The organism is Acinetobacter sp. YH16038 (assembly GCF_013417275.1).
Taxonomy (GTDB): domain Bacteria; phylum Pseudomonadota; class Gammaproteobacteria; order Pseudomonadales; family Moraxellaceae; genus Acinetobacter.
This window is the reverse complement of sequence record NZ_VPEG01000002.1, coordinates 53,200-102,395: the sequence shown is the minus strand read 5'-3', so window position 1 is coordinate 102,395 and position 49,196 is coordinate 53,200. Positions and strand designations below refer to the sequence as shown.

Here is a 49,196-nt window from a genome sequence, read left to right as displayed (position 1 = left end):
CTGTGCCGTTAATGACCCATGTGCCCGCATCGCTGATGCTGATTTCACCAATCGCAGAAACACCTGTGTCCTCTGTGCCGATCCACCAGTTGCCATTGCTACCAATTTCTGGCGTTAGGCCGTTTTCACCATCTTGACCGTCAGTACCGTCTTTTCCGTCAGCACCATTCACACCGTCTGTGCCTTTCAGGTACTCAATCAGATCATTTACAGTAGAACCCTCTGGTAATTCTTTGGCTTCAATCAATAATTCAAGCGCAGATTTGCCGTTCTCACCGTCAGCACCGTCTTTTCCGTCAGCACCATTCACACCGTCTGTGCCTTTCAGGTACTCAATCAGATCATTTACAGTAGAACCCTCTGGTAATTCTTTGGCTTCAATCAATAATTCAAGCGCAGATTTGCCGTTCTCACCGTCAGCACCGTCTTTTCCGTCAGCACCATTCACACCGTCTGTGCCTTTCAGGTACTCAATCAGATCATTTACAGTAGAACCCTCTGGTAATTCTTTGGCTTCAATCAATAATTCAAGCGCAGATTTGCCGTTGTTTCCGTCTTTACCCTTTAAATAATCAATCAGATCATTAACATCTGCATCAGCATTCAGCTCACCCGCTTCTATTAATAGTTCCAGTGCAGATTTACCATTTTCGCCATCCTTACCATCCACCCCATCTTTACCATTAAGATTGCTATCAATAGGAGTTTTTGGCTCTTCTTCCGGTTCTTCATCTTTAGGCTCTTCGGGTTCCAAGTTACCCGGATTACTACCTACCGGAGGTTCTTCTGAACTATCTTCATCTGTAGGCTCGTCTATAGGATGACTAGGTTCGGCACTTTCAGTATTACTATTTTTATTATCAGTTATCCCCGCAATTAACCCTATGCCCGCTATTCCCAAACCTGCTATTGGCCAAATATTGATAAATGCACTTTCTGAGTGGCCGTATAATAATGGTTCAATTTTATCGATAGGATTATAGTCGAGAGTTTCGAAGTCATATAAAAACATTTCCGACTGTTCATTTCTAAAAATCAATGAACTCTTTTTCGGATTAAATTGATTAACCAATATTATTTCACCACTTTTCAAAGTAATTACTGCTTGGTTGTTTATATATTCTATTTTTTCTATATCTTCGACTTTTACATCTACTAGAACTACAGAATCTTTGTTGAGTTCTATTTTTTCCAGATACTCTTTTATTAATTGATTATTACCGCCCGCTTTTGAAATAACTTGAACCTGCATAGGAAACCCCTATAAAACCTACTTAAACAGTTGGTATTAATTAAAGATTTATTAAAAACATTTTTCAAGCAATTACTCTACTTTTTTACAATATAATTTTACAGATAATAATAATCATTTCTGGTTTAACTATCACTTTTTTAACAATAGCTAATCATTCATTGATAGTTTTATATAAAATAAAATTAAGTTATTGTTTTACATAGTTTAATAAGACTCATAAAGTTAAAATATTTAGTTTTTTTAAAAAATTACATTCAAATAAATTATATTTAATCTTATAAAATTTATGTTTTTTTACTTTTCTAGATTTGGAAAGTATTTATTTCTAAAAATTTATTTTTATTACTTTTAATGTAAACTTCACATTGAAAAACAGTTAATTTATTAAAATAAATATATTAAGTATCACTCTGAATGATATCTCTGATTAAAATAGATCACACCTAAATTATTTAATATTTTTAAATTAATATTTAAGATTTTCTTAAACTATTTTTTATTGTTATACTTTATTTCTATATTTATAGAATCTGATCACTAAAAATTAATATTAAGTACTTATTCGACTCGAAAATAAAATCACTATATTCTATAAAAATATTAAGAGCAGATATTTAACTTCAAAACCTGCTCTTAAATAAAAAATCAGTAATATCTAACTATCTATAAGATTCTAACCCAATTCATTTCTAATATTATTCACCATATGTAATAAGCGTGGTGCAATATCATTTTTGATTTTCTCTTCATTGAGGAGAAAACTTGGACCGCCGCAGTTAAACACCAGTAGACCATGCTGTTCATGGACAAAAGGAACTGCAACCGAATTCACGTCCTTATGCCATTCACCGATTGAAAAGCAGAAACCATATTCCTGATAGTCTTTAAATGACTTCTCCAGATCTTTTTGGATCTGTGGCCATTCTTCAGCATGTTTACGGCGAATCGCATCAAGCAGAAAATCACGCTCATCTTCTGGCATTGCAGCCAGACAGGCGCGTCCCATAGAGCTTAAATGAATCGGTAAATGCGTTCCTACCTGACGACGCATGGTAACATTCCCCTTACCCTGCACTACATCCAGATAAATCATATTCAGACGGTCGCGGGTTGCCATCGCCACAGCAGCTTCAGCATAGTCCGCCAGATTTTTCATTAATGGATGAGCAACCGATCGCAAGGATAAATTCGACAGCATCGAATAACCAAAAGACAGTACGCCGACTGAGAGCTGAAACTTGCTCGAATTCGGAACCTGCTTTAAATATCCTAAACGGGATAAGGTATGGGTTAAACGGGTAATCGTCGGTTTAGGTAGACCTGTCATCTGTGACAGTTCCTGATTGCCCAGATGCTGATGTTTTGGACTAAAGCAGCGCAGTAACTCCAGACCACGTGCTAAAGCTGTAATAAATTGACGGTCATTTTCATCCTGCATATCTTCGATCGGATGCAATAACTCATGGCGCAAAGGCGCAATTAATTTTTCTTCCGACTGATCGGTTTCAGGTACATCATCAGACATGTCTTCACCGTCCTTCAATTTCATAATAAGTGTTTCGCATTGCGAAATTATAAATAATTATCTTGTATATAGCAAAGAAGCAACTTTGATTAAGTTGCTTCTTTATTAGAATTATGGGTTTTCTTGTTTATTAACCAACAATACCTTGAGCTTTTAGGGCCTCCAGTTTTTCCTCATCCACGACACGTGAAAGAATTTCATTCGTATGCTCACCTAACATTGGTGGTGCTTTACGATATTCCACTGGTGTACGCGATAATTTAATTGGTGAACCAATCACCGTTAATTTTTCTTTTAACGGATGTGGTATTTCAACCAGCATATTACGCGCTTGCACTTGTGGTTCCTGGAAAGCTTGTTCAAGGTTATTAATCAGGCCTACCGGAACTTTCACTGCATGAATTGCTTCTACCCAATGCTTCGCAGTATTGCTTAAGAAATGTTTGGCTAGCAGCTCTGTGATTTCTGCACGATGCTGAATACGCAGTGCATTGGTCACAAAACGTGGATCTTGCGGTAAATCAAGCAAACCAATTGCAGCGCTCAAGGCCACAAATTGCTTGTCATTACCACAGGCAATAATGAAGTCTTGGTCGGCAGCGCGGAACACTTGATAAGGCACAATATTGGCATGCGCATTACCATAACGACCTGGAATTTTACCTGAAGCCAGGTAGTTCATCCCTTGGTTTGCCAGCAAAGCAACCTGCACATCCAACAGTGCCATATCAATATGCTGACCCAGGCCAGTCACATGACGATTCAGCAAAGCAGCCTGAATGGCAATGGTCGAGTACAAACCCGTCGTCAAATCCGCAAAAGCCACGCCAACTTTTTGTGGTCCGCCCCCCGGTAAGTCATCTTTCTCACCAGTGACAGACATTAAACCGCCCATACCTTGGATGATAAAGTCATAACCAGGTTCAGGTGCACGAGGGCCAGTTTGACCAAAGCCAGTAATTGAGCAATACACCAGTTTCGGATTAATCGCGCTGAGGCTTTCATAATCCAGACCGTATTTTTTCAATGAACCCGCTTTGTAATTTTCAATCACCACATCTGAATCAGCAGCCAGTGCTTTGACCAGTTCCTGACCTTCAGGCGTTGAAATATCAATCGCAACTGACATTTTATTACGGTTGGCTGACTGGTAGTACGCCGCTTCACGTGTATTTTCACCATGGTCATTTTTCATCCAAGGTGGTCCCCACATACGGGTATCATCACCCGTTTTAGGACGTTCAACTTTAATCACTTCAGCGCCTAAATCCGCGAGGATTTGACCACACCAAGGACCTGCAAGTACGCGACTTAAATCCAGTACGCGAATACCCTCTAATGCACCCATGTGTTTTTCCTTTGTTTATACGCGTTCGATGACCAGTGCCAGACCTTGGCCCACACCGATACACAGACTAATCACAGCATATTTTTTGCCGCTGCGCTGCAATTCACGAGCGGTGCTGAGCACTAAACGAGCACCTGAAGCACCGAGTGGATGCCCAACTGCAATTGCACCACCATTTGGATTGACACGTGCATCGTCAAATGCCACATCTAAACCTTTTAGACATGCTAAAACTTGTGATGCGAATGCTTCATTGATTTCAATGATATCCATGTCATCCAAAGTCAGGTTGGCACGTTTTAATGCTAGTTTGATCGCATTAACCGGACCCGCACCCATAATGCGTGGCTCAATACCCGCAGCGGCAGAAGCAATGATTTTCGCCATTGGCTGGATGCCCAGTTTTTCCTGAGCGGCTTCAGAACCAATGATTAGCGCTGCTGCACCATCATTGACACCAGAAGCATTACCCGCAGTCACTACACCGCCTTCAAACAGTGGACGTAGTTTCTGTAGCGCTTCCAAGTTAGAAGATGGACGTGGATGTTCGTCTTGATCGACCAATTTTGCTGGTAATTTACGGCCTTGAGGCACTTCAACACCCACGATCTCGTCAGCAAAGAAACCTGCCTGTTTAGCTGCTTCATATTTGGCTTGTGATGCTGCAGCAAACTGGTCTGCATCTTCACGGGTTACACCGTATTCTACTGCTACATTATCGCCAGTTTGCGGCATGGTGTCATTGCCGAACTGTTTTTCAATGGCAGGGTTCGGAAAACGTGCGCCGATGGTTGAATCGAATACTTTAAAATCACGGCTAAATGGTGTTTCAGATTTGGCAAAGACAAACGGTGCACGAGACATCGACTCGACACCACCTGCAAGGAAGATATCCCCTTCATTACAAGTAATCGCACGAGCTGCATCAATCACCGCTGCTAAACCTGAAGCACATAGACGGTTCACAGTTTGTGCTGGCGTTTTCACATCCAGACCCGCCAATAACGTTGCATGACGTGCAATGTTACGACTGTCTTCACCCGCCTGATTGGTATTACCCAGAATTACATCATCAAAAATATCAGCAGCTAAATTATGCTTCTCTACCAGTGCCTTAATCACATGTGCAGCAAGATCATCTGGACGAACCTTTGCCAGGCTACCTGCATGACGACCAAATGGCGTACGTAATCCATCATAAATATATGCATTTAACATGAGTTTGATTCCTTAAACTGCTGCAGTGTGAAGAAGAGAAAGTTTTAAACGGGCACGGCGTTGTACCCATGGACTTGGACGGTAACGCTGGTCACCGGTATTTGTCAGGATACGTTCCAGGATCAACAGGATACGTTCTGCGCCCAAAACATCACCCCATGAAATTGGTCCATGTGGGTAGCCCAGACCAAGTTTTACTGCTTTATCGATATCGGCTGCAGTTGCGATTTGTTGTTGGGCAATATCACAAGCCAGATTCACGACCATTGCCAATACGCGCTGTGCGACAAAGCCAATACTTTCAGCAATTACCGATACGCCATGACCATTTTTAGCAAACAATGCATGTGCCTGGTCGATATAGGCTTTTTGAGTTGCAATCGAAGGCATGATGGTACGGTGCTTGGCAAAATCAGTCAGCATATCGATGCTGATTGCACGAGTCGCATCGACATCAAAACGAAGCGCTGCAGTCGTGGTGTCTTCACCATAAGTGGCCAATAGAATCAGACTGTCAGCTGCCGGAGTTTCTGCACTGTCGATAACCAGACCTTGCTCACGGATATAGTCACGCAAGATACTGGCATCCTGTTCAAGATCTGCTTTGATCCAGACCGGGCTGAATTCAGTTACTTCAGGCGCAATCTGAGCCGGAGCTTCATTGGTCTTTTGACCATCCTGATACTTATAGAAACCTTCACCGACTTTACGACCGACTTTTTTACCAGCCAGCATTTGACGGGTTAAAGCGCTTGGACGGTAACGGTCTTCCTGATAATACTGGTTGAAAATCGATTCCATTACCGGATGAGAAACATCCAGTGCAGTCAAGTCAAATAATTCCAGTGGTCCCATACGGAAACCGGCACCTTCACGCAGAATACGGTCGATTTCAGAAACAGAAGCTACACCTTCACCCAGGATTTTTAGTGCTTCAGTACCATAAGCACGACCCGCGTGATTGACAATGAATCCTGGCGTGTCTTTGGTACGCACACCAAAGTGACCCATATGTTGTGCAAGATCAAGTAGATCAGCGACCACCTGTTCATCGGTCGCCAAACCTGCAATCACTTCGACAATTTTCATCAGGGGCACTGGGTTAAAGAAATGGAATCCCGCCATGCGGCCTTGATGCTCAAGATTGGAAGCAATCGCAGTCACTGACAATGATGAGGTATTGGTTGCCAGAATGGTTTCTGGAGATACGATACCTTCCAATTGTTTAAACAGGCTTTGCTTGATGTCCAGATTTTCAATAATGGCTTCCACCACCAGATCAACCCCAGCCACTTCTTCAATGCTGTTTAGAATTTTAAAGCGTGCCAAAGTTTCATTCAGGACTTCTTCAGTGAATTTTCCTTTGGCTTGAAGTTTTTCAAGCGTAGCTTTAAGTTTAGCCAGACCTGCTTCTGCTGCACCTGCTTTAGCATCGAATAAGCGCACTTCCAGACCTGCCTGGGCTGCGATTTGCGCGATACCCATGCCCATTACACCAGTACCAATGAGCGCCATAGATTGAATGGTCATGTCTTATTCTCCAGTGTATTGTGCAGGACGTTTTTCAAAGAACGCATTCACGCCTTCTTTCTGATCTTTGGTATCAAATAAAATCTGGAAAGCTTTACGTTCCAATGCCAAAGCACCTTGTAAAGATTGATCTTGGCCAAGATTGGTCACTTCTTTAATTTGCTGAACCGCGATTGGAGAGAAAGACGCAATGGTTTGAGCAATTTCAATGGCATGCGTAATAGTGTTTTCATCTTCCACGACTTCAGAAACCAAGCCCATACGCTCAGCTTCAGCAGCTTTCACCAGTTTACCGGTGAGTACCCAAAGCATGGTTTGATATTTACCAATCGCACGCAGTAAACGTTGTGTTCCACCTGCACCCGGCATCAAGCCCAGTTTTACTTCAGGCTGACCAAATTTGGCATTTTCACCGGCAATGATGATGTCGGCATGCATGGCCAGTTCACAGCCACCACCGAGTGCATAACCATTCACAGCCGCAATAATCGGTTTCGGACAGTCAGTAATACTTTGCCAGTACTGTTCAGTATGGCGTAAATACATTTGTGCTGTGGTTGCAGTAGTGAAATCTTTAATGTCTGCTCCCGCAGCAAAAACCTTTTCACCGCCGGTCAAAACAATGGCTTTTACAGCATCTAATTTTGAAAGGTATTGAAATGCTTCAGAGAGTTGCTGACGTAATTCCAGGTTCAAGGCATTACGTGCTTCCGGGCGATGGATTTGAACAATCGCGACGCCATCTTCCTGTACAGTCAATTTTAAAATTTCAGTGCTTTCCATAATCTTCTCATTTCGCACAGCGGTATTTAATTAACAATATACATAAATTTCGTTCAAAGTAAACTATTCAAATTTGAACAAAAAATATTTTATAACGCCTTAAAAATAGCATTAATCAAACTAAATCAATTATTTAAATCCAATTTTATAGCAAAACATAAATATCGCACAGCAAAATATAATTTCGTATATATTGATCCTTGTTTTAATTTTAATTAGTATCCGCATAAATTTAGCTTAGTGATGAGTTTTTATTCACATTGGACAAGATGTGGACAGAACGAAATCCTAGATACGGAGTTAGGACATGATTCGTGATCAGGAAACCTTAGACCAGTTGGTAGATATGATTCGCCAGTTTGTAGAAGGCGTATTAATCCCAAATGAAGAAATTGTTGCAGAAACGGATGAAATTCCTGCAGAAATCGTGCAACAAATGAAAGAGTTGGGCTTATTTGGTTTAACCATTCCTGAAGAATATGACGGTCTTGGCCTGACCATGGAAGAAGAAGTCTATATCGCTTTTGAACTGGGCCGCACTTCCCCTGCTTTCCGCTCATTGATTGGTACGAATAACGGTATCGGCGCATCTGGCCTGATCATCGATGGTACTGAAGAGCAAAAACAGCACTTCCTGCCAAAACTTGCCAGCGGTGAAATTATTGGCTCGTTCTGTCTGACTGAACCGGATTCTGGTTCTGATGCAGCGTCGCTTAAAACTACTGCTGTAAAAGATGGTGATGAGTACATTCTGAATGGTACCAAGCGTTTCATTACCAATGCCCCACATGCAGGTGTATTCACAGTAATGGCACGTACCAATCCTGAATTAAAATGTGCTGCAGCTATTTCAGCGTTCATCGTTGACAGTAAATTGCCAGGTATTTCACTGGGTAAACGTGACAAGAAAATGGGCCAGAAAGGCGCACATACCTGTGACGTGATCTTTGAAAACTGCCGTATCCCTGCATCAGCTTTGATTGGCGGTGTAGAAGGCGTTGGCTTTAAAACTGCGATGAAGGTTCTGGATAAGGGCCGTATCCACATTGCTGCACTGAGCGTGGGTGCTGCAACCCGTATGCTGGAAGATTCATTGCAATATGCCGTTGAACGTAAGCAGTTCGGTCAGGCGATTGCCAACTTCCAGCTGATCCAGGGCATGCTGGCAGATTCTAAAGCTGAAATTTATGCAGCGAAATGCATGGTGCTTGATGCAGCGCGTCGTCGTGATGCCGGCCAGAACGTAAGTACTGAAGCATCTTGCGCAAAAATGTTTGCAACAGAAATGTGTGGCCGTGTCGCTGACCGTGGTGTGCAAATCCATGGTGGCGCGGGCTACATCAGTGAATATGCAATTGAGCGCTTCTACCGCGATGTGCGTTTATTCCGTCTTTATGAAGGAACCACGCAGATCCAGCAAGTCATTATTGCGCGCAATATGATTCGCGAGGCGACTCAGTAACAAGTTTGGCCTGATCAACTCTCCTTGCGATCAGGCCTTTTTTATAGGTAATGGATGATGGCTATAACGAATACAATTTCAAAAATTGGCCCAAATACCTGGAAAATCGCATTTATCTTTGCATTCCTCGCCCTGCTGGTCGATGGTGCGGATTTAATGCTGCTTTCCTACAGCTTAAACAGTATTAAAGCTGAATTTGGTCTAACCTCTGTGGAAGCTGGGATGCTCGGAAGCTTTACTCTCGCAGGTATGGCAGTTGGAGGTATATTCGGAGGGTGGGCTTGTGATAAATTCGGTCGTGTACGTACCGTCGTTGTCTCAATCCTTTTATTTTCAGCATTAACTTGTGGTCTTGGTTTTACCCAAAGCTTTGCTCAATTTGGTGCATTACGTTTCTTCGCTTCTCTTGGCTTGGGTTCTTTGTATATTGCATCGAATACTTTAATGGCTGAGTACGTGCCAACTAAATATCGTACGACTGTTTTAGGGACATTACAGGCTGGCTGGACAGTTGGCTATATCGTTGCGACCTTGCTTGCGGGCTGGTTAATTCCAGATCACGGCTGGCGCATGCTGTTCTATGTAGCTGCGATTCCAATTGCCTTGGCTATTTTGATGCACATTCTGGTACCAGAACCAGCGGCATGGCAAGAAAACCGCTTCAAGAAAGTTGAAGTGACGGACAAACCTGCTGAGTCGACATGGAAACTGATTTTCCAAGATAAGAAAAACCGTAACATGTTTATCTTATGGGCTTTAACTGCTGGTTTCCTTCAATTTGGTTACTATGGTGTAAACAACTGGATGCCAACATACCTGGAAAGTGAACTGGGTATGAAGTTCAAGGAAATGACTGCCTACATGGTCGGTACCTATACCGCGATGATTCTAGGTAAAATCCTTGCAGGCTTAATGGCAGATAAATTCGGACGTCGTTTTACTTATGCCTTCGGTGCAATTGGTACTGCGATCTTCCTGCCACTGATCGTATTCTATAACTCACCAGACAATATCCTGTACTTATTGGTGATCTTCGGTTTCCTATATGGTATTCCATATGGTGTGAATGCAACATATATGACTGAAAGCTTCCCAACCAATGTACGTGGTACAGCAATTGGTGGTGCATATAACGTCGGTCGTTTAGGTGCGGCAATTGCCCCAGCTACGATTGGTTATCTGGCAACAGGCGGTTCGATCGGTCTTGGCTTCTTAGTAATGGGTGCTGCATACTTTATCTGTGGTCTGCTTCCTGCCCTGTTCATCAAAGAAAAACTCTACGATCCTCAAAAATCTTAATCCGTTTTAGAAAAAGCCTCCTAGGAGGCTTTTTTCATAATCAATTCCCAACTTTCTATTTAAAAACTTTTTCACTGTGGTAAAATACCGCTAAGCGAAACAGGATTTCTTATTATGGAAGATATTTCTAGAGAATCGATGGAGTTTGACGTTGTGATCGTAGGTGCGGGCCCTGCCGGCCTGTCTGCTGCAATCAAGATCCGTCAACTTGCAATTGAAAACAATTTAAATGATCTGTCCGTTTGTGTCGTGGAAAAAGGCTCCGAAGTCGGTGCACATATTCTTTCAGGTGCTGTGCTTGAACCACGTGCCATGAACGAACTGTTCCCGAACTGGAAAGAAGAAGGCGCGCCTTTAAATGTTCCTGTGACAGAAGATAAAACTTTCTTCCTTCTTTCAGATGAAAAATCACAAGAAGCCCCGCACTGGATGGTGCCGAAAACCATGCACAATGATGGCAACTATGTCATCTCACTCGGTAATGTAGTGCGCTGGTTAGGCCAGAAAGCCGAAGAACTGGAAGTATCGATCTTCCCGGGCTTTGCTGCTTCTGAAATTCTGTATCATGAAGATGGTACGGTGAAAGGTATCCAAACCGGTGACATGGGTATTGGTAAAGATGGCGAACCGACGCATAACTTTGCGCCGGGTTATGAGCTGCATGCCAAATACACCATCTTTGCTGAAGGCTGCCGCGGTCATTTAGGTAAACGCCTGATCCAGAAATTCAACCTGGATAAAGATGCTGATCCGCAGCACTACGGGATCGGCATTAAAGAACTCTGGGAAATCGATCCAGCGAAACACAAACCAGGTCTGGTAATGCACGGTGCCGGCTGGCCTTTATCTGAAACTGGTTCTTCAGGTGGCTGGTGGTTATACCATGCTGAAAACAACCAGGTGACATTAGGCATGATCGTGGATCTTTCTTATGAAAATCCGCACATGTATCCATTCATGGAAATGCAGCGCTGGAAAACGCATCCACTAATTAAACAGTATCTGGAAGGCGGTAAACGTATTTCTTATGGTGCGCGTGCGGTTACTAAAGGTGGTTTCACCTCCCTGCCGAAATTTACCTTCCCGGGTGGCTCTTTAATTGGTGATGATGCCGGCTTCCTGAACTTTGCCAAGATCAAAGGCTCACATACTGCAATGAAATCCGGCATGTTGTGTGGTGAAGCGGTATTTGAAGCGATTGCTGCCGGTGTAGAAAAAGGCGGTGATGTGGCGATTGCACGTGTGACTGAAGGTGAAGACTTCTTTGTAAAAGAGTTGACTGCTTATACAGACAAGTTCAACAACAGCTGGTTGAAAGAAGAGCTGTATAGCGCGCGTAACTTTGGCCCTGCGATGCACAAGTTCGGTCAATGGATGGGTGGTGCATTCAACTTCATCGACCAGAACGTGTTTAAAGTGCCGTTCACGCTCCATGATTTAGTGCCAGACTTTAAAACTCTGAAAACGGTTGATGCAGTGAACTTCAAGCCGAACTATCCAAAACCGGATGGCAAGCTGACGTTTGACCGTCTGTCTTCTGTGTTTGTATCGAATACAGTCCATGAAGAAAACCAGCCAGCGCACTTAAAGTTAACTGATGCTTCGATTCCGGTGGATGTGAACCTGCCGAAATGGGATGAGCCAGCTCAGCGCTACTGCCCGGCGGGTGTATACGAAATTATGGAAAATGATGACGGCTCGAAACGCTTCCAGATCAACGCCGCGAACTGTGTACATTGCAAGACCTGTGACATCAAAGATCCATCTCAGAATATCACCTGGGTAACACCGGAAGGTGGCGGTGGTCCGAACTACCCGAATATGTAAGGTAATTCGTGTGAATAAGAAATCTTGTTCTTGTTCATATACCCATTTTTGAAGCAGTTATAACTAACACTTCACTTTAATTTTTTAGGTAATTCCAGTTCCCTAGGGAGCTGGGATTAAAAATAATCAAGAATAAAGAGATAAAAAAAACCGATTCACGACTTTTTCGTTGACTTGCTGCTTAGACCAGCTTATTGGCTGTGAAATACTGTGCCTCAGTAGAAAACCAAGACCTTATCTATTCATTTTTATCCATATACGTTGTCTTTAATTAAAATTAATTGCCTGAATATACAAACACTTTAGTCGTATTCCCCTTTGGTTCTCCCTATTCAAAATGCTATTGTACAAAAAGTTTCCAAATTCTCATTTTCTAATCACGATCTAGTTTCATGACTTATAAACTGAATGCCCGACATCTGGTGCTAGACCTGCTCTATGCCTCACATAATTCTACTGTTAGCATCAAACAGATGTTATGTGCAGCAGACTTATTAGGAATCTCTGACAACAGCTTGCGGGTTGCGGTCGCACGCCTCAATCAGGATCAGATCATTCAGTCAGTAGAACGTGGCATTTATCAGTTAATTGAAAAAAAATTTGATACTTCTTTTATCAGCCTGAACAAACACCCCAATATGCAGATCGCTACGGCTTGGGATGGCAAATACATTCTGGTTTATACCGGTGCGTTGGGACGAGTAGATCGTACGGCCTTATCTAAACGGGAAAAAGCCTTACGTTATTATGGATTTCAGGAACTGGAACAGAATGTGTTTATCCGACCGGATAATTTACAACTCAGTTTGAACGAGCTTAAATCAGCAGCCGTCAAGTTTGGCCTGGATCAAGGCGCACGATTTTTTCAGGTCAGCGAGATCGATCAGCACACCCATGTATCTGCACTTTGGGATATTCATGGCCTGCATCAAACTTATTTGAATATCAGCCAGGAAATTGAACAATGGTTTGAAAACCATCAACAGTTATCCTTGGCTGAATCAGCTAAAACCGCCTTTTATCTGGCGAAATCTGCTGTATTTAGTCTGCGTGCAGATCCACTATTGCCTGAAGAATGGCTAGATGCTCCAGCCCGACAAAAGTTTGAACTGGCTGTACGGCGTATGGAGGAACAAGGCCAGCAGTTATGGCAGCAATATTTTCAACAACAAGGTGTATAATTTATTTCCCACATACTCACAAAAATAAATTGACTGTAATATTTTAATTCAAATATAGTGATAAGAAATACAAGAATTAGATCAAGGCAGAATAATGAACAGTAAAGTGAGTGTCACAGAGCTATTTAGCCGTGAAGAAATTAGAGAGCTGACTACCCCATCCGATTTACAGGGTGCTTTGGCAGTGAGCTCAACTTGGGCTGTGATTGTTTTGACCTTTGGCACAGTCGCTTATAGCTGGGAATATTTACCAGTCTGGGGGAAAATATTGATATGTGCCTTGGCATTAGCCATTCTGGCAGGTCGTCAGCTGGCTATGGCCATTTTAATGCACGATGCCTCACACCACAGTCTGTTTAAAACCAAGTGGCTAAACACACACTTCACTGACTGGTTGTGCGCCCGTCCGATCTGGAATGAGGTCGGTAAATATCGTCCTTATCATTTGAAACATCATGCCCGCACCTCTCAACCTGATGATCCAGATTTAGGTTTGGTGAAAAACTTTCCAATTACTAAACAATCATTATTTAGAAAATTCTTTAGAGATTTAAATGGTCAATCCGGCCTAAAATTTCTGGCTGGCCGAGTCTTGATGGATTTAGAACTTCTGGAATGGAGTGTTTCCAATGATCCGAAACCAATTCCTCGTGGTAATCGCAGTAACTTGGAACTGGCAAAGAATCTGTTAAAAAATAGCTCGGGCATGCTGATTTCCAATGCTGCCCTATTTTCTGCACTTTGGGCCAGCGGTCATCCGAAACTTTATTTATTGTGGCCGTTAGCTTATATCACTCCTTTCCCACTCTTTATTCGTATCCGGGCAATGGCTGAGCATGCTGGTCTGGAAACTAGCCATTCTGCTTTAACTAATACCCGTACCACCCGTGCAGGATGGCTAGTGCGTGCTTTCGTTGCACCGATTCATGTAAATTATCATATTGAACATCATTTAATGGCCTCTGTTCCACATCAAAATCTGCCCAAAATGCATCAGATGTTGCGAGAGCGCGATTACGTGAAAGCACCACCGAGTTATAAAGATGTAATTGTGTCACTATTGAAAGGCTAAAATTAAAAGATCAAAGTTTAAAAATACATTAAGTGTGATAGCAAAATTCCTCAAACTTAATGTTGATGGCTTTCTTTATGGTCATGATGCTCATGCGAATGGGCTGATTGCCGATGCTGTTCTGGGGGACAATCTTCTGCTTCAATTTGCAATGTCATCTCAGTAATGTGATGTTCATGGTGCAACATCTCGAATGCCTCCTGATGCAACTTTTTATAGTCAACGTCTGGCGCAACCAAATGCACGGTTAGCATGACTTTCTTGGAAGTAATCGCCCAGACTTTTAGCTGATGAATATCTTTAACACCGTCTAGCGCCAGTAGGTCATGGCGCAGTTTTTCAATATCGATTTCATCGGGAACTCCTTCCAGCAGAATATTGATGCTCTGTTTCAATAAAATCCATGTCCGTGGAATGACCCAGAATCCGATCATGACCGCAATCACGGTGTCAATCCACATCCAACCGCTGAAATAGATGATGATTGCGCCAATAATGACACCCACCGAACCTAGTGCATCACTCAGTACTTCCAGATAAGCTCCTTTAATATTCAAGCTTTCCTGACTGCTAGAAACCAGAATTTTCATGGAGATCAGGTTAATAACCAGTCCGAGTATAGCGACAATCAACATGCCCAGACTTTCAATTTCAGGAGCATGGCTCAGGCGCTGGTAAGCTTCAAACAGGATATACATCGCTACCAGAAATAGCATGATCGCATTAAACAAAGCTGCCAGAATTTCAAAACGCTGATATCCAAAAGTGCGTTTATCATCTGCTGGTTTTTGCCCGATCTTAATTGCAGCTAAAGCAATCGCCAGTGCGGCTGCATCTGTAAACATATGTGCCGCATCAGAAAGCAAGGCCAGACTCTGAGTCATAAAACCGGCAATGACTTCTACAATTAAAAAGGCTGTCGTCAGAGCTAAGGCGATGGACAGTTTTTTGGCATTCTTCGCACTAACTTCTACATGACTATGATCATGATGATGTGATCCACCCACCTTATACTCCTTTTCATTTGAATCTGATTCTAAGTTTTAGCTACTTCTTATTACCTATACTTTCTATACTACGCTTGCTCTGCTGATATTTAAGCAATTTTTTGTATAACTTGGCTCTCTTTTAAAATATCCATGTCTATTCATTAAGCAAACTTAGTACTTAAATTATTAAATTAACCTCTCTACCGAACATAGAATCAAAACTCAGCATGAGTCCTCAATTTTTCATTTTCCAAAATCCAGGACTGCACTGAAGATCGCTGAAAATTACGCTGGATATAAGCCTGAATTTTTTCGGGAAGCTCAACATCGTGACTAAGCAGGCGATGCAGCATAAAGGCTAGATCAAAGTCTGCAATTGACCATTGTTCGGTGAGCCAAAGCTCTTCAACTAAAGTTTCTGTGATTGCCAGTAAGCGCTGAATATCCTGCATGGTTTCAGCCGATGCGATTAAAGGCCTTTTAGGTGGAACAAAGATCGAAGTTGAAAGCATATCCTGCCGGATAGAGGAAAAATCAGTTTTAATCAAAGCCTGAACGGCGCGACATTTTGCTCTGGCTTTCATCTCTGCAGGATATAAAGCAGGATAATCCGGTGCCGGAAAAGCATCTTCCAGGTATTCAGTAATCGCCCACGATTCAAATAAATGAAAATCATCAATGATCAGACAAGGAACTTTGCCACTCGGACAAATTTTACGATAAGCCAAAGATTGCTGTTCCAGCAGATCCAGATCGATCATTTTTTCCTGAAAGTTGAGTCCTTTCTCTTTTAGAGCCACATAAACCGACATGGCATAAGGACTGATACGTTTTTTATCGACATATAAGCAGATATTGTGCATTTTTTATCCTGCCTCTTATGATTATCCACTGCTTTCTACTCTAACGCCTTTTTTATAGAAAAGGAAAATATCGCTGCATATTGATACAAAGCGGAGTTATAGTCTTACATAGGATTGCCGATTCGGATGAATCACCTACCTAAGGCTAAATCACCGGATTAAAAAGACTTCTAATTTTTTGCAGAATAACGTTAAATAAATATTTTCCATTTAGACCTGACTGCTATGCTGAACCTTGATCACTTCCCCGATACCGTATATGCCATTCAACATCTGGCTTTTGAAGACCTAGGTGCCTGGGAAGATGTATTTTATCAGTTGGGATTACGTGTTCGCTATTTTGAAGCCGGTATTGATGACCTGCGTAAAGCGTATGAATATAAAGGTCTGACAATTATTTTAGGGGGTCCAATTGGTGTTTATGAAACGGAGGACTACCCTTTCTTACAACAAGAAATAGACTTACTTAAAGTGCGTTTAGAAAAGAATTTACCCACTTTAGGTATTTGTCTGGGTGCTCAACTCATGGCTCATGCACTCGGTGCTAAAGTCTATGCAGGACATAGTAAAGAAATTGGCTGGTCTAAACTTACTATTCCAGCCGCTGAGAATAACCCGCTGCAACATCTGAAAAATATTGAAGTGCTACATTGGCATGGCGATACTTTTGATCTGCCTGAACAGGCTGAATTATTAGCCAGTTCCAATCTCTACCCAAATCAGGCTTTTCGCTTAGGATCAAATATTCTGGCTCTGCAATTTCATCCTGAAGTCGCTGGCGATAGTCTGGAAAAGTGGCTAATTGGTCATACCTCTGAATTACGCCAAGCTAAAATTAATATTCCAGCCCTTCGGACAGCCAATCTTCAATTTGCGCCTACACTGGAAAGCACTTCTAAATCTGTCCTAGAGCAATATCTGACTCAGTTAAAACTAGTGTTTTGATCAAAGGTACTGGATAAATATTTATGATTGAAAGTTTGTCAAAATAGATTAATGGAATCATAGCTAAGATTTTTTAGTTTAGATAGATGCCGATTCTGTTTCATAATTCATCTATTGGCCCAATAAAAAAGCACCTTTATAAAGGTGCTTTTTTCTTTTTATGCAGAATGGAAATAAATCTTATTTCTTTGCAGGTTCTGCCGGAATGGTCGCTTCAGTGGTGATCTGAACAGTAATCTTGTCACTCACATGCGGAACATTCGCGCCTAAGCCGAATGCAGAACGGTCAAATGATGTTGTAGCATTAAAACCAATCGCTGGAACTTTTGCCATTGGATGTTCACCCTGTTTATTTAACACCGCATCCAATACCACTGGCTTGGTCACGCCTTTAACGGTTAAATTACCGGTAATCTTGAAGTTCTTTTTGTCCTTGGTTTCTACCTTAGTACTTTTGAACGTAATATTTGGATATTTGGCTGCATCAAAGAAATCTTCTTTCTTTAAATGGTCATCCAGTGCAGTCACGTTGGTATTTATACTAGAAACTGGAATGGTCACATCTACAGAAGATTTGGCTGGCTGTTCATTATCGACCACAATTTTACCCTGAATATCTGAGAAATTGCCTGATGGCGTAGAAAACCCAAAATGGTTCCAGCTAAATACCGTCGCAGTGTGACCCGGATCAATTGTATAAGTCACCGGTTTTGCAAAGCTAAAAGTTGCAACAGATGCGGCTACCAAGCCTAAAGTTAATGTTTTCAAATTCATGTTGTTATCTCTCGTCTGAATTAACTTCAGTTTATAGAATCTTGAACCGTTTACATCCCTAAAGATAAAACGTTTTGTTGCAACTATGAAACGATAAAATTGTAAATTCTCGTGTAAATCTAAGCATTTAAGACATACGATACTGGATAAATCCGGTTTTTTTGGCCACTTTATCATAGAGCAATCTGGCTTTATGGTTTGATTCATGGGTGAGCCAATACACCCGATCACAATTACGCTGCTGTGCTACACCATAGACATGCTGAATCAGTGCACGTGCTACGCCCTGTCCGCGATAATCCGGATGAACAAATAAATCCTGTAAATAGGCATAAGGACGCATGGTCCAGCTACTGTCATGCTCAACAACATGAACTAGTCCGACTACTTTTCCATCAATCAGTGCAGCAAAACCATACATATTGTCCTGTCCAGGACTAGTGAGCTTGGCCCAGGTATTTTCACTGATTTTTTCTGAAATTTGCGCCTCATAAAAGGTTTGATAGCCTTTCCATAAAAACAGCCATTCGGGCTGTGATATTTGCTCTAGAGATTTGATCTGGATCTGGGATGATATTTCCATATTGAGTAACTTCTTTGGTTTATGTCTTTAATTATCTTTAAGTCAATTATTTACGATATGAGTCATTAGGTTTTTATGATGGCACGAACTTAGATTTATCTCATCTAATGTTCATAAGCAACTGTCAGAGGAAATCATCCGACATAAAAAAAGCCCCATTCAGGGACTTTTAGTATTTTCTGTTAAAGTTTTTCAACCAGAATACGATCCACCTGCTTCAAACCAGAATGCTTTTCATGGTTCTTGCGACGTACTTTAATGATTTTTTCTTCAGCCATTTCCTGAAGTAATAGCTCAACCGCAACCATTGCTTCAAGGGGTAGATCCTGCCCGATCCATTTCTGCTCGCCTGCATCCATTAAAGTAATTTCATCACTAATTTGTTCATACAAGCTCATGTTTATCTCACTCTTTCATTTCAATTATGGGAGAACACTTTTTAGCGGTTGCCACATGAAAACAAGGCTAGAAAGCGGAAAAACAAAAGACGCCCCAAAACTGGGGCGCCCTTAAAAAATGACTTAATCAGTTGATTAAGCAGTAATCTCTTTTACAGCTGCTACAACAGCTTCAGTTGTAATACCGAAGTGTTTAAATAGGTCTTTAGCAGGTGCAGATTCGCCATAAGTGGTCATACCGATCACACGACCATCCAGACCTACAAATTTCCACCAGTAATCCACATGTGCAGCTTCAACCGCTACACGTGCACGAATATTTGAAGGAAGAACCGATTCACGATATGCAGCATCCTGTTTCACGAACTCTTCAGCACATGGCATAGATACCACACGTACACCTTGAAGCTGTGCATAAGCTTCCATTGCAAGAGAAACTTCAGAACCAGTCGCAATGATGATCGCTTTCAATTCGCCTTTTTCTTCAGCCAGAACATAACCACCTTTCGCTACATTCTCAATTTGTGCTTGAGTACGCGTTTGGAATGGCAGGTTTTGACGAGAGAAGATTAACGCTGTTGGGCCTTCTGAACGCATCAAAGCAGATTTCCAGGAAATCGCTGCTTCAACAGTGTCGCATGGACGCCATGTATTCAGGTTTGGTGTACCACGTAAAGATGCGATTTGTTCGATTGGCTGGTGTGTAGGACCATCTTCACCCAGACCGATTGAATCGTGAGTGTAGACATGAATCACGCGTTGTTTCATCAGTGCAGACATACGTACTGCATTACGTGCATATTCCATAAACATCAGGAATGTTGCTACGTAAGGAATGAAACCTCCGTGAAGAGCAACACCATTGGCAATCGCAGTCATACCAAATTCACGTACACCGTAGTGAACATAGTTACCTGCTGGATTGTCCTGTACGCCTTGTGCACCTTTCCAAAGTGTCAGGTTAGAACCTGCAAGGTCAGCAGAACCACCTAGTACTTCTGGTAGTGAAGGCACAAGAGCTTGTAACGTATTTTGGCTCGCTTTACGTGTAGCAATGGTTTCTTCTTTTGCATTTACTTCAGCGATATAAGCATCCGCTTTTGCAACAAAGTCAGCTGGAAGATCACCAGAAAGACGACGTTTTAATTCAGCTGCTTCAGCTGGGTATTTTGTTGCATAAGCGGCAAAAGTTTCATTCCATGCTGATTCAGCTTGTGAACCTTTATCTTTGGCATCCCAAGCTGCGTATACATCTTCAGGAATGACAAACGCTTCATCTGACCAGCCCAAAGCTTCACGAGTCAATACGATTTCGTCATTACCTAAAGGAGCACCGTGACAGTCTTCTTTACCCTGTTTGTTTGGTGAACCTAAACCAATCACTGTTTTACACATGATGATGGTTGGTTTATTCACTTCAGCTTTTGCTTCAACAGTGGCTTGACGGATTGCATCAGCATCATGACCGTCAACTTTGATCACTTGCCAGCCATAAGACTTGAAGCGTTGTTCTGTATCGTCAGAGAACCAACCTTCCACTTCACCGTCAATCGAAATACCGTTGTCATCATAGTAAGCAATCAGCTTACCCAGACCTAAAGTACCTGCCAAAGAACATGCTTCGTGAGAAACACCTTCCATCAAGCAACCATCGCCCAGGAAGCAGTAAGTGTAGTGATCTACAACTTTGATATCTTCCTTGTTGAATTGCGCTGCTAAAGTTTTTTCAGCCAGTGCAAAACCAACAGCATTTGCGATACCTTGGCCTAAAGGACCAGTGGTTGTTTCAATACCCGGTGCATAGCCCAATTCTGGGTGACCTGGAGTTTTAGAATGAAGTTGACGGAATGCTTTAAGATCTTCAATTGAAAGATCATAGCCCGTTAAATGAAGAAGTGCGTATTGAAGCATAGAGCCATGGCCATTCGACAATACGAAACGGTCACGGTTAGCCCAATTCGGATTTGTTGGGTTATGGTTTAAGAATTCGCGCCAAACCACATCAGCGATATCTGCCATCCCCATTGGAGCACCTGGATGTCCTGAGTTTGCTTTTTGCACAGCATCCATTGCCAATACACGAATTGCGTTTGCAATACGACGTTCATTAAGCGGGGTTGTCATAAATCAGCGTCCAAATAAATTCAGAAGAAATAGGAAATGATGAAAAGACTTTCAAAACTGCCGTCTATTGTCTTAAAAAAACAGCGAGGGGTAAAGACTAGCCTACAATATTTATCAATTTATTGATCTTGTATTTACCTATCGGATAAATATTCTGCACTTTTAAGGTGCATTGATTGACTAGAGTCTAAGTTAGATTCTAATAAGATGATAAATCTGGGATTATTCTTAACTATTTTTTATAAATTAAACTTTCACAATATGTTGAATTTCTCTCCAAGATACATCCAGATATGAAGTCAAAACAGAAGATCCAGACTTAAATAAGTGATCTTTTCCAGTCCATAAAAATGCATATGTGAATATTTAATGTCTGCCCAAGATCATCAGACATAAAAAGATAAAGGTTGAAGTTCAATCAGGCTAATCGATATCACGAAAATTATTGTCCTCGGCAATCTTTAGGTAAATAACGCTGGCTGATATCGCTAGAAGAACAACTGCCGCTATAAACATCAAAAGCGATGGATTTTCCACGGATTGCCGTATCTACTCCATCCTGCCGTAGCTTAAATTCTATCCGGCAAGCTGCATTGATCACGACTTTTTCAATATATTGGGTTCCGCTGCCAATTTGACGGCCTGCATCACAATGGCCATCAGAGGCAATAAATTGAGTTCGATAGCTACCCGCTTGCTCAAAAACCTCCGCTAGTTGGCTTCGCACTACATAACTGTGATAACTCATGCCAGCTACTGTCGCCAGAATGGCAATAATTGTGAGTACAATCATGACTTCAATCAAGGTAAACGCCTTTTGATACATGCTTTTCCATCTCCGTACAGTCTTTTAAACAAGTCCATACCAAAAGATTTCGCCACTTCCTGACAGGCGGTTTCTGAAGACTTGAAACTACTATGCAGAGTCGTACTATTTGCAGCAAGGCTGTCTGTCGTACGATCAATACCCCCTTCTTAATTTATTAATAGAATGATCACTTTCCTTGATATTTTAGGCACTTTAATTTTTATATTTTTCTTAGTATTTATTTCTGCGAATTTATCTGGAAATCTCGCGGCTTAATAAGTGCTCCTTATCAATTAACAGACTATTTATTAAGTTTATTAAATGAATCCACCCTGCTGTTTAATTAGGCATATCAGTTTTTTTAATTCCAATAATCAAATAAAAGCACAATAATTTGAAACAATTTCGTGCAATTTTGTCGAGTTGCGCTAGTCCTAGAGCACAAGTCGATGTAACATATCGGGTCTTTAAATTTAACTGTGATAGGACTATGCGCGAGTACGCTGTATTTACTTCGGAATCTGTAAGCGAAGGCCATCCAGATAAAATGGCTGACCAAATCAGTGATGCTATCTTGGATGCAATCTTAAAAGAAGACCCATACGCACGGGTTGCTTGTGAAACGCTTGTAAAAACAGGTGCGGTTGTACTTGCCGGTGAAATCACAACAACTGCGAACATCGATTTTGAAGCGGTTGTCCGCCATACCGTTAACAGTATTGGTTATCATCATTCTGACCTTGGCTTTGATGGTTCGACCTGTGCGATCATCAACATGATCGGTAAACAGTCTCCTGAAATTGCTCAAGGTGTAGACCGTCAGAAACCTGAAGATCAAGGTGCCGGCGACCAAGGGTTGATGTTTGGTTATGCCAGCCGTGAAACTGATGTACTCATGCCTGCGCCAATTTCTTATGCGCACCGCTTAATGGAAAAACAGGCTGAATTACGCCGTAACGGTACATTGCCTTGGTTACGTCCAGATGCAAAAAGCCAGGTGACTTTCGCTTATGAAAATGGCGTGCCTGTTCGCCTAGATGCTGTTGTGCTTTCGACTCAACACGATCCTGAAATTTCACAAGCTCATTTAAAAGAAGCTGTGATTGAAGAAATTGTGAAGAAAATCATTCCTGCCGACATGTTCCATGCAGATACCAAATTCCACATCAACCCGACCGGGATGTTTGTGATCGGTGGCCCTGTAGGTGACTGTGGTCTGACTGGTCGTAAAATCATTGTAGATACTTACGGCGGTATGGCACGTCACGGTGGTGGTGCATTCTCTGGTAAAGATCCATCAAAAGTTGACCGTTCTGCTGCTTATGCAGGCCGTTATGTTGCGAAAAACATTGTCGCTGCGGGTCTTGCAGACAAATGTGAAATTCAGGTGTCTTATGCGATTGGTGTTGCTGAACCAACTTCAATTTCAATCAATACTTTCAATACAGGCAAAGTGTCTGATGAATTGATCGTTCAATTGGTTCGTGAGCATTTTGACCTGCGTCCATACGGTATTACCCGTATGTTGAACCTGATCCAGCCAATGTATAAACAGACTGCGGCTTATGGTCACTTTGGTCGTGAAGGTTCAGACACTGCATTTACTTGGGAAAAAACTGACAAAGTCGAAGCACTTAAAGCATCTGCTGGTCTATAAGTTTTCAAATTTTAAAGAAGCTCGCTTTATGCGGGCTTTTTTTATGGCTTCTACTTTTAGCCTGATAAAAATTGATGATGAAATAGTTGTGTTTTGTTACATCTAAAACTCATATTAAAACGGCTAAACTTATTCTTTATAAGCAGTGAGAAGCAATCCATATAAGGGTTGAAAGAAAATACATTCAAATAATCAGACGATTTATATTTGGCGAAAATTGTATAAGCCTTTATAAAAATTACATTTAGTGAACAAATTCTGATCTAATTATTAGCATAAATTCAAATAAATACTCGCTAGACTGTTTTCGACCTTACAACTACAAAGGATATGACACGATGAATAAATTACTTGTTGCTTTGGGTTTAGTTGCTACCGTAACACTGGTGGGTTGTAATAAAGAGAAACAGCCTGAAACTGGCGCGACTACAGGTGAGCATTTAGAAAATGCTGCTACTCAAGCCGGCCATGATATGGAAGATGCCACTCATGAGGCGTCTCAGGAAACTGACCAAGCCATGGATAATGCGGCAGCGAACGCTTCCCGTGCCGCTGATGAAGCTGCAGCTGCGACTTCTCGAGCAGCAGATGCCACTGCTGAAGCCGCTAAAAACGCGACTGCTGCAACTGCGGGTGCTATTGAAGAAGGCGCAGGCAAAGTACGTGAGAAAGCTGAAAATTAATTTTTAAAGCTTTCAATCTTTAAAAGCCTGCTTTGCAGGCTTTTAAACTTTTTATACGTTTCACTATTAGACGGGTGATTGTTCTAATTAAAATGATATCTTCTGAAATAATCACGACCTTATATCATTTAAAGTCATAATTGTTATCAGTTATCAGGATGTTTAATTGGCTCTTAGAAATTCTAGATCAGCCCATTTTAGTGAGAAATTGCGTAATATACGCGACTTTATTTTTTAAAACTTGATCTCCCATGTCTGTTATTGCTGCGTCTTCCCAGCGATCGAATCTCTCGGTCTGGGTGGCTTTTATTTTACTTGTATTAGGAACTGTCGGTGCCTATCACATCGTAGGTCTGAACCAGGCTCTATTATTTCTGGTGGGTGGTGCACTGGGTATGACCTTGTATCATGCCTCGTTTGGTTTTACCTCCAGCTGGCGTGTCTTTATTAAAGAACGTCGTGGTCGTGGCTTACGTGCACAAATGATCATGCTGAGTCTTGCTGTATTGCTATTTTTCCCTGCTTTAGGCGCAGGTGAACTGTTCGGTAATCCTGTTCAAGGCTTTGTCAGTCCGGTTTCACTTTCTGTGGTAATCGGTGCATTTATTTTCGGGATTGGCATGCAGCTCGGTGGCGGCTGTGCATCAGGTACACTTTATACTGTGGGTGGTGGTAGTGCCCGTATGCTGGTAACCCTGTTTTTCTTCTGTGCCGGCTCACTGATTGCGACTTCGCATATTGACTGGTGGTTTAACCTGCCTCATTTCGCACCCATCTCCATTGTAGAAAGTTTTGGTGTCATTCCTGCACTTGTTTTGAGCTTTATCATTTTTTCAGTTATTGCTGCTGCAACTGTATTTTTTGAAAAGAAACGTCATGGCAGTCTGGAAATTGAAGCTCAAAGCCAACATCAAGGCTGGAACCGTTTTTTGCGTGGTCCATGGCCATTAATCTGGGGCGGAATCATTTTAACCCTGCTTAACTTTGCTACTTTGGCGCTGGCTGGTCGTCCATGGGGGGTTACTTCTGCCCTTGCTGTCTGGGCCGCGAAATCTGCAAGTTTTGTTGGAATTGATGTAGCCTCTTGGGCGTATTGGCAGCAACCAGCCAATGCCAAAGCCTTATCTGAATCGCTCTGGTTCGATATTACGTCTATGATGAACTTTGGCATCATGCTTGGTGCATTATTGGCTGCCAGTCTGGCAGGTAAATTTGCTCCGAACTTCAATATTCCAAAACGTTCATTGGTTGCTGCGGTTATTGGCGGTTTGATGCTTGGCTACGGCGCTCGTCTGGCTTATGGCTGTAATATTGGTGCCTATTTTAGTGGTATTGCTTCTGGCAGTGTACATGGCTGGTTATGGCTGGTCTTCGCATTCCTTGGAAATGGGCTTGGGGTAAAACTTCGTCCAATTTTCTTCCCCGGTGAGAAACCTCAACCAGAAAAACTGACTGGCTGCTAAATAAAAAAGCCCATCTTTGCGATGGGCTTTTTTATAGCTTAATACTTACAATGCAGCTTTTAAGTTACAGCCATAATTCATGGTCTGTTGCACTTGGCGATAAGTCGTATAACGATCCAGAATAAAAGTATAGAACTGATCGCTAGATGCAAAATTGGATTTCAGGTCTTCATTCTCGGCTTTAGGTAACTGGATCTTGTCGACCAGATTCAGATTATAATGTCCCAAGCGATACATCTCGGCAAAATAGCCATTCATCATGTCACAATAGGCTACTTTACTGGATTTTAGAGCAGTCCGGCTGACAGGATGCTGATTCAAGGTTTGCAGGTTATTCACATCCAAAGGCAACTGATGAGAAAAGGCAATGCTTTCTACTTTTTTAAATTGCTGAAAGTCCTGTGCCAACTTACTGTTTAGATCATCAAAACGTTGCTGTAATTCCTGTGCACTTTTAACCTGATATTTACCCGGATCTACTGCTATTTTCTGTTGCTCTGCTGAACATGCAGCCAATCCAGTTACCATAGCTAATGATGCCAGCCATACCTTCATATCTATACACTCGATCTAAATATTAGCTGTCATTATGCCTTAAACTTGGGCGAAGATTTTATTTAAAGTACTTTCTCATTCATATAACGCCAGTAGCGTTTAGGTACATACTGGATATGCAGCTTCATATTTTGTCGTGCCTGAATATTCACGCTTTTAAAATAATCTTTCCAAAGCTGATCATAGAGTACTTCTTCATCATCCAGTTCAATGCTAAAAGACTGACTATGTCCAATCCGGATTTGTGGATCAACTATTTCTGCATTCATCTCTATCTGGTGCACATCATTTAAATCGTAATAGATGCCGTACTGGCGCTGCTCATCATAAATTAGCCAACGCTGGTCTTGGTAACGTTCCTTAAAATGTCGGGAAATAATCGGCAGTACATTAAAATCCGGTTTGACCAGACTGAGAAACAATCCATCTTTGGCCTTTTTGAAGCGGACAAAAGCTTCCATACGATGCTTTTCACGCCCGACCTGTTTCATCCATTGTGACATTCCGATGACTGCATGATGGCCATAATCTTTATCAACCGGCCGCTGATTTTGGAATACATAGACCGCAAAATCGAACAGGTTCTGAAATGCCTGTTCTTTTTCAGAAAGAAAAGCATAATAAAAGGCTTTTAAACTACTGGATGATATTTTCTGTTTTAAGCCTTGCCAGACCCGCTGCCCATGACTTTCATTCGAGGCCACATGAATAAAATCATCGAATAGGCCATTTTGGGCCTGCGGATTAGCCGTCACTTTGACATCAAACTCTTTAAATTCAAAAGCCCGAAATACACAGCTTAATAAACCGGTCATGGTGCCATCAAAACAGTAGTGTGCCATCAGAAACCAAATCCCAGTTGAGGTGACAGTTGCTGCTGATATTTGGACTGACCCGCTTGTAAAATCTGCTGGCGAATCTGCTGGGATTGCTGCTCCTTTTTAAATTTCGGTGTATCTGCACAGCGAATAAAATGCTGCGCCCGGTTATACGCCACGCCCATCCGTTTTAGTTGATCGATATGAATCTGACCAAAACGGCGTGCCTGTACAATCTTTTTGGCAGAACGTACTCCAATGCCAGGCACGCGTAATATTATCTTGTAGTCGGCTCGGTTAATATCAACCGGGAAGGCCTCCGGATGGCGTAAAGCCCAGCTCAGTTTTGGATCAATATCCAGATCCAGATTTGGATGCTGGTCATCCACAATTTCATCTGCTTCAAAACCATAAAAACGCATCAGCCAGTCAGACTGATATAGACGATTTTCTCTTAATAAGGGCGGCGCTGAGCCGATTGCAGGTAAGGCTTTTTCTTCGGGATTAATCGGAATATAGCCAGAAAAATACACGCGTTTCAGCTTAAATTCCTTGTAGTGCCGATCAGCCATCAAAATAATATCTTTATCCGTTTCACTATGCGCACCGACCACCATTTGCGTGGTCTGTCCTGCGGGAACAAATTTGGGAACGGATTTGATGATCTTACGTTCATCTTTCAACTGGATTAAGCGATCCCGTACAATTCCCAGATCTTTTTGCACTTCTGTATGGGTTTTCTCTGGAGCAAACTTTTGCAAGCCTGCTTCGGTTGGCATTTCCAGGTTGATACTCATCCGGTCGACATATAAACCCGCTTCAGTAATGATCTCCTGCGATGCTCCGGGAATGGTTTTGAGATGAATATAACCATTAAAATTTTCTTCAAGACGCAGCTTTTTCACCACCTGCAACATCCGCTCCATGGTGTAATCTGCTGATTTAAAAATTCCCGAACTTAAAAACAGCCCTTCAATATAATTACGGCGATAAAAATTCATGGTCAGATCGACCACTTCCTGCACGGTAAATGCAGCACGTTTTACGTCATTGGAACGACGAGAGACACAATAGGCACAGTCAAAAATGCAGACATTTGAAAACAGTATTTTCAGTAATGAGACACAGCGACCATCTTCGGTATAGCTATGACAGATTCCATTTCCGGTATTGCCCAAGCCTTTGTCTTTATTTTTACGGTTACTGCCACTCGATGAACAGGACACATCATATTTGGCAGCATCAGCTAAAATTTGTAGTTTTTCTCGGATACGATCAGACATGATTTCAGCAAGTTGTTGGCTAAAAACCTATTATAAATTTTCCCCGTTATACACTATAGGTTTCTAGTCTTTGTGGCGACATCTCATGTCGTAAGAAATGTAATTGAACCGTTATCCATACAGCATTATTTCAAAATAAAATAACCAATATGATTTGCTTAATTCTGCGGCTATAGGCAAAGTAGATAGAGTAACAGGGAGCAAATCTATGTCTTTATTAGAAAAACTTGGAATAAAACATCCTATTTTTTTAGCCCCTATGGCAGGCGTTTCGACACCTGAACTGGCAGCGGAAGTTTCAAATCAGGGTGGTCTGGGTTCGCTGGGCTTGGGAGCCAGCAGCGTAGAGTCTGCGCGCCAGCAGATTTTAAAAACTCAGGAACTTACAGATTGTCCGTTTCAGGTTAACTTTTTCTGTCATGACAGTCAGCCTCTTGATGAAAACGTAGCCCAAGCCTGGATTGACCAGTTTAAAGATAAATTTGCTGAATACGGAATTAATCCACCCACTCAATTGAACTGTATTTACCCAAGTTTTAAAGACAATGATGATTTCTTGAATCTGGTTCTTGAAACCAGACCATGTGCGGTCAGCTTTCATTTTGGTATTCCTCTTCCGCACCAGATTCAGGCTCTAAAAGATGCCGGTATTCTGACGATGGTATCTGCAACCAATTTTGCTGAGGCCAAAGCCATTCAAGCAGCAGGGATTGATATCATCATTGCTCAAGGCATTGAGGCTGGAGGTCACCGGGGTATCTTTAGTACCAAATTTGATGCCTCAGTCAAAACCTCCAATCTGGTCAAGTTAATAAAACAGCATTTTTCACTGCCGGTGGTTGCTGCAGGCGGAATCATGAATGGTGAACAAGCCCGTCAGATGATGGACTTTGGCGCTGAAGCAGTACAATTGGGCACGGCATTTGTTCAGTGCAAATCTTCCAATGCCAATGACACCTATCGTAAAGCGATACTGTCTAAGCCGCTGACTCAAGTTAGTGCCAGCATTTCCGGCCGTCCAGCGCGTGGCATCATCAATCATTGGCATATAGACATCGACACTCCTGATCGTCTGGATGTACCTGCCTATCCATATACTTATGATCTGGCCAAGCAGTTACATGCAGCAGCGTCCAAACATGGTGATCAGGGTTATGGCGCGTTTTGGGCAGGTTCAAATGTAGCGCAAATTCGTGAGATGGAAGCTTCTGATTTAATTAATCAGTTAGTGCTGGAAATGAAACAAAAATAAAGCAAAATTTAATTTTAGAACATAAAAAAACCTCTCCAAAGAGAGGTTTTTTTATATCGTTCTTTTAACGAGTCATACGATGCCAAGCATCTTTGATCGCAAATTTTGCTTCTTCCCAATTCAAACGAGATTCACCTTTTACCTGTTCCCATTTGGTTCGTAATTCAGGTTCGGCATGTTCGAAGTCAGTTTGACGGTCATATAGCGGACGGTTTTCATAACCCACCCGATAAGCACCACGATAGTCACGATCATAGTCTAGATCGCTGTAAGTAGTGCGTGATTCCGTATAATACGGACGGTTGGTATGCTCAGTTCTCCAGTAATCATCTTCCTGCTTAATCGTGTCCGGATGCTGATAATTATCTGCCTCTGGATGATTTTCTGGATGCTCGTAGTTATCCGTCTGTTTCGGATGATCAGGTGAAGTAATATCATTCCCTGCAATACCGCCTACAACACCGCCAATGATACCGCCTACTACTGCCCCTGGAGGACCACCTACCAGACCGGCAGTCGCTCCAACTGCTGCCCCGCCTAAAGTACCTGCACTGGTAGCAAGTACATTATCCTTACCTTCATTCATATCTGGCACACGAGGATTATCTTTTTGAGGTGAATTCAAATCTGGTCGAGCACTGGCATCTGTTGCATCTTGATTTAATGCGTCACTACGTTCCTCTGGTAATTCAGTCGAGGTTTTATTGCCAAAGTCTGTAAATGGACGATTGGTATTTGTCATTATAGATCTCCCTTGATCATGAGAATGAACAAGATTGAATAAACATCTTGCCATGCTAGAAATTCAGCTTAGAGCAATTTCACGTAAACAATGTCCATATCCTGTCCAGTTTCAGTGAACTTAATATGCGGCTATGTTCACTACAGTCTTTAATGTAACGGAAGCATATAAAATTTTAGCTATAAGATAAAAAAGGTACTGTATTTACTACAGTACCTTTTAGAAGAACTAGGAAATCTCTCTTTTTATTTGGTTTCTAACAGATTTACCTGATCCACTTGTACATCGCTCATGATATGTCCATGTTCCAGTAATCCATTAAAATAGTTTTCCACCACTTTATATTGATCGACGGTGTTTTCTACTTGATACATATTTTGACGGAATTCATTACTCGAACGTAGTCCTTTGGTATACCAGGCAATATGCTTACGCGAAATACGGCAACCTGAATATTCACCATAAAATTCATAAAGCTCAGATAGATGTCCTAATAACACATCTTTCACTTCAACAATACTTGGCGCAGCAAGATGCTCTCCAGTTTCTAAATAATGTGCAATTTCACGAAAAATCCAGGGACGGCCTTGTGCAGCACGACCAATCATAATGGCATCCGCACCTGTATAGTCCAGTACATATTTGGCTTTCTCAGGACTATCAATATCTCCGTTCGCAATCACGGGAATATTCAACATCCCTTTCACTTCCTTGATTAAGGAGTAACGTGCCGTATTGAGGTACATGTCTTCACGAGTACGGCCATGTAATGCCAGCGCTGCAATCCCCGCGTCTTCAGCACGTTTTGCAACTCGCAGAATATTTTCATGACCGTTGAGATAGCCCAAACGGGTTTTTAAAGTAACAGGAACATCAACTGCAGCAACAACTGCATCTAAAATACGTGCAACCAGATCTTCATCCTTTAACAAGGCAGAACCGGCTAGCTTATTACAGACTTTCTTTGCTGGGCATCCCATATTGATATCAACAATTTGTGCCCCATTTGCAACCTGATAGCGTGCTGCCTCAGCTAAGTCATGTGGATCAGAACCAGCAATCTGCGCTGAGATTGGTGCCAGCTCACCATCAAAATTTGCCCGATATAAGCTCTTTTTGCTCATGCGCAAGGTCTTGTCAGAAGTCATCATTTCACTGACCGCATGACCTGCACCGAAGTACTTGCATAAGGTTCTAAATGGACGATCGGTGACACCTGCCATGGGAGCGACAATCAAATTATTTGACAGTTGATAGGGACCAATATACATATAAATTCATCACTTTTCTGATGGGCATAGTATACTGCATCTGCCTTGTTCACTCATCTTTTCAATTTATTTACGACACCATGAACAAATATTTTGCTCAAGCTTTTTCTCTTAAGTCCGTATCCATACTTGCTTTATCTATTAGCCTTGTAGGGTGTGGCAATGGTTCATGGTGGTCAAATGATGAACCGACTCTTGAAGTTGAACATATTCGCAAAGCCATTCCAGGTCGTGTCAGCCAGCGTGAATCCTGGGCACAAGATATTTATGACATCACTGATCAGCTCGGTATTCCACAAACCAAAGAGAATATCTGTTCAATCGTGGCAGTTGTCGATCAGGAATCTAACTTTAACGCAGACCCGGTAGTTCCTGGTCTTGGTGAAAAAGCAGTTAAAGAAGTTCAGGAACGTCTGGAAGAAAAATTTAAAGATAAACTTGGTGAAAGTATCGGTGGAACAGTTGCAGGATATTTCCAGGATGTACTGAAAAACCAGCCAAGCCCAGAAGACAATTATCTAAGCCAGATGCGCCGGGTCAAAACCGAACGTCAATTAGATGAACTTTATCGTGAAATCTTTGATTACATGGCCAAGCATTATCATGTAAGTGCACTGACAGGTGCAGCCAAACTATTTGGACAAAATATTGGCGAAAAAATGAATCCGATTACAACTTTGGGTTCCATGCAGGTTCATATCAGCTATGCCAAGGAATATAAACGTCAAGGGGGCAGTATTGCTGATTTGCGTAGTGACCTGTATAGCCAGTATGGTGGACTGTATTATGGGATTCATCGATTGATGATGTACCCTGCGGATTATGAAAAACCGATTTATCGTTTTGCTGATTATAACTCTGGGATGTATTCCAGCCGTAATGCAGCATTCCAGAGCATGTTAAATAGCTTAACCGATGCCGAATTGAGCCTGGATGGCGATTTACTACTATATACTAAAGATGGCGCGATTCGCTCACAAAAGAGTCAATCTGAACGAGAGCTCATCAGCGTTTTTGCAAAAAATAATTTTATTATTACTGAACGTCAGATTCGGGCGGATTTAAAAAAAGAAAAAGTTAAAGATTTTGAAGATACTATGACTTATCGTGGCATCAGTAAACTTTATCAAGAAAAAACCGGTAAAGAGCCAATTTATGCAATGATGCCAGAAGTCGTGATCTCAGGCCCAAAATTGAGTCGTGAGTATAATACTAACTGGTTTGCCAGCCGTGTCGATGGTCGTTATCAAACATGCATGCGCCGCATCAAAAACATAAAACTTTAGCCTTATTTGATTTTGATGGAACCCTGTATCCTTATGACAGTTTTACAGGGTTCATTTTCTATGCTTTAAAGAAAAGGCAGATTTTAAAACGTGGCATTCGTATTCTGCCTTGGATTCAGGCTTACTATCTTAAGCTCTATCCTGCTCATGCAATGCGCCCAAAGCTGTATTACACCATGTTCAAAAATAGTCATGCGCATGAAATTCAGCAGCTTGCCGAAGAATATGCACAGCAGCTTGTTTTAAGATTAAATCCCAAGCTATTAAAGCAACTTAGACAACATCAGCAACTCGGGCATCAAGTCGTTCTCGTTTCTGCTTCACTGGATTTATATTTAAAACCGGTTTGTACTTATTTAGGCATTGACCTGATTTGTAGTGAAGTAGAAATTCTGACAGGCAAAATGACAGGTTTATACAACACACCTGATTGTAGTAAGGATCAGAAGAAAAGTAGAATCTTGGAAAAATATAATTTAGAAGATTATGCTGAAATTTATGCTTATGGAAATAGCGAAGAAGATAAGGCAATGTTATGCCTTGCACAGTATGCTTATCTGGAAGGACGAGATAAAGTACTTCCACTACTTGAAATGAATTTACCCGAGTCTGAGCTTAAAATAATTAATTAAACTGAGAATAATAAAAAACCGCTATGAATAGCGGTTTTTTATTGAAATCCATCTTACTTCTTAAACGGAAAAGCATATTTCACAATACGTTTAATTACGCTGCCATACTGTTTTACCAGACTGGCATTGTTATAGTTCAGACCATATTTTTTACATACTGCTTCTACTTTTGGCGCCATTTGACGGTAACGGCGTGCAGGCACATCTGGATATAAGTGATGTTCAATCTGATGGCTTAAATGTCCAGTCAAAATATGAAACGCTTCAGAACCGGTTAAGTTTGAAGAACCACGAATCTGGCGCATATACCAGTGACCACGACTTTCATTTTCCATCACAGCTTTCGGAAACACTTCTACATCTTTGGTAAAGTGACCACAGAAAATAATACTAAAAGTCCAGATATTACGAAGGCCATTTGCCACCAGGTTACCTGTCAATACCGGTAATGCTGCAGGACCTGCAATCAACGGGAAGAATACATAATCTTTGAATAATTGCTTGCCAATTTTACGCTGCATTGGCTTCCATTCTTCAAGAGTTTGTTCTTTGGTTTTACGGCCTTTGAAGTATTTACCCAATTCAAGGTTTTGAATGGCTACGCCCCACTGGAATAACAAGCAAAATGGAATACTGTAAATTGGCTGTAATAAATAACCTGGTTTCCAGCGTTGCTCAGGGAACAAACGCAACAAGCCATAACCAATATCATCATCCATGCCTTTAATGTTAGTATAAGTATGATGCTTGAAGTTATGGGTTTGACGCCAGTTGTCTGAAGTTCCGACAATATCCCACTCGTAGGTTTGGCCATTGAGCTTCGGATCATTCATCCAGTCATATTGACCGTGCATGACATTATGACCCAGTTCCATATTTTCCATGATTTTGGCAAAGCCTAATAAGCCTGTACCCAACAACCATGCTGGCGGGAACCATCCTGCAAATAATAAGGCACGACCTGCAATCGATGAATAACGGATGCTCGAATATACGCGACGGATATATTTGGCATCTTTTTCACCTAAATCATCCAGCACTTCCTGTTTGATGGCATCAAGCTCACGTGCAAGTTCATCTAGCTCAGACTGGGTCAGTTCACGGTTTTTAGGATTTTTAAAATACTGTAATTTTACTGGCATATTCATAGGATAAAACTCGCTTATAAGTCGATGACAAGGTCAGTCTGCGCTGAGTTAACACAAATTTTTAAAAGATTACCCGGCTCGGTATTTTGTGCGCCATTGACCAGATTCTTAGTTGAACCTTCCGCTTTATTACAGGCACATTTATTACAGATGCCCATACGACAGCCATGGGTCGGTCGGATATTCTGCTGTTCCAGACTCACCAGAATCGACTGGCCTTTTGGAATCGTGACGATTTTTTTTGATTGAGTCAGGGTTACATGAACAAAACCGGTATCAGCTTCATCACTCAGACTCATGCTGAAAGCTTCACTTTTGAACAGTTTTGCTGAAGCAAACAGTCGTTCCGCAGTCGCAACAAAACCTGATGGTCCACATGCATAGACCGTGCTTTGTTCCAATGCCTGTAATTGATCTAAATAAGATTCATCAAAACGTGGCGCAGCCGGTTGTTCCTGAGTTGCAAATACCTGATAAGAAAAGTTTGAAAACTTTTGTGCCAGCTCTTCAAAACGCGCAATGAAAGCAGCATCCTGGTTTTTCTTAACCCAGTACCATAAAGTTACTGGTGCAACCAGTTCAGCTTTATCTTTTAAAGCTTCCAGCATACTCAGCATTGGGGTGATACCACTACCCGCAGCAAGCAAAAGCAATGGGCTGTCCTGTTCTGGCAAAGTCATGTCACCGAAAGGCTGACCGAATTCAATGATATCGCCGACTTCAGCCTGTTCAGCAAACCAGGTAGTAACTTTACCCGCATTCACTTTTTTAACCGTCAATAAAATATGCTGCTGATCAATACGGGTCAGACTATAGCTACGTTCATAACGAATGCCGTTCACCACCACAAATACAGGATGATGCTGGCCCGCCTGACCGAACTGGAATAAATGATTGACACGAATCGTCAGGCTCAGCATATCCTGCGCAGCATGTTCTTTGCGCACAATCTTGCCTAAGGGCTGATTCATTGACCATAAAGGATTTAATTTCTGCATCCAGAAATTAATCGCATATGGATCAATCACACTCTCTTTCAGCGTATTTAATGGCGTTTTAAGCTTTTCGAGTACAGGCATCGTTTTAGACATCACCTTGGATTTTTAATTATTATACACTTGTATATATATTTGTATATACATTTGTATTGTTTCTAATCATTTCACAAGCTGGACTGCCTTCGTTATAATGTGTTAATGCCTTTTACTAATCACCTCATGAATGAGCCTTCAATGAAAATAAGCAGTGACGCGTCTTTACCATCGAAAAGCATTGATGAGCCCATTATTGTCCGTAGTGTGGGCCGTAAAGCGACCATTACCAAGGAAGAACTGTTCCAGGCTGCTTTAAACCTGATCGGACCACAAAAAAGTATTTCATCTTTAAGCTTGCGTGAAGTTGCTCGTGAGGCTGGAATTGCTCCGAACAGTTTTTATCGTCATTTTAAAGATATCGATGAACTGGCGATTGAGCTGATTGATCGTGCCGGGATTGTGCTGCGTCAGATTCTCAATGAATCTCGTCTAAAAGCATCGAAACAGAACAGTATTATTCGTAGCTCTGTTGAAGTCTTTATTGCTCAGCTGGATGCTGATGAAGGCAATTTAAGCCTGTTGTTACGTGAAGGCTATACTGGTTCAAAATCTTATAAACAGGCAGTCGAACGCCAACTTAATTATTTCCAGCAGGAGCTTCAGGAAGACCTGATCCGTCTGGAACGACTAAATAATAAAAAATTATTTCATCCCGAAATTGCGGCCAGAGCGATTACCCAACTGGTATTTAATATGGGTGCCAATGTGATCGATATGGCACCTGAAGACCGTAAGGAAATTGCGGAACAGACCATGATCATGATTCGCATGATTCTGGAAGGTGCCCGTCATCTGGATCAATCTCAGATCCGTTAAGCCAGCTGAAAAAAAAGACTCTTAGTGAGTCTTTTTTATTACCAAGATTAAAGCTTATTCAATCTGGCTTTAACATGGTTTGCCGTCATTTCCGGATGCTCTAGTGGAAACATATGTCCGCCCTGCACCACCGAATAATGAATTTGGTAAACCTTATGCATGCCTTGTGGTAAACCTTGCTGATAAAACTGGCTGCGCTCTGCTGTGATTAAATGTATCGGAATCTGGGGTGGTTTTCTTGGTGTACGCCACCACCAAGCCGGTACAGTCCGGAAAATTTCTGCCTCAATCTGTTTGGGAATGGCTAAAGTTACCCCTCCACGCTCTTGATCAGGCACAATCCCGCTTTCGATATAATCCTGAAAACATTGCTCATCAAAATGCTTAAACAGACGATTCGATCTCAGCGCTTCAACGGCGTCCTGTTTAGATGGCCAGTAATCTTTACGTTTTAGGGTAATACCTGCCGGAGTGAAACGGTCAATACTTTTTAAGTTGAGCTTTTTCACGACTTCAAACAGTGCACTGTTTTTACCAATCACGAAAGGTGGATCCATGATCACCAGTTTGGAAAATAAATCCGGACGTTGATAGGCTGCCATTAAAGTTATCAAACCACCAAATGAATGTCCCAGCCCAATCACCTTTTGATCCGGAGATTGCTGCTGGATATCCTGTATCACTTCATTTACTAGATAACGCCAGTCTTTGGTAATTGGATAGGCTGGATTCATCCCGATCAGCGGAATTGCCTTGACCTGATATTCATCCTGAAAATAATTTAAAAACTTGCGATAGCTTGCCGATGGAATGCCATTGGCATGAGTAAAATGCAAAACCTGTTTCATTATTTTCTTTGATCATTTCTTTATAAAGTCTGAAAGAAGCTTAATATTGAAATGCAAAATTCTACAGAACCAAATTCATCAATCTATGACCTTTAAGTCACTATGAACTCATGTCTGGATATAGATGATTATTTTTTGGAAATAGTCAGGTTTTGCATCGGCAAAAAAGTGGCTCCACAACTGGCTTTATCTCCAGCAATGATTACAGCCCTGCCTTTGACTATTGTAGATAAATCACTAGCAATAGCTGTCACGGTAGTTTGGCACTTGGGACAGTAATGCTTCATGCCATTCAGATGCACCGCCATGCCATTAATTAAAAAAGAGTTTTCACATTCAGTGACCATACCGCCATGGCTGGTTTTCGCGCCAATAGTGATCAATGCTTTGGACATGATATTTTATTTCTTATTCTTAGAGGTGCTGATTTTAAACAATACAGAAAATATCAGCTAGCACAGCCCGACCAAAAGCTCAATCATGACTTTAATTCCAGCCATAAAAAAGCAGCCCGAAAGCTGCTTTCATAATTCATTAGATCTTATGGCTTAACCACGACCATTACTTGAATCGCTTCAGGTGTTACAGATAAACCTTCTAACAAACTCAAGCCTTCTTTTTGCAGCTTCTGTAAACGTGCGATTTCATCTTCACGGATACTTGGGTTGAACTGTTTCAGGTAAGTCAGACGGTCAATTTCATACTGCCATTTATTGCCATACACTTCTTTAGCCTGCTGCCTGAAGTTTGGCAATGCTGAACGAGCTAATTCCAATGCCTGTTGATAACGCGCTTCAATCACTTCACGGCGTGCTTTCACCACCTGACGGCAGCTATTGCCATCTAAATGATGTAGATATGGTTTCAGGATTTCAGGCGCAATCTTCTGAGACAGATCCTGACCTTTTTCACTCAGCAATACACGGATCAGCTGCTGTGGCAAGCTTGACGGTAAGTTCAGTGCTTTTGGTGCAACCACATCAACCTTGAACCACACTTCCATCAATACAGAACCTTGAGGCAATGCTGCAGACTTTAAGACCGCAACGTTGGTACTACCAAAGCCCTGAGTATTGATCATTTCCATCACGCTTTCAGTGAATGGATGCTCTAAAGTTAGATATTGAGCATCTTCACGGATCTGAGCCTGGTCACGATAGAAGGTGGCTGTCATACCCTCTTCATCCAGGGTCAAACCTTGTACCTGCATCTGATCCGTTGGCTTGATGATCACCGTACCATTGCTTTGCTCATCAAAGTCGATATTGGTCGATGCCATAAAACGCTTCATGAACATTGGCAAGGTGGTATTGTCATCATAGTCTTCAAGCGCATTAACAATTTCCTGTGCCACGACGGGGCGGCAAGAATTGTACTCAAGCAGACGGTCACGACCTTCCTGCAACTCGGCTTCAAGCGCTTCACGTTGTACGCTAACTTCTTCCAGCAGATCTTCAAATTCCTGACCTTTATCTGCCAGCAAGCAATCTTTCAGGGCAACAATAAAGTTTTCTTGCAGCGTTTGCGCCGTTGGAGAAATGTTGCTGAAAATATTCAGCGCTTCGTTATACCAACGGAACATACGCTCCTGCGCAGTACCCACCAGATAAGGCACATGAATCTGGATACGGTTTTCCTGACCGATACGATCCAGACGACCAATACGCTGTTCCAAAACATCCGGATTGGCCGGTAAGTCAAACAGGATCAAGTCTGATGCAAACTGAAAGTTACGGCCTTCTGAACCGATTTCAGAACATAACAGAATCTGTGCACCATAAGATTCTTCAGCAAAATAAGCTGCTGCCTGGTCACGTTCCAAAAGACTCATGCCTTCATGGAACATGGCAGTACGGATACCTGCATGCAGACGTAATACATTTTCCAGTGCTTCAACCACTGGACCACTACGGGCAATCAGTAATACTTTTTTGTGTTTCAGATCAGTACGCAGCTTTTCCATCAACCACATTACACGCGGATCGGTTTCCATCCACGAGCCATCAAGTTGAGATTCTTCCGGCCACATCTGTTCACGTAGTTTGCCATCTTTAGACCAGTTTTCTGGCGCTGGCAATGGTGCTGGCTGACAGTCACGACCCGGGAAGCCCTGAATCGCTTCACGTGTGTTACGAAACAGGATACGACCCGTACCATGACGGTCTAGCAATTCATGAATGGCACGGAAACGTTGCTCTGGGGTATCTTCAATCGCATGACCAAGCAGGCTTTCAATCGCAGTGAAGTGCTCAGCTTCCAGTGGAAGGTCTGACATCAGTACTTCAGCGATTTTAGCGGTATGCTGATATTGCTCTTCTTCATCTAGGAAACGATCCAATGAACTGAAACGTTGCGGATCAAGTAAACGTAGACGTGCAAAGTGAGATTCTACACCGAGCTGTTCTGGTGTTGCAGTCAATAACAATACGCCCGGTGTTTTCTCTGCCAGCTCTTCGATCAGATCATAACGGTCATTGCCGCCTTCTTCCTCAGACCACATCAGGTGATGCGCTTCATCGACAACCAACAGGTCAAAGCCCGCTTCAATCGCCTGTTCGCGTAGATCTTCGTGATCCACCATCAAGTCCACAGAAGCAATAATGCGCTGTTCGGTCAGGAATGGATTTAGTTCAGGATCATGCTCTTTGATCGATGCAGTACGAGCCAAATCAAATAGGGAGAATTCAAGATTGAAACGACGGCGCATCTCAATCATCCACTGATATTGCAGTGAATCCGGGACCAAGATCAGAATACGTTCAGAACGGCCAGTTTTAAGTTGCTGATGAATGATCAGACCTGCTTCGATGGTTTTACCCAAGCCTACTTCATCGGCCAGTAAAACACGTGGCGCGAAACGCTGACCGACTTCATGCGCGATATACAACTGGTGTGGAATCAGACCCACACGCGAACCGACCAAGCCACGCAATGGACTGGTTTGCATATTGGCTTGCATCAGCAAGGCTTCAATACGCAGGTCATACCACTCTTTATAGTCAATCTGGCTAGCCAGTAAACGATCTAAAGGTTTAGACAACTGGATCGTTGCACCTACACGGGTTTCATTTAAAGCTTTACGTTCTTCTGTACCATCTTCAAGAGTACGAACCACGTGATAACGCACTACACCATTGCGGTCTTCAACTGACTCAACGGTCCAGATCGTACCTTCCTGATCTTGCAGTTCGTCATTCGCATTAAATACGATACGAGATAAGGGTGCGTTACTGCGAGCATAGACGCGAGTTTCATCGCTTTTTGGGAATAAAATGCTGACCGATCGCTCATCAACATCAATGAGAACCCCTAAACCGAGTTCTGTTTCAGTATCTGATAACCAACGTTGACCAATAGCAAATTGCTGCAATTTTTCCACCTTTATCTTAAGTACAAGATTATGAATATCAGGCTCAATCACGAAAAGTCATTTGAGCAAAATTTCACACCTTCAAGCAATGTATTTTGACATAAAGCCCACTAAAAAGTGAGCATAATTCACGTCGATTAAACAAGTATTTCCTAGAATTCAGCCGGACAATTAAATTCAACTAACTGTTGTGTTTTAGGATGATAAAAACTTAAACGCTCGGCATGTAAGCATAGACGCGGACTAAGCTGTTGCTGCTCTGGCGTTGCATACAAGGTATCGCCAATAATCGGATGCCCGAGATATTGCATATGTACACGGAGCTGATGTGAACGACCGGTAATCGGAGTCAGTTTCACCCGAGTCACAGCTTGCCTCTGAATTTCAAAATGTTCGATGGCCTGCCATTCTGTAATTGCCGGCTTATTATGATTCGGTTCAGCAATATGCAGTGGTGGACAGCTTGGATCATAAATGACAGGCACATCAACTGTACCCTTGCCTTCTAATGTTCCAGCCACGATGGCCTGATAGGTTTTATCGGTTTGGCGTTCCTGGAACTGGCGAGAAATGGATTTTTGCCCTTCTCGGCTTAAAGCAAATACTAAGATACCGGAAGTGTCTCGATCCAGACGATGGATCAGTAAAGTTTTAGGTTCTAATTTGATGAGGCGATTGATCAGGCAATCTTGTAAATCTTCTGTTTTACCGGGCACTGTGAGTAAGCCTGCAGGTTTATGGATGACCATAAAATCTTCATCACGATGTATCAGATGTTCGGTTAGAAAATTACTCAAAGTTCAATCCCACGCTGATCGCGAAAAACAAGGCGGCCATAATAGAAAGCTTGAGTGATAATTACAATGCGCATTTATGTAAATGGCGATGAAATTTCCGATTATTTTAAGAAAATTACCCAATTACCGATTATCGACGTGCAGATTGCATTACAAAGCTCGCTAGATCATGTAATGACGGGTGTTCCAGCACATCTTCATAACGCAGCTCAGCACCATGCGCACGCCATGTGCCAACCAGACTCACTACCGCAACCGAGTCCAGTCCATACTGTTTTAAGTCAGCATAAGGATCAATTTCCAGCGCATCCATATCCAGCTGTTCAGCTACTGCTAACATAATACCTTTGATTGACAACACATATTCTGACGGCGCACTTAAGTTCCACAATCGGGTCAGACTATAGCTGTTCATATGATGCAAAGCTTGTGCCGATATATTCTCAATCCACTGGATATGCTGTTCCTGACTAGGCATCAAAATTGCATCATTAATTATGCAAATTTGTTCTGTCACACTTTGCAGATGTGGCAGGATTTGTTTCAACATTGGGGTGATTGTGCCTGCAAAGATTAACTGTGGATGGGTTGAGGCATATTCACCGAGTTGCTGCATACCTTGAATCAGATCATCACCGTACAGGTCAACAATGGGAATATCGAGTGCTTTGGCTTTGTTGCTGATTTGAATCAGGTTGTGCATAAGCACACTGTCTTGAATGCCCTGTATCATGCGTAGATTTTGTAAGCCTACAAGAACTAAAACAGATTGTGCTGATGCCAATTGCCATTTGGCTTGAGATGGTGCGAGTTGGATTTTTTTAGGCATTGGGTACAGCATAGAATTCTCTTTAGGCTTAAGACAGTCAGCATTTATGGTGAAGGTATATGCTAACTGAGTTTGAAAGGTACTCAATACTTAAAAAGTCAGCAGGATAAGATTTAAACAAAGTAAAAAGGACTTATATCTACACTCAGCCATTATAGTAGTTATATGCAAACTGATTAGATGAATTTTAAACCAAACCTTTGATTTTATATGGTTATGTTATTATTAATTTTATAAAAGATTAATAAAAAATAACAATGAAAGCATTAATAACAGTTGGTTGTAAAACTGATCATGGCGGAATCATTACTCTTGGCGATCCTTCTTTTTTGGTAGCTGGGAAAGCAGTGCATTTGGATGGAATGGTACATTATTGTCCTAAATGTAATGTCCTATCCAAAGCACTTGCTTCTAATCGGGGTTTTATGGTTGTGCTCGGTAGAAGTATTGTTGCAGTAGGAGACAGGTCAACTTGTGGTTCAAAATTCCTGAAAATTTCTGATTTGGCTGTCATGAATAATGGTATGGTCTCAAGTAAAAGTGATCAATCAACACCCTATATAGCTGATAAATATATTGAAGAAAAAAAAGTAAAGACTATCAATAATATTTATTGGAGCTATGGAGACAATTTTATTCTTTTAGAAAAAAAGTCCAGATTTTTTGATGACTTAAATTTGCATATTGAAACTTCCGGTTATGCACAAGGCGATATTATTACTATCGAAATAAAACCAGAACCTTCCGAAATAAACGCATTTAACCCTTTTACTATTTCACTTGATATTGATGCTGAAGGTAAGGGGCTACTTAAAAATATTTTTCAAGGAAAAACAATAATAATTGATACGGAATACTAAATATGGTGAGTATAACTGCAACGGCTGGTGGGCGTTCTTCAACCATACAAGCAAAAAGACCTTTATTTTCCGAATTATGGAAATATTATCCCGTAAAGATGCCAGCAAGTGATGTGTATTCTATGGTGGGAGGCCAGGCGATCGCTTTATATCAAGAAAATCCTACCGGGTATGCAAATGCCTGTGCTTTAAGATTAAGTAGATCCTTCAACTACGGTGGAATGCCAATTAAACAGTCAACGAGAGGTTATAAAGTCAGAGGAGCTGATCATAAACCTTATTTACTGAGGGTTCGCGAAATGATCACCTTTGTTGAACAAAATTTAGGAAATGCGGATCTCTCCTTCAAGCCTCAAAATAACCAAGATTTATCATCACAATTAAAAGGAAAAAAAGGAATTATTGTTTTTAAAGTCTCTGGTTGGGGAGATGCTTCTGGACATGTCACTTTATGGAATGGAAATGATTGTGGAGATAGCTGTTACTTTATTCATAATACACCTAGCATAAAAACCACAGATATTCTGTTTTGGAATTTAAGATAATGAAAATTATTGCCATATTTTTTAGTTTTCTAGTGATGAGTGCATGTTATGCAAACGACTTAAATAAATCCATATCAAATGCAGATGAGCTCAATATCAAAAATTTTGGATTTAGTTATTGTATGACGATGACTCAAGATCAAGCTCTTAGTTCGGAGGCAGCTCTAGCGATGGGCGGATATTTCCAACATGGCTCGTATGAAGAACCTGCCTATAAAAATTTAAAAAAATATATAAATCAATACATGAAAACTAAAACTAAGGTATATAAAAGTAACGCAATGCCTGCGATATTAATGCATTGTTTAGATCTGTATAATTCGACAGAATATAAGGAAATGATTAAACAGCAGCATCCCTATCTCATCCGATAGTGATTTTTATACTCGACTTGAGAATGTCAGCACCATTCTCAAGTGCCTAATGTCTAGCTCTGCTGCGCTAAAAACTTCTCAATCGCCACCTGTGCAATCTCCGCATCTTCAAATGACTTCACACCAGATACACCCATCGCACCCACCAACTGCCCTTGATACAGAATCGGCTCACCACCTTCCAACATACCGGAGAAGGTATCTATTGTCAGAAAGCCCATCTGGCCGCCTTTAATAATATCTTCAAACAGCTTAGATGGTCGGCGACTCATTGCAGAACAACGTGCTTTTTCCAGACATAAATTGGCGGTCATAGGTGAAGCACCATCCATACGCTTCATGGCAAGCAAATTACCAGTTTCATCAACTACAGCAATACTGACATTAAAGTTATTCTGAATCGCATATTGATGGGCTTGATCTAATAAAAATTCTGCATCACTTAAAGTCAAATAATGTTTGGTTTGCATTTTGATCTCAAATTAACTGAAGCTTCCCTCTCATTTTAGGAAAGGGTTAGGGAGAGGTGTGATTTTTATTCACAACGATGAATACCCTCTCCTGAGCGAATATTAAAAGCATTGCTTATAAAATGAAGCCCAAGAGAAGGTTAGGGAGGATTCTAAAAAAGCAAATTTACTCTTTCATTTCTGCAAAAGTTTCTTTAGCCGCTTGAATCGTAAATTCAATATCTTCATCACTATGCGCAGCAGAAATAAAGCCGGCTTCAAATGCAGATGGAGCCAGGTTCACACCACGACTTAACATGCCATGGAAGAATTTTTTGAAGGTATCTACATCACATTTCAGCATTGAATCAAAGCTGGTGATATCTTCCTGATCCGTGAAGTACAGGCCAAACATACCGCCCACTTGCTGGGTCTTGAATGGAATACCGGCTTCATCCGCAGCTGCTTGTAAACCTGCAAGAAGTTTTTCAAGTTGAGCAGTCAGTTTTTCATAAAAACCTGGCTCACGCAGATGTTTAAACATCTCGATCCCGGCACGCATTGCTAGCGGGTTACCGGACAAAGTACCTGCCTGATACACGTTACCTAGTGGCGCGATGCATTCCATCACTTCACGCTTACCGCCAAAAGCACCGACTGGCAGCCCCGCACCAATAATTTTACCCAAAGTCGTTAAATCAGGAGTTACGCCATAATGTGCCTGAGCACCACCTAGACCGACACGGAAACCTGTCATCACTTCATCAATGATGAAGACTGAACCATGTTCATCACAGACATCACGTATCGCTTGCAGGAAACCCTCAATCGGTTTCACCAGATTCATGTTTCCTGCTACTGGCTCTACAATTACACCGGCAATTTCTGAACCGAACTTGGCAAAGCATTCTTTTAAAGTCGCAATGTCGTTATAAGGAAGGGTTAATGTATGTTTGGCAAAATCAGCAGGTACACCCGCAGAAGTCGCTTCACCTTCGCCTTTAGTTAACAAGCCAGAACCTGCTTTTACCAGCAACGAGTCAGAGTGACCGTGATAACAACCTTCAAATTTTACGATCTTGTCACGACCAGTATAACCACGTGCCAGACGAATCGCAGTCATGGTCGCTTCAGTACCAGAATTCGTCATACGTACCAATTCAATGGATGGCATGATGTCGCAAATGATATCTGCCAAAGTGGTTTCATGCACGGTTGGTGCACCAAAGCTTAAACCATCAACAGCTGCATCTTGCACCGCTTTAATGATTGATGGATGCGCATGACCCAGAATCATTGGGCCCCATGAACCCACATAGTCCACATAGCGCTTGCCATCGACATCGTACAGATAAGCACCTTGTGCTTTCTCGATAAAGATAGGCGTACCACCCACGCCATTGAAAGCACGTACAGGTGAGTTAACACCACCCGGAATATGTTTATTGGCTTGTTTAAATAGTTGTTCTTGCTTTGGAGATAAACTCATGAGAATCACTCAACTCAAAAATACAATAAGAAATAAAAATTAAGCTTGTTCAGCAAATAGTTCCGACCAGTCATACACTCGTTGACCGACAGTCGACATTGAGCGACCCAATACATCACTAATGACTGCACACAGATCTGCACCAGCCTCGATGACCTCTTTCGAGTTTTCCACCGTCAAACCGCCAATAGCGCAAATCGGTACATTTAATTTACTTTTGGCTTGTTTTAAGGTTTCCAGACCAATATTACCTGCTTCTGGCTTGGTATCAGTCGCATAGATCGCGCCAAAGGCTACATAATTAGCCCCATCAGCAATGGCTTGTTCAGCAAGCTCAAGTGAGTTATTACAACTGCGGCCAATCAATACATTTTTAGGCAAACGCTCAACAGCTTCCTGGATTGAACCATCATCCTGACCCAAATGCACGCCTACGCCATATTTTACTGCAGTTTCCAAATCGTCATTAATTACAAATGGAACTTTATACTGTTCACACATTTGTTTCATATATTCGATTTCGTAAGCCTGATCTTCTTTCGCTACTTTTTTACGACGATACTGAAGTACCGCAACTTCATAAGTCGCCATTGCACCTTCAAGTTTTGCCAGGAGAAGTTCAATAGGATCATCATTGGTAATTAAATACAAACCGCGCATGACTGCCGCCATTCAAAATACATACGCTATTATAGGCATAAATGGGCGAGTTTCCCCATCCTAAACACTGAATAATACCCGATTCAGGTATTAGATTATTATTTGTACTTTTTATACAGGTGATTGATCAATATCCCTATTTTCAGTGATAGGCGGCTGCGAGAATTTACGTTTTAATGGTTTTATAACAATAATGATAAAGTGTTAATGCTTACGCCCTCCGACAAACGCTTTTAGGATTTTGCAGATAACTTAGTGGAGAAGTTGCAAAATTCTGAAAGCGATTTTTTTATGTCCGGATTTTACAATTCCTGTGTATAAAATTGCTTGAATACCATTAATCACAAAATTTAAAGAAAACTTCAAAATACCCAATTTCAGGGATAGGTCTCCATGTATTAAAGGATTTAAATAAGTTCGAACACAACAAATAAATAGAAAAGCAAAAGCTGTGTTTTATCTACCAGATCCTTTCTAGCTTTGGGTAAACCGTTTATGGGGAGACGTGTTAAAGCTAGAAAGGATCGACCCATCTAAGCAGAACCGACCATCTCATCTTTCAAACTTGCTTCATTCATCTCGTGAATATTTTCTAAATCATTCAGATAAATTAAAAATAATGCACTGTACATCTTTCTATTTTTTAAAATATAAAAAAAGCCCGGAGAAGGTCGCTCCAGGCTTGGAAAACTGATTTATTCAGTGAATTATACCCTTTGATAAAATACTGAATAAGCAATAAAACAATTAATAGAATAATAACTCTACACTTGCAAGTGTTTTTATCGTTTTTATTGCAATACTTAAGCATAAATCCGATAAAACGTCATAAGCCCTAACTTGGAATTTTGTCGTGCTTACGATCAACCAGACTCAGGTTACCACGTAATACATCGGCAAACATACGCCAGTCTGAAATAAAACTGTAAAGCGGCTGTTTAAAGCTGGCCGGTTTATTCTTTTCAAAAATGAAATGACCAATCCAGGCACAGGCATAACCTGAGAGTAGTCCATAGGCCAGATATTTGGCTTTACGCTGACGAAGGGCTTTGCTAAAAAAATATATACCGATACTGCTGCCGGCGACATGCAAACGGCGGCTCATGATATGGCGATGCTCGGTTAGATAAAACCGGTAAAACTCATGATAGTCACGAATCGGCATTTGTGGAGAAGTCAGTTCTGCAATCTCATTGCTCGGCTGCACCTGTGCATTCATTATCATCATCCTGATCTTTTTTCTTCACCTTAGCGCATAATTTAGGCAATTAAAAGTACCTTTATTTTCATGCAATTCTGCTCCTGAATTTAGCTTAGATATTGAATTGTCATGCTTTCAATAAAAACCGGCGAATGAGATCAGTAACTTAATTTTTCCATTTCCATTTTTTTCAATCGGTCAAGTCTTACATCAGATTGGTTTTTCGTTACAATCAGCCGCTCAAAAGTCTAAAAATATTTCCGTTTCATATCGGAATTTCATGCAAGCGAATAAAAATTCGATTTATTTTTAATATTTTTCAATAAATTGAATAGACAGGATGATTATCATGGTTGAAGTTGAACTCAAGTTCCAGATTCCCGCGGCCCGCCGTACTGCCCTGCTTAAGGCACTTGATCCCAAGAAATCTCAACAGATCCAGCTTCAAGCCAAATACTATGATACTGCAGACCGTCAACTGGCCCAGCATGGAATTGCCCTACGCCAACGATTAGAAGGCAGTCGTTGGGTTCAGACGTTAAAAGCGGCAGGCAAAAGCCACATTGAACGTTTCGAGCATAATCATGCTCTCGGTGAATTAGAACATTCGCCTGAGCTGGACCTGAGTATTTACAACCAATCTGCTGAAGCGCAAACCTTGCTTAATCGTGCTTTAGGTGATCAGTTTGACCAGCTGCAATTGCAGTTTGAAACCGATATTGCCCGTACCTTGCGCGTGATTGAATATGAAAACACATCAATCGAAGTCAGCCTGGATATCGGCTGTATTCGCACGCCTCATGCTGAACAGGAAGTGCATGAAGTTGAATTCGAGTTAAAGCATGGCTCAATTCAGGATTTGCTGGCCTTTAGTTTTGAATGGGTCAAAAAATATCAGCTTTGGCTGGATGTACGCAGTAAGGCTGAAATTGGGAATTTGTTAGCGACTCATCAGAATGTAAGTCCCGCTACTTTTGCCAAAGAATTCCAGATCAGCAAAAAAGATAGTGCGGGTAAAAACCTGTGTCATCTGGTGGCCCAGCAAATGCAGCATCTATTGCCCAATATCGCGGGAATCTCCGCGCAATTG

General features: G+C 41.6%; 46 protein-coding genes (1 of these 46 running past the window's edge). 17 read left to right on the top strand and 29 right to left on the bottom strand.

The features are described 5' to 3' along the window. From FTV34_RS00660 to FTV34_RS00635, 6 genes are all read right to left on the bottom strand, one after another. A partial coding sequence (locus FTV34_RS00660) for a BapA prefix-like domain-containing protein (RefSeq protein ID WP_180068419.1) occupies positions 1 to 1,252 on the bottom strand: 1,252 nt, incomplete at its 3' end. 676 nt (positions 1,253 to 1,928) lie between these two features. Beyond that, positions 1,929 to 2,780 (bottom strand): IclR family transcriptional regulator, encoded by an 852-nt coding sequence (locus FTV34_RS00655; protein ID WP_078389771.1) that lies wholly within the window; start codon positions 2,778 to 2,780, stop codon positions 1,929 to 1,931. A gap of 130 nt (positions 2,781 to 2,910) precedes the next feature. Continuing rightward, a complete protein-coding gene (locus FTV34_RS00650; protein WP_180003904.1) occupies positions 2,911 to 4,128 on the bottom strand; it encodes a CaiB/BaiF CoA-transferase family protein in 1,218 nt (405 codons plus the stop codon). 15 nt (positions 4,129 to 4,143) lie between these two features. Beyond that, positions 4,144 to 5,346 (bottom strand): 3-oxoadipyl-CoA thiolase, encoded by a 1,203-nt coding sequence (locus FTV34_RS00645; RefSeq protein ID WP_180068417.1) that lies wholly within the window; start codon positions 5,344 to 5,346, stop codon positions 4,144 to 4,146. Between the two features lie 12 nt (positions 5,347 to 5,358). After that, the gene (locus tag FTV34_RS00640; RefSeq protein WP_180068416.1) at positions 5,359 to 6,876 is read right to left on the bottom strand and encodes a 3-hydroxyacyl-CoA dehydrogenase; all 1,518 of its coding nucleotides are present in this window, start codon (positions 6,874 to 6,876) and stop codon (positions 5,359 to 5,361) included. A 3-nt stretch (positions 6,877 to 6,879) separates the two neighbouring features. Beyond that, positions 6,880 to 7,659, bottom strand: a complete 780-nt coding sequence (locus FTV34_RS00635; protein ID WP_004786253.1) for an enoyl-CoA hydratase — start codon at positions 7,657 to 7,659, stop codon at positions 6,880 to 6,882. A 307-nt stretch (positions 7,660 to 7,966) separates the two neighbouring features. On the opposite strand from FTV34_RS00635, the gene FTV34_RS00630 reads away from it, so the two are divergent. The 5 genes from FTV34_RS00630 to FTV34_RS00610 all read left to right on the top strand — a co-directional run bounded on the left by FTV34_RS00630 (position 7,967) and on the right by FTV34_RS00610 (position 14,500). Beyond that, entirely contained in the window at positions 7,967 to 9,121 is a 1,155-nt protein-coding gene (locus FTV34_RS00630) for an acyl-CoA dehydrogenase family protein (RefSeq protein ID WP_180068414.1), read from the top strand. A 57-nt stretch (positions 9,122 to 9,178) separates the two neighbouring features. Beyond that, a complete protein-coding gene (locus tag FTV34_RS00625) occupies positions 9,179 to 10,420 on the top strand; it encodes an MFS transporter (RefSeq protein ID WP_125279311.1) in 1,242 nt (413 codons plus the stop codon). Between the two features lie 114 nt (positions 10,421 to 10,534). After that, positions 10,535 to 12,247 (top strand): electron transfer flavoprotein-ubiquinone oxidoreductase, encoded by a 1,713-nt coding sequence (locus FTV34_RS00620; protein WP_180068412.1) that lies wholly within the window; start codon positions 10,535 to 10,537, stop codon positions 12,245 to 12,247. Between the two features lie 392 nt (positions 12,248 to 12,639). After that, positions 12,640 to 13,428 carry a PaaX family transcriptional regulator C-terminal domain-containing protein gene (locus tag FTV34_RS00615; protein ID WP_180068410.1) on the top strand — a complete coding sequence of 263 codons (789 nt, stop codon included), beginning with the start codon at positions 12,640 to 12,642 and terminating at the stop codon, positions 13,426 to 13,428. A 94-nt stretch (positions 13,429 to 13,522) separates the two neighbouring features. Beyond that, positions 13,523 to 14,500: a fatty acid desaturase family protein gene (locus tag FTV34_RS00610; protein WP_180068409.1), complete on the top strand. Its 978-nt coding sequence runs from the start codon at positions 13,523 to 13,525 to the stop codon at positions 14,498 to 14,500. Between the two features lie 56 nt (positions 14,501 to 14,556). Here the strand turns inward: FTV34_RS00610 and FTV34_RS00605 are convergent, their stop codons facing one another. Both FTV34_RS00605 and yfcF read right to left on the bottom strand, forming a co-directional pair. After that, entirely contained in the window at positions 14,557 to 15,507 is a 951-nt protein-coding gene (locus FTV34_RS00605; RefSeq protein ID WP_180068407.1) for a cation diffusion facilitator family transporter, read from the bottom strand. A gap of 197 nt (positions 15,508 to 15,704) precedes the next feature. Continuing rightward, the gene (gene yfcF / locus FTV34_RS00600; protein WP_180068405.1) at positions 15,705 to 16,352 is read right to left on the bottom strand and encodes a glutathione transferase; all 648 of its coding nucleotides are present in this window, start codon (positions 16,350 to 16,352) and stop codon (positions 15,705 to 15,707) included. Positions 16,353 to 16,577: 225 nt separating this feature from the next. On the opposite strand from yfcF, the gene FTV34_RS00595 reads away from it, so the two are divergent. Continuing rightward, a complete protein-coding gene (locus FTV34_RS00595; protein WP_180068403.1) occupies positions 16,578 to 17,297 on the top strand; it encodes a glutamine amidotransferase in 720 nt (239 codons plus the stop codon). 180 nt (positions 17,298 to 17,477) lie between these two features. Here the strand turns inward: FTV34_RS00595 and FTV34_RS00590 are convergent, their stop codons facing one another. The 5 genes from FTV34_RS00590 to FTV34_RS00570 form a co-directional block, all read right to left on the bottom strand. Continuing rightward, on the bottom strand, positions 17,478 to 18,071 hold the full coding sequence (locus tag FTV34_RS00590) for a YceI family protein (RefSeq protein ID WP_180013104.1): 594 nt from the start codon (positions 18,069 to 18,071) through the stop codon (positions 17,478 to 17,480). A gap of 127 nt (positions 18,072 to 18,198) precedes the next feature. Next, positions 18,199 to 18,654, bottom strand: a complete 456-nt coding sequence (locus FTV34_RS00585) for a GNAT family N-acetyltransferase (RefSeq protein ID WP_180068401.1) — start codon at positions 18,652 to 18,654, stop codon at positions 18,199 to 18,201. 182 nt (positions 18,655 to 18,836) lie between these two features. Continuing rightward, entirely contained in the window at positions 18,837 to 19,052 is a 216-nt protein-coding gene (locus FTV34_RS00580) for a hypothetical protein (protein ID WP_004786275.1), read from the bottom strand. Positions 19,053 to 19,187: 135 nt separating this feature from the next. Further along, entirely contained in the window at positions 19,188 to 21,176 is a 1,989-nt protein-coding gene (gene tkt, locus FTV34_RS00575; RefSeq protein ID WP_180068399.1) for a transketolase, read from the bottom strand. A 442-nt stretch (positions 21,177 to 21,618) separates the two neighbouring features. Beyond that, entirely contained in the window at positions 21,619 to 22,002 is a 384-nt protein-coding gene (locus tag FTV34_RS00570; protein WP_180003925.1) for a prepilin-type N-terminal cleavage/methylation domain-containing protein, read from the bottom strand. Positions 22,003 to 22,474: 472 nt separating this feature from the next. On the opposite strand from FTV34_RS00570, the gene metK reads away from it, so the two are divergent. The 3 genes from metK to FTV34_RS00555 all read left to right on the top strand — a co-directional run bounded on the left by metK (position 22,475) and on the right by FTV34_RS00555 (position 25,787). After that, on the top strand, positions 22,475 to 23,641 hold the full coding sequence (gene metK / locus FTV34_RS00565; RefSeq protein ID WP_004786281.1) for a methionine adenosyltransferase: 1,167 nt from the start codon (positions 22,475 to 22,477) through the stop codon (positions 23,639 to 23,641). A 338-nt stretch (positions 23,642 to 23,979) separates the two neighbouring features. Beyond that, positions 23,980 to 24,324, top strand: coding sequence for a hypothetical protein (locus FTV34_RS00560; protein ID WP_180003928.1), 345 nt, complete (start codon positions 23,980 to 23,982; stop codon positions 24,322 to 24,324). A 251-nt stretch (positions 24,325 to 24,575) separates the two neighbouring features. Continuing rightward, positions 24,576 to 25,787 carry a YeeE/YedE family protein gene (locus FTV34_RS00555; protein ID WP_180068397.1) on the top strand — a complete coding sequence of 404 codons (1,212 nt, stop codon included), beginning with the start codon at positions 24,576 to 24,578 and terminating at the stop codon, positions 25,785 to 25,787. 45 nt (positions 25,788 to 25,832) lie between these two features. On the opposite strand, the gene FTV34_RS00550 is transcribed toward FTV34_RS00555, so the two are convergent. From FTV34_RS00550 to FTV34_RS00540, 3 genes are all read right to left on the bottom strand, one after another. Beyond that, positions 25,833 to 26,342 (bottom strand): hypothetical protein, encoded by a 510-nt coding sequence (locus FTV34_RS00550; RefSeq protein WP_125279322.1) that lies wholly within the window; start codon positions 26,340 to 26,342, stop codon positions 25,833 to 25,835. Between the two features lie 62 nt (positions 26,343 to 26,404). Further along, positions 26,405 to 27,184, bottom strand: a complete 780-nt coding sequence (locus tag FTV34_RS00545; RefSeq protein ID WP_166135143.1) for a TIGR03915 family putative DNA repair protein — start codon at positions 27,182 to 27,184, stop codon at positions 26,405 to 26,407. Further along, on the bottom strand, positions 27,184 to 28,443 hold the full coding sequence (locus FTV34_RS00540) for a putative DNA modification/repair radical SAM protein (protein WP_159123756.1): 1,260 nt from the start codon (positions 28,441 to 28,443) through the stop codon (positions 27,184 to 27,186). Before FTV34_RS00540 ends, FTV34_RS00545 begins: the two co-directional genes overlap by 1 nt. A gap of 208 nt (positions 28,444 to 28,651) precedes the next feature. Here FTV34_RS00540 and FTV34_RS00535 point away from each other — a divergent pair, with 208 nt between their 5' ends. Continuing rightward, positions 28,652 to 29,695 carry a nitronate monooxygenase family protein gene (locus tag FTV34_RS00535; RefSeq protein ID WP_180068395.1) on the top strand — a complete coding sequence of 348 codons (1,044 nt, stop codon included), beginning with the start codon at positions 28,652 to 28,654 and terminating at the stop codon, positions 29,693 to 29,695. 64 nt (positions 29,696 to 29,759) lie between these two features. Here FTV34_RS00535 and FTV34_RS00530 read toward each other — a convergent pair whose 3' ends face one another. Further along, a complete protein-coding gene (locus FTV34_RS00530; RefSeq protein WP_180068393.1) occupies positions 29,760 to 30,437 on the bottom strand; it encodes a hypothetical protein in 678 nt (225 codons plus the stop codon). 245 nt (positions 30,438 to 30,682) lie between these two features. Then, entirely contained in the window at positions 30,683 to 31,708 is a 1,026-nt protein-coding gene (gene dusB / locus FTV34_RS00525; RefSeq protein WP_180068391.1) for a tRNA dihydrouridine synthase DusB, read from the bottom strand. An 80-nt stretch (positions 31,709 to 31,788) separates the two neighbouring features. Between dusB and FTV34_RS00520 the strand changes: the two genes are divergently transcribed. Next, on the top strand, positions 31,789 to 32,994 hold the full coding sequence (locus FTV34_RS00520; RefSeq protein WP_180068389.1) for a DUF1615 domain-containing protein: 1,206 nt from the start codon (positions 31,789 to 31,791) through the stop codon (positions 32,992 to 32,994). Then, complete coding sequence (locus FTV34_RS00515) at positions 32,961 to 33,626, top strand: HAD family hydrolase (protein WP_180068387.1); 666 nt, start codon at positions 32,961 to 32,963, stop codon at positions 33,624 to 33,626. The genes FTV34_RS00520 and FTV34_RS00515 overlap by 34 nt, the downstream gene beginning before the upstream one ends. A 53-nt stretch (positions 33,627 to 33,679) precedes the next feature. Here the strand turns inward: FTV34_RS00515 and FTV34_RS00510 are convergent, their stop codons facing one another. Together FTV34_RS00510 and FTV34_RS00505 are read right to left on the bottom strand one after the other, a co-directional pair. Then, complete coding sequence (locus FTV34_RS00510) at positions 33,680 to 34,774, bottom strand: acyl-CoA desaturase (RefSeq protein ID WP_004786314.1); 1,095 nt, start codon at positions 34,772 to 34,774, stop codon at positions 33,680 to 33,682. 14 nt (positions 34,775 to 34,788) lie between these two features. Beyond that, the gene (locus FTV34_RS00505; RefSeq protein ID WP_180068385.1) at positions 34,789 to 35,853 is read right to left on the bottom strand and encodes a ferredoxin reductase; all 1,065 of its coding nucleotides are present in this window, start codon (positions 35,851 to 35,853) and stop codon (positions 34,789 to 34,791) included. Between the two features lie 153 nt (positions 35,854 to 36,006). Here FTV34_RS00505 and fabR point away from each other — a divergent pair, with 153 nt between their 5' ends. Further along, complete coding sequence (gene fabR / locus FTV34_RS00500) at positions 36,007 to 36,684, top strand: HTH-type transcriptional repressor FabR (RefSeq protein WP_004786319.1); 678 nt, start codon at positions 36,007 to 36,009, stop codon at positions 36,682 to 36,684. 47 nt (positions 36,685 to 36,731) lie between these two features. Here the strand turns inward: fabR and FTV34_RS00495 are convergent, their stop codons facing one another. The 5 genes from FTV34_RS00495 to FTV34_RS00475 all read right to left on the bottom strand — a co-directional run bounded on the left by FTV34_RS00495 (position 36,732) and on the right by FTV34_RS00475 (position 42,540). Further along, entirely contained in the window at positions 36,732 to 37,532 is an 801-nt protein-coding gene (locus tag FTV34_RS00495) for an alpha/beta fold hydrolase (RefSeq protein ID WP_180068383.1), read from the bottom strand. Positions 37,533 to 37,660: 128 nt separating this feature from the next. Next, positions 37,661 to 37,927, bottom strand: coding sequence for a PAAR domain-containing protein (locus tag FTV34_RS00490; protein ID WP_004786323.1), 267 nt, complete (start codon positions 37,925 to 37,927; stop codon positions 37,661 to 37,663). Positions 37,928 to 38,073: 146 nt separating this feature from the next. Next, on the bottom strand, positions 38,074 to 40,911 hold the full coding sequence (gene rapA / locus FTV34_RS00485; RefSeq protein WP_180053607.1) for an RNA polymerase-associated protein RapA: 2,838 nt from the start codon (positions 40,909 to 40,911) through the stop codon (positions 38,074 to 38,076). A 143-nt stretch (positions 40,912 to 41,054) separates the two neighbouring features. Beyond that, positions 41,055 to 41,651 (bottom strand): RluA family pseudouridine synthase, encoded by a 597-nt coding sequence (locus FTV34_RS00480; protein ID WP_302700667.1) that lies wholly within the window; start codon positions 41,649 to 41,651, stop codon positions 41,055 to 41,057. 178 nt (positions 41,652 to 41,829) lie between these two features. Next, on the bottom strand, positions 41,830 to 42,540 hold the full coding sequence (locus tag FTV34_RS00475) for a phosphopantetheine-binding protein (protein ID WP_180068381.1): 711 nt from the start codon (positions 42,538 to 42,540) through the stop codon (positions 41,830 to 41,832). A 245-nt stretch (positions 42,541 to 42,785) separates the two neighbouring features. Here FTV34_RS00475 and FTV34_RS00470 point away from each other — a divergent pair, with 245 nt between their 5' ends. Genes FTV34_RS00470 through FTV34_RS00460 form a run of 3 tightly spaced genes read left to right on the top strand, consistent with a single transcriptional unit; the run spans position 42,786 to position 44,307 of the window. Then, on the top strand, positions 42,786 to 43,388 hold the full coding sequence (locus FTV34_RS00470) for a PAAR domain-containing protein (protein WP_163166483.1): 603 nt from the start codon (positions 42,786 to 42,788) through the stop codon (positions 43,386 to 43,388). 2 nt (positions 43,389 to 43,390) lie between these two features. Further along, entirely contained in the window at positions 43,391 to 43,933 is a 543-nt protein-coding gene (locus tag FTV34_RS00465) for a type VI secretion system amidase effector protein Tae4 (protein ID WP_159123770.1), read from the top strand. Then, on the top strand, positions 43,933 to 44,307 hold the full coding sequence (locus FTV34_RS00460; protein ID WP_159123771.1) for a hypothetical protein: 375 nt from the start codon (positions 43,933 to 43,935) through the stop codon (positions 44,305 to 44,307). Before FTV34_RS00465 ends, FTV34_RS00460 begins: the two co-directional genes overlap by 1 nt. Positions 44,308 to 44,360: 53 nt before the next feature. Here the strand turns inward: FTV34_RS00460 and FTV34_RS00455 are convergent, their stop codons facing one another. The 4 genes from FTV34_RS00455 to FTV34_RS00440 form a co-directional block, all read right to left on the bottom strand. Next, on the bottom strand, positions 44,361 to 44,777 hold the full coding sequence (locus tag FTV34_RS00455; protein ID WP_159123772.1) for a heme-binding protein: 417 nt from the start codon (positions 44,775 to 44,777) through the stop codon (positions 44,361 to 44,363). 166 nt (positions 44,778 to 44,943) lie between these two features. After that, positions 44,944 to 46,245 (bottom strand): glutamate-1-semialdehyde 2,1-aminomutase, encoded by a 1,302-nt coding sequence (gene hemL, locus FTV34_RS00450; RefSeq protein WP_180068379.1) that lies wholly within the window; start codon positions 46,243 to 46,245, stop codon positions 44,944 to 44,946. 39 nt (positions 46,246 to 46,284) lie between these two features. Next, positions 46,285 to 46,905, bottom strand: a complete 621-nt coding sequence (gene thiE / locus FTV34_RS00445) for a thiamine phosphate synthase (RefSeq protein ID WP_034706393.1) — start codon at positions 46,903 to 46,905, stop codon at positions 46,285 to 46,287. 835 nt (positions 46,906 to 47,740) lie between these two features. Next, complete coding sequence (locus FTV34_RS00440; RefSeq protein WP_180068377.1) at positions 47,741 to 48,124, bottom strand: DUF962 domain-containing protein; 384 nt, start codon at positions 48,122 to 48,124, stop codon at positions 47,741 to 47,743. Between the two features lie 331 nt (positions 48,125 to 48,455). Between FTV34_RS00440 and FTV34_RS00435 the strand changes: the two genes are divergently transcribed. Then, positions 48,456 to 49,196: the 5' portion of an inorganic triphosphatase gene (locus tag FTV34_RS00435; protein ID WP_180068375.1), read on the top strand. The gene runs 717 nt beyond the window's last position; 741 of the gene's 1,458 nt are visible here — the first part of the coding sequence; its start codon is at positions 48,456 to 48,458; its stop codon lies beyond the right edge, outside the window.

Coding starts and splice junctions, on each gene's coding strand:
- FTV34_RS00655 (WP_078389771.1), bottom strand. CDS start 2,780: ATGTCTGATGATGTACCTGAAACCGATCAGTCGGAAGAAAAATTAATT.
- FTV34_RS00650 (WP_180003904.1), bottom strand. CDS start 4,128: ATGGGTGCATTAGAGGGTATTCGCGTACTGGATTTAAGTCGCGTACTT.
- FTV34_RS00645 (WP_180068417.1), bottom strand. CDS start 5,346: ATGTTAAATGCATATATTTATGATGGATTACGTACGCCATTTGGTCGT.
- FTV34_RS00640 (WP_180068416.1), bottom strand. CDS start 6,876: ATGACCATTCAATCTATGGCGCTCATTGGTACTGGTGTAATGGGCATG.
- FTV34_RS00635 (WP_004786253.1), bottom strand. CDS start 7,659: ATGGAAAGCACTGAAATTTTAAAATTGACTGTACAGGAAGATGGCGTC.
- FTV34_RS00630 (WP_180068414.1), top strand. CDS start 7,967: ATGATTCGTGATCAGGAAACCTTAGACCAGTTGGTAGATATGATTCGC.
- FTV34_RS00625 (WP_125279311.1), top strand. CDS start 9,179: ATGGCTATAACGAATACAATTTCAAAAATTGGCCCAAATACCTGGAAA.
- FTV34_RS00620 (WP_180068412.1), top strand. CDS start 10,535: ATGGAAGATATTTCTAGAGAATCGATGGAGTTTGACGTTGTGATCGTA.
- FTV34_RS00615 (WP_180068410.1), top strand. CDS start 12,640: ATGACTTATAAACTGAATGCCCGACATCTGGTGCTAGACCTGCTCTAT.
- FTV34_RS00610 (WP_180068409.1), top strand. CDS start 13,523: ATGAACAGTAAAGTGAGTGTCACAGAGCTATTTAGCCGTGAAGAAATT.
- yfcF (WP_180068405.1), bottom strand. CDS start 16,352: ATGCACAATATCTGCTTATATGTCGATAAAAAACGTATCAGTCCTTAT.
- FTV34_RS00595 (WP_180068403.1), top strand. CDS start 16,578: ATGCTGAACCTTGATCACTTCCCCGATACCGTATATGCCATTCAACAT.
- FTV34_RS00590 (WP_180013104.1), bottom strand. CDS start 18,071: ATGAATTTGAAAACATTAACTTTAGGCTTGGTAGCCGCATCTGTTGCA.
- FTV34_RS00585 (WP_180068401.1), bottom strand. CDS start 18,654: ATGGAAATATCATCCCAGATCCAGATCAAATCTCTAGAGCAAATATCA.
- FTV34_RS00580 (WP_004786275.1), bottom strand. CDS start 19,052: ATGAGCTTGTATGAACAAATTAGTGATGAAATTACTTTAATGGATGCA.
- tkt (WP_180068399.1), bottom strand. CDS start 21,176: ATGACAACCCCGCTTAATGAACGTCGTATTGCAAACGCAATTCGTGTA.
- FTV34_RS00570 (WP_180003925.1), bottom strand. CDS start 22,002: ATGTATCAAAAGGCGTTTACCTTGATTGAAGTCATGATTGTACTCACA.
- metK (WP_004786281.1), top strand. CDS start 22,475: ATGCGCGAGTACGCTGTATTTACTTCGGAATCTGTAAGCGAAGGCCAT.
- FTV34_RS00560 (WP_180003928.1), top strand. CDS start 23,980: ATGAATAAATTACTTGTTGCTTTGGGTTTAGTTGCTACCGTAACACTG.
- FTV34_RS00555 (WP_180068397.1), top strand. CDS start 24,576: ATGTCTGTTATTGCTGCGTCTTCCCAGCGATCGAATCTCTCGGTCTGG.
- FTV34_RS00550 (WP_125279322.1), bottom strand. CDS start 26,342: ATGAAGGTATGGCTGGCATCATTAGCTATGGTAACTGGATTGGCTGCA.
- FTV34_RS00545 (WP_166135143.1), bottom strand. CDS start 27,184: ATGGCACACTACTGTTTTGATGGCACCATGACCGGTTTATTAAGCTGT.
- FTV34_RS00540 (WP_159123756.1), bottom strand. CDS start 28,443: ATGTCTGATCGTATCCGAGAAAAACTACAAATTTTAGCTGATGCTGCC.
- FTV34_RS00535 (WP_180068395.1), top strand. CDS start 28,652: ATGTCTTTATTAGAAAAACTTGGAATAAAACATCCTATTTTTTTAGCC.
- FTV34_RS00530 (WP_180068393.1), bottom strand. CDS start 30,437: ATGACAAATACCAATCGTCCATTTACAGACTTTGGCAATAAAACCTCG.
- dusB (WP_180068391.1), bottom strand. CDS start 31,708: ATGTATATTGGTCCCTATCAACTGTCAAATAATTTGATTGTCGCTCCC.
- FTV34_RS00520 (WP_180068389.1), top strand. CDS start 31,789: ATGAACAAATATTTTGCTCAAGCTTTTTCTCTTAAGTCCGTATCCATA.
- FTV34_RS00515 (WP_180068387.1), top strand. CDS start 32,961: ATGCATGCGCCGCATCAAAAACATAAAACTTTAGCCTTATTTGATTTT.
- FTV34_RS00510 (WP_004786314.1), bottom strand. CDS start 34,774: ATGAATATGCCAGTAAAATTACAGTATTTTAAAAATCCTAAAAACCGT.
- FTV34_RS00505 (WP_180068385.1), bottom strand. CDS start 35,853: ATGCCTGTACTCGAAAAGCTTAAAACGCCATTAAATACGCTGAAAGAG.
- fabR (WP_004786319.1), top strand. CDS start 36,007: ATGAAAATAAGCAGTGACGCGTCTTTACCATCGAAAAGCATTGATGAG.
- FTV34_RS00495 (WP_180068383.1), bottom strand. CDS start 37,532: ATGAAACAGGTTTTGCATTTTACTCATGCCAATGGCATTCCATCGGCA.
- FTV34_RS00490 (WP_004786323.1), bottom strand. CDS start 37,927: ATGTCCAAAGCATTGATCACTATTGGCGCGAAAACCAGCCATGGCGGT.
- FTV34_RS00480 (WP_302700667.1), bottom strand. CDS start 41,651: ATGGTCATCCATAAACCTGCAGGCTTACTCACAGTGCCCGGTAAAACA.
- FTV34_RS00475 (WP_180068381.1), bottom strand. CDS start 42,540: ATGCTGTACCCAATGCCTAAAAAAATCCAACTCGCACCATCTCAAGCC.
- FTV34_RS00470 (WP_163166483.1), top strand. CDS start 42,786: ATGAAAGCATTAATAACAGTTGGTTGTAAAACTGATCATGGCGGAATC.
- FTV34_RS00465 (WP_159123770.1), top strand. CDS start 43,391: ATGGTGAGTATAACTGCAACGGCTGGTGGGCGTTCTTCAACCATACAA.
- FTV34_RS00460 (WP_159123771.1), top strand. CDS start 43,933: ATGAAAATTATTGCCATATTTTTTAGTTTTCTAGTGATGAGTGCATGT.
- FTV34_RS00455 (WP_159123772.1), bottom strand. CDS start 44,777: ATGCAAACCAAACATTATTTGACTTTAAGTGATGCAGAATTTTTATTA.
- hemL (WP_180068379.1), bottom strand. CDS start 46,245: ATGAGTTTATCTCCAAAGCAAGAACAACTATTTAAACAAGCCAATAAA.
- thiE (WP_034706393.1), bottom strand. CDS start 46,905: ATGCGCGGTTTGTATTTAATTACCAATGATGATCCTATTGAACTTCTC.
- FTV34_RS00440 (WP_180068377.1), bottom strand. CDS start 48,124: ATGAATGCACAGGTGCAGCCGAGCAATGAGATTGCAGAACTGACTTCT.